Here is a 57,017-nt window from a genome sequence, read left to right as displayed (position 1 = left end):
GGGCGGGTGCCGACTCGGAGGGTGCCGTGGCCGGAGGGGTGCCCGTCGTCATGCTGACGACCACCCCGGCCGCGGTGACCACGGCCGCGCCGCCAGCCGCGATGCCCCAGAGCTTGGCCGACGAGCGGCGCGCTCCGCTGGCTTTCGAGGAGGAAACGTTCCTCCGGGATCGGATAGGCATGGGTTACACACCCATGCCGTACGTGATGGCGAAGATGGTGCCGAAGCTGGCCACGAGGAAGACGCAGGTCAGGCCGCCGACCATCATGCCCTTGCCGCGCGAGCTGTCCATCGTGGAGTGGCCCTCACCGAACCACCCCTTCGACTTGCCGACACCGGCGAGGAAGGCACCGGCGCCGACGACGAGGACGACGGCGGCGATGACACCCAGGATGACCTTCGCCGTGCCGCCGAGCTTCCCGAAGGGGCCCCAGTCCGGCTTCACGCCGGACACAACATCGGCTCCGGCGGCAAGGGTCGTGTGCAGGGAGGGATCGGCAGCGGCAGAAAGGAGGTTGTGCATGGTTTAGCCCCTTGGTGCTGTGAGGAATGGTTTGGGATGTTTTGGCGTGATTAGCCGACGTGCCGCATCGCGATGATCTGCGGTTTCCAGTAGCTGAGCGGCTTGATCCGCACCTGAGCCCCGGTGTGCGGTGCGTCGATGACCTGGCCGCCGCCGATGTACATGCCGACGTGCTCAGGGCCGGCGCTGCCCGGGACGCTGAACAGCAGGTCGCCCGGGACGAGTTGGGAGACGGCCTTGACGGCGGTCCCTGCGTGGACCTGGTCGTACGTGGTTCGCGGCAGGTTCACTCCCGCCGCTGACCAGGCCATCTTGGTGAGCGAGGAGCAGTCGCAGCCGCCCACACCCTCGTACGGCATGACGCAACTGCCGCCCCACCGGTACCAAGTGCCCAGGGCCGTCTTCGCGGCCGAGATCGCGCGGGCGGCGCCCTTGCCGGCCGGTGCGTCCGGGCTGACGGCGTCGGCCCATTTCGAGGCCAGAGCGCGGATGTTGCGCACGTAGTTGCGGGTCTCGGGGTACGGGGGGATGCCGCCGTACTTGATCACCGCGCCGCCGCCCGCGTTGTACGCGGCCAGCATGTTGTCCGTCGAGTCGCCCGGCACCTTCTTGACCTCGTTTGCCAAGGTGCAGTCGTACGCGGCTTGCGCGGCGATGGCGTCGGCGGGGTTGCGGACGTCCTTGACCCCGTCGCCGTCGCCGTCCTTGCCGTGCTGGGCCCAGGTCCCCGGCATGAATTGGGCGATCCCGAGAGCGCCGACGGGTGACGTCGCGCCGGAGTTGAAGTGGCTTTCCGTGTAGAGCTGAGCCGCCAGGAGCGAGGCTGTGACCTGCGGGCACTCGCCCGCGTGCTTGTTGATCAGCTCACGGACCCAGCCCGGCACGGGAGCGTCCGTCGTGATGCCGCCACCCGGTCCGGCTTCCTGCGCGGAGGCGCTGTCGGCCCCTCCGAACGTGGTCAGCATGGCGACACCGGTGATGAGCCCGGCCGTGACGAGTCCCAGGCCAGCTTGCGTGCCCTTGTTCATCGCGGCCCCGTCACGCCCAGGGCAAGGCGCTGACGCGCCAGCCCATGGAGGTGTGCTCCAGGCGGAGCGCGAGCTGTTCGCTACTGCTGCGCGTGTGACCGGACTTCGGGGCGGTCGTGAGGGTGTAGCTCACGCGGACGAGAGCGGAGGAGGCCGTTGCCGCAGGTGCGCCGTCGGGGACGACTGCTGACGTGATCTTGGCCGTCTGATGTGCCTTCTCGGCCCGCAGGGCGGCCCAGGCGGCGTCTTGACTCGGCCGCTTCTGGGCGAGCACGCCAGCGAGTTCCCCCGAGGCGAGCCGGGCTGCCCGAGCGCCGGCATCCGCGTACGAGCTGTCGGCACCGTCGCGGGCATCGTGCTCCGCGTAGGCCGTAGTGAAGGCCCGCGCCGTCCGCTCAACGTCCTTGGGGAGTCCGGTAGCTGACGAGGAGGAGGTAGCGCTGCTGTGCGGCGTGGCCGTGTCGGGGATGCCCGCCGAGACGGAGTGCGGCTGCGCGGACACGGTCGAGGCCGCGGAGGCGTCGTTGGTCGAGCTGGAGCAGCCGGTCGACAGAAGGGTCAGGGAACCAGCCACACCTATTGCGGCTGATATGGATATGAAACGGGTGGATCGAGGCATGCGGGAACCACAACCTTGGTGCAAGAGATTTCGGAAGTGCGAGCGGCGCGGTCCCGCGGGGGCTGGGGGCCGCGCCGCTCCTTCGCAGGAAGGAGGGGGATTCCTCCTGCGGGCTTTACCGGCGAATGCCGGGGAAATCGCAAAGCAGGCCGGAGCGTATAGCTCTATCTGCCTGTCTCATCTGCGGAAGAGTTCGATCTTGTTTCGCATCTGCGAGACGGTTGAGCTGACGGGCGCGTTACTCATATCAAGGCCATCAGCCCCTTCCGTAATTCGGGCGAGATCGTGAGCAGATCTCTACGGCCGGGAAACGCCTTGTGGCGTTGGCCGTGCCTGAATCCTTGCAGGGGTTCGCGGACAACTCGAATCACGAAAAAAGCCGGAACTTAATTCCAGGAATTAAGTTCCGGCTTTCGCTCGGGGGAAGGCTTTGCGGGCCCTATGCGGCCCCGTGGTGAAGGTGCTCAATCGCCACGCCGAGCCACGGCGCGGCCGGGCCGGAAAGAAGCAGGGGTGCGCACGTGCTGTACGAGAGGACGACGGCGGACGGCTCAGCAGCGACCCCGGTCAGAAGGGCGTGGTCGAACGGCATCCACTCACGAGCCCTCAGCGGCAGGAGCCGTACCCCGGTTGAGGTGAGCACCACTCGGGCGGCGGTGTGATCGCGCCACTGCGGAAGAGCGGCATCCTCCGCTTCCTGGCGCCGACGGGCGTCGAGTCGACCGTTGCTCACCCACCGCCGGCCGAAGGTTGGGTGATCCTCGAAATACCCGCTGGCCGAGGTCGGGTAGTCGACCTCTGTCCCGTAGAAGCGGGCGGCGGAGCACGCCACGTCCGCGAAGGCGACTTCACCGGCCGCAAGTGCAAGGCCGTCCGCTTGGACCGGCACAAGACTGCCGCCGCCCTGGAGGTGAACCGTGAGGGCGGACGCTGCCTGTACGGCATCGGCGCGGACGGCGTCCTCCGCCCGGTCGCGTCGGCGAGACCACATCGTCGTTCCTTCCTGATCAAGCTGACCGGCCGGGGCCTGCGCAGCGCGAGCCACGCAGGCCCCGGGCCCGTCATGAGATGAGATCACCAGAGGGCGGTGGAGGCAGCGGCGGGTGTCCTCGTTGCCTCCTCGTCCTCTTCCTTCAGCCGGGCCAGCAGCACACCAAGACGGTCGTTGCTGATCGCCTGGTGCTTGCGGACGGCGTCCCCTACAACCTCACGACTGGTCCGTCCGGCCCGCTCGGTAGCGGCCCGCGCGATCGGCAACAACTCCGCCAACCAGTCGTCGTCCGCCTCCCGGTCCTGTGGGCATTCCGCGTCGTCCGGGACGGACGGCTTTTCGCCGTCCGTAGGGGTCCGGACCGCCGTGGGCCCGGAGGATTTCGTGCTCTCCGGCACTGCTGTGGTCGGCGCGTGGTCCGCAGGTTCGCCGCCCGGTCCGTCCGCGCTCTTACCCTCCGTCTCCTCTCCGTCCGCTCCCGCGGACGGGTGAGCCGCAGCGTCCTCCGTACGTGGCCCTACGTCGGGCAGGGGCTCGGCTTTCCGCAGGTTAACGGTTACTGCGGCGGCATCCTGCGGCGCGGACGGACCGCTCGTCAACAGCCGTGGAGGCATCGACGCTGGTGCTTCGAGCGGACGAGGACCCTGCTGGACCGCGACGCGTTCGAGCGTCGGAGACTCCTCGCGGACCGGTCCGGGACCAGTGTCAGCCCGGTCCGGGACCGCCCGCTCAGCCGTCCGCGCCATCAGGATGTAGAGGTGGACCGATCCGGCCAGTGCGAGGGGCGCGAGCATCGACAGCACACCGACGACGCTGTCCGTAAGGTGCAGCGCGGACCGTCCGGCCTGCGGAGAATCATTCAACGTGATGGCGTGCAGAGCGTTCGCGCCGAGGCTTGCCCCGGTCGCCGCGAGGAACAAGAACCAGGCGTAGAGCCGTGCGGCGAACCGCTGGTGCCGAAGGAGCACGATCGCCCGCACGCCGTAGGCAATGAACCCGTCGATGAACACCGGGAAGAGGTAGGACAAGGTCTCCCTGGCGTGGATCGCGAGGGCGATCTGACGCAGTGCGTCGTACGAGAAGGCGAAGCCGGCCGCGCCGAGCAGGATGATCGCACTGCGGTCCCAGGCCGTCATTCCGCGCAGGCTGTAGCTCTCCTGCTGTTCGGTTCCGGCCGCCGTGTCTATGTGTGCGTGTGACATCAGAGGTTGCCCCCGTCGCGCGGGCTGATGTCCTGCCAGGCAGGGGTCTGCGAGAGGAGCTGTCCGAGCTGTTCCAAGGACGTGACCTCGTGTACGTGCTGACTCGGGCAGCTCACGCACGACACCCGCAACGAGATTCGTTCCGTGCCGCCCTGATCGGTGTAGTACAGCTCCAGGTGCTGGCCCCCGGTCGTGTCGAGCGACGCGAAGGCTTGCAGGTGTTCCTCGAAGCTGAGAAGCCCCAGTACCTCCCAGTCGAGCGTGACTGCGGCGTCCCCCAGGAGAGTGCGTGCGTACTTGGACGCTGCGGTGATCGACCTCGGACCCCAGGTGCGGAACGCGGCCTCCCGAGCGGTCTTGCGCCGTTCCTCTGCGGTGGTGAGGTGCTTGGCCGCAGCAAGCATGATCGGGTGACTCATCAGGGGCCTTCCAGAAGATCGGTAGTGCAGGGTGCAGTGCTGCCGCCGGGCTCATTGGCGAGGCGGAGGAGAACGTCCGCGTGGCACGGAGCGTCAAGGGGGCATGTGCACATCAGGTCGAGCCCGCGCAGGACTCGGGCGAAGCGAGCGGCGTAGTGACGTCCGACCGGGCCCCGGAGCGTGGCGGCGAAGAGGTCCACCGACTCCGCAGCGTCCATCGGGGGACCGAGCGGGGACCGCACCCCGGCTGTGAACGGGTTCGCGTACCGGCTGCGAGGACCGACGTATGCACAGGCTGTGGACAACGCTGCGGCGTCGCGGGACGCTCCGCAGAGGCGGACGGGCATTACGCCGCCCTCCCACCACGGCGCCGATCGGCGCCGATCATCGGCACGAGGGTCGTGACCATCTCGGCCAGACGGCTCGCCACGCGGGCCCCGACGAAGTCGCTCAGGTCCGGGCCGTTCTCATCACGGGCCGGAAGGTTGGACGTGATGATCGTCGGCAAGCAGTGGTTGTACCTGAAGTTGATCAGCCGGTACGTGACCTCTTCGGTCCATTCCGAGGTCTTCGCCGTGCCGAGGTCATCGAGGAGCAGGTACTGAACCCGGCTGAGTCGTTGCAGTTCGTGTTCTGCTGCCCCCATGACCGGTGACGGGCGCAGGTTGCCGTACATGTCCGCTGAGTTCACGGCGATCAGCTCGAACCGGTCCGGTCCGCCGGCCGCGATCCTCCGCAAGGCCCCGTACGCCTGGTGCGTCTTGCCCGTCCCCGTGAGACCGGTGAGGAGCAGAGCGCCAGCGGCAGCGTTGTCCGTGAGTGCCCGGTCGGACCAGCCGATGACCTCCGGCAGCGTGGCCTCGGCATCACGGAAGCGGGGAGGGGTTGCCCGCTGCCAGCGGCTCACGGCGTAGTCGGCACGAGCCCGGCAGTGCCACTCGCGGTCTCCCGGGTTCTCCTCCGGTGCCTCGTCGGCGGGGTTGACATCCGGCACTGCCTGAAGTCCTTTCGCAGCGAGTATTCGTTCCATTGCGCGCATCGACCTGGCGCTGCCCGCGCGTTCCGGCTCTGCCATGATCAAAATCCGTTCTGGTAAGCGCTGGGGGCGGCAGTGTTCTGAAAGGGAATCCAGCCTCCGGACTGCCGACGCAACGGCACGACATTCCCCGGGGAGGCTGCTGCGGGAGCGTGCGAGGGCAGATCAGCCCAGATACGCAGCAGATAGCGGGCGGACTGTGGCGGGCGGTCGGCGTTCCATCGCCGCGCCACCATCTCGACCAGCCGTTCATTTCCCCAACGTGCTGCGAGAGCTGTTACCCGATCCCATTCCGATTCGGTCAGTCGCCAGCCGACGAGCATTCCAGCGCTTGTTATGGCTGTTACCAGGTCCTTGGCTCCGTCCGGAACCTTCACCGAGTCCTGCTTGACGGTGCTGTTCTCTCGGTGCGACCTCAGCAAGCTAGCTTGCTCTTTGGTGGTGGTAATACTCCCGTAGGGAGTATTACCACCACGCACGCGCGAGGAAGAAACTTCCGAATCTGCGTGATGAAACTTCCTACTTCCGGCTTCCGCAGCGGGGTTCTGGGAAGCAACTTCATGGACCTTCTGTCCCACAACTGACTCATCAGGGCGGGAAGTAGGAATTTCCTTCCCCGGACTGGTGCTTTCCTCCACGGCACCGTTGCACAGCAGGATGGAGTAGGCATTCGGGTTGGAAGCACCACCTCCTCGCTCGTGGCTCAGTTCTCCGAGCTTCGCCAGCTCTCCGAGGCACTTTGTTATCGAACGGGGCGTAAGGCGGGTAAGCGTCGATATCTCGTCCAGGGTCAGCGTCGCCTTGCCGTCGTCGTCCGCCTCACGGGCCAGCGCCAGCATGACGAGGCGTGAGCCCCGGCACGACTTTGACTGTGACCAGACCAGTTCGGTCGCTATGTCGCTCATCAGCGCTCACCACAGCCTATGAATATGCGACGGCTGAGGGAAAGGCCAAAAGACTGGTCGTCTTCCGGGACGTAGCCGTTTTGATGCGGCTCCGGGGTGAGATACAGCGTTTCGGTAGGGAGGTAGAAATCGTGGGCGCGACGCCAGTCGGCTGCCCTGCCGAAACCGCGCCTGACCATTCGCGCCACTTCCTCTTCGGTCCTGCGGTCGATGAGCATGCGGTAAAAATCCGATTCGAAGAGGTGGGTAACAGACCGACTTACGGGAAAGACCCGCACGAGCACGGCCGTAGGTGCAATTTCTCGGATCTCAGCACCGATGTTCGTACGGCGAAATCCGGAGGGGCTGTTCTGAAGCATGGGAGAACTCCCGTGAACGCAGGGTCCGCCGTGCGGAAGAATCGTTTCTTCGGGAGCGGAGTCAGGCGGCTACGACGCGGAGCGGGGGCGTGCCCTGCCCGGCCTGAGACTTTCGGTAGCGACGGGCGAGTTTCAGCAGATACTCGTGCGTCACGCCAAGCCCGCGGGCGACGGCGGCAGCGTCCAGTGAGGGATCAGTGGCGAAGCGCGCAATCACCGCGTCCCGGGCGGGCTTTGTCAGAGGTGAGGTGCACCCTCTAAGCGCGCCTTCTACGGCTTTCTCGGTGTCCCGGTCTTGCCAAGCACGCCGCAACTCTGAGCGCTCCGAAGCCAGAAGACCGCCCCGAATGCCGTACTCGTCGTCATCCTTGAGGGATTCCACCAGGCACCGGGCAGCGACGGCCACAGGGCATGACGCGCAGAAATTGCGAGGACGATTGAGGGAGATTCCCAACTTGGTTTTCACCACGTCGGGGTCTTCCCGCGGGCCGTCTGCGAGAGGGACGAACATGTTGATGTCCTGGTTGGCGCATCGGGCAGATTCGGCCCAGTGCTTACCCGGAGCTCTCTTAGACTCCTCCAGGAGGGGCAGCCAGTTTCCCTGGTGCACAGCCTTGATAAGGCTGGATATGTCAGTGCTCATTTGTGTCTCGCGATGTTCGCAGCGCCGCGAATTGTTCCATCGGGCGCGAGAGGAGATCAGGAACGCTTACGAGAGCGCTTGGACGGCTGAAGCGCCATCAGTGCCGACTCGTCATCCCTCTGGGTCCTTGCACCAGGGCTGACGAAGTGCATATCGGAAATCGCGTGGAGGTCGTCCTCTGTGAACTGCACGAATTTCCCGAACTTCCGGTGCGGGAGCGTCGATATACGCTCACGAAGCCACTTTTCGGGAATGTTCAACCGTTCAGCGGCTTCGCTGTACCCGATGTGCAGACGCTTGTCGCGGGAGTCCGTAGCCTGACTGCCCAACAAGGCGTCCAGGCCGCCGGCCTGAGCCAAGAGGCCGACCATGGTCGCGAGTCCCTGCAAGTCCACGGCCGGGCCCGCGTTCGCCGGTGCCACGGCCGCCATCACGCCTCCAGCCCGCGCAGTTCAGCGGTCCGCAGGTCGAAGGCATGCCCGCCGGAGGCCGCCCATCCGGCCTGGGGGAACGAGCGAATGATCCACCGGGCGATGGTGAGCGCCTTCGCCCGAGGGATACGAAGGGTCCGTCCACGGGCGTTCACGGCGGTCAGCCCGAGGTGAGGCCACAGAGTCCGAGGCCCCTGAAGGCGAACTTGTACGACAGCGGCTTCCGGCAGCATGGACGACAGTTGCGCCGCCAGCCGTTCGGCCGGGCCCGAAGGGATCTCCACCTTCGGGTTGCAGTCCGTAGTAGGGGACATGCGACACTCCTTTATGTGGTACGCCGCTCCGTCGTGCCGTGCGAAAGGACACGGAGTGGCCGTGCGAGTGACCAGCGCCCTTGTCGGGGCCGCGGATCACGAGCTGTCTGGCGTCCGAGAGGTGCGAACTCTCGGACGCCGATGGCGTTTTGAGGGAAGGGACCGCGCCCGAGTGATGCGCGGTAGCCCCTCTCCACCAAGTCGGTCCACGATGGGAACCGCAGGTGTGCGAAGGCTGAGAGGGGTGCGAACCCCCTCGTTTTTCGCTAAGATGAAGCTATCTTGGTTCGCATCAAAAGTCAACAGTCCGAGGATTCCTCGGGTCACCCAAAAAACGAGGTCCGATGCCAGCTCGCCGTTTCGACAGAGAACGTGTGCGTGCGGTACGTCGAGCCGCCGACGTCTCGCAGGCCGACGTGGCGTCCGCCCTCGGTGCTGCGGACTCGACCGTGGCGGGATGGGAGTCGGGAGCGACGACACCCGATCAAGAGAAGTTGCCTGCTCTCGCCAGGGTGCTGAACCGGGATCTGGACGACCTGTTCCCGCGCGACGGCTTGCCCGATCTGACCGACCTACGGTGCGACGCCGGCCTCTACCGGTACGAGACGCGGGCGGTCATCGGAACTAAGAGCGATGGGCCGGTGGCTGGAGCTGAGCAGGGCGTCCGACGGCTCAAGGACCGGTACGTCCCTCTCCTGGCGGCTGCATACGGGGTGACCGAGGACGAGCTGAAGCGCGCCCAGGACCGGTCTTTCGGAGAGGCTGGCGAGGACGCCGCCGAGGCCGAGAAGGTGCCGGAGACGCTGGCTGAGAAGATCACTCTCCTGCTGGAGCGCTCCTACCCGGGCAGAACCGCTCCGGGGGATCAGGAGATCGCGGACTCGGTGAACGCCTACGCGGGCTCCCAGGTCACATCGGCCGAGGACATCGAGGCCCTGCGGACGGGTGGAGACGACGCACCGGTGCCCGTGGTCCTCGAAGGTCTGGCCAACTTCTTCGACGTCTCCAAGCTGTACTTCGAGCCGAACGAGTCCGTCGCCCGGCAGGTCTACGAAGGACTCCGCCTCATGTCGGCGGCCAAGCAGGGCAAGGTGGGCCGAGTCCGGGCCCGCGGAATGAGCGCCGAGGGCCTGCCGGCCGATGTCCTCTCGATCCTGAACGACCTCGCCAGCGAGCTGGACAAGAAGGCCGGTCCAAGCACCAACAACTAGTGCCGCATCAGGCGACGTTCGCCCTGGACTCTGGTGATCGTCAGGGCGTATGGATGAGCGGGGTCAACTGCACGCCGAGCTGATGTTCTGGCTCACCGTGCGGGACACCGTCCGCGCCGAGGAATAGGTAGAAGTACTGCGTCGTCAACGGCCTCGACGGCGAGGTCTCGCCCGCAGTGGAGCCGCTCAGGGCCCCAGCAGAGTAAAAGTGCGGCAGCCACTTGGGGCCCACGATCGCTTCCACCCAGGCTCGCGCCTCCCCCGGGTCAACTGCCTGGCGAGTGCCGAGCTGCTTGTGCCGCGCGGCGACCGACAGTGTCAGCACAGCCCCTTCCCGGCCAGGACGGTCCAGGAGTACGGCCTGGTCGGTGATGTCCCCGACGATGGTGAGGACAGCATGCCTGTCGGTCACCGAGCGCACCGGTCCGAAGCGATGCGGCACCGTCTTTCCCTCCGCCCGCAACTGCTCCAGCACGTCTTTGGGCAGTACAGAGGCCAGGCCGCTATCAGCCGGCTCCGTAGAGAACAGGTTCCGGCGAAAGCGCCGCAGCTCATCCTCCTGCTTACGCAATACAGCACGAATATCCACAGACATGCCGCCTACGGTACAAGCCGCCCTAATACGCATTGAATCACCAATTGTTCCTGAGCGGCACTAGTGCCCTGTTCCCCGGACCCGCGAGGGTCAGGAAACAGGGGCACCAGGGTGAGGTTCTTTACTGTCCCGTGCTGTTCGGTTCGTGGCGCAGACCGGAGGCGAACACGGTTTGGACTCCGCTCAGTGCGGAGAGATCCGCGAGCGGGTCACCGTCCACCAGGAGGAGATCCGCTCGGAAGCCGGGAGCGACCTTCCCCGTGATCTCGCCCAGGCCCAGGGCAGCAGCCGCTTGCGACGTCGCCATGTCGATGATCGAGGCGTTCGACAGCCCCAGGTGCGAGTAGAACGACAGGGCCTGAGCAAGCCCGTCGAAGCCGGCACGCTGCACGCCTGCATCTGTCCCCGCGATCAGGCGGACTCCGGCGTCGGCCATCTGCCGCACCAGGTCGAACATCGCGTTGGCGCGCTCCTCGCCGAAGAAGCGCGGGAGCATCTGCCAGTGCGGGCTTACGGCCGGGCAGACGGTGATGTCCTTCGCGATGATCTGCTGAACCACGTCGGGCCGGAAGTCCAGGCCATCGCTCGACATCCAAGTGCAGTGCTCGATGGTGTCGACGCCGGCCTCTACGGCTGAGGCGATGCCGTCGGCACCGTGCGCATGGGCCGCGACAGGCACGCCCGCTTTGTGGGCTTCCTCCACAAGGGCGGCCAGTTCCTCCGCCGTGAACTGTGACTGATGGCTCCTGGGGCCGTCCTTCGTGAGACCGCCGCCGGTGACCATCGCCTTGATGACACCTGCCCCGGCCGCGAGGTTGCGCCGTACGAGCTCGCGGATCTCGGTTTCGCCGGAGACTTCGCCGCCGAGGAAGTGGCAGTGTCCGCCCACGGTAGTGGCCGGGGTGCCCGCGGAGACGATCCTCGGTCCTGGTGTACGCCGATCGCTGATTTCCGCAGCCAGACGAAGTGCCAGTCCGCCGCGGTCGCCGAGATCGCGGACGGTGGTAACGCCACTGCGCAGGAGCTGTTCGCTGCGCCGCCGCATGTCCTCGAATAGGGCTTCATCCGTCGAGCCCTGGAGGGTGGACACCGGGTCCGGCCCGCCATCGAAGGCCAGGTGAACGTGAGCGTCGATGAGCCCCGGCAGCACGGTTCCGCCGAACTCGAATCGAGGCACGTCGGCCCCGGCCCGCTCCTCGATCTCCTTGCGCGGCCCGACGGCAGAGATCGAGTCGCCCTCGATGAGAACGGCACCGTCTTCCAGGTAGGCCCCCGAGTCGACGAGCACTCGTCCACCGGTAATCAGCATCGTGACTCCTTGATCTTGCGAGGTCATGCGGCTGCGCGCAGTTCGTCGGATACCGCAATCAGTTGTTTCACATCCGACTCGCGGTCGCTCCCCAGCGCCATCGCGAGCGGGACCGCGCGGCGGGGCGCGGGGACCCCCTTCTCGATCCGAGCGGAGGCCCGGCGGAGCCGGGCGGCGAGCTCGGCGGAGTCGACGTTGAGGACTGTGCTGTCGTCACCCTCGTCCAGCAGGTACGGGCTGATGTCCACCAGGCCATCGCGGCACTCCACGATGCGGCGGTGGTAGCGCCGGTGCACGCCACGGGCCCGCCATCGGTCCAGTGCAGCAGAGGATGCCGGCCTCAGCACGTTGTCCGGATACGCCTCCGCCAACAACTCCCACAGAGGCGAGAGGCGACGGTGATCACGCCGGTGTTGAAGCCAGAGTCGTAGGGAGGAGATTCGCGCCCGGGCTCCGCAGTAGGTGACACCCGCGGCGAACAGCAGGATTGATGCGACCAAGAGGAAGGCCACGGCCGCCATAAGGGGATGTGGCACGTCCACGTCTGCTGAGCGAACGGCGACGATGACGGCTCGAATCGCGCACGCTACGGCCATCGCTCCCAGGCCGACGGCGGTCATCCAGAGCCCGGTGGAGTGCGGGCGCCGGGACATGCGAGCGTATCGGCGAGTCCACCGAAACGCCATGCCGAGGGCATACATGAGGTAGAGGCCAGCGCCTCCGTAGAAGAAGGCGATCTGGGGAATCGTCATGTCGGCTGTGCTGAAGCTGCCGGCGAAGACCTCGTGCGGCACCGACACCGCAGCCACGGTGATCGCGACTGCGACGACCCCGACGAGCACGGCTTCCCTGCGCGCCCGCCGACGCCCCGCTTCTTCGTCAGCGGCGGAGTAGAGGTAGAAGCACATGAGGAAGTAGACCGTCAGGAGCAACAGCACGTTCTGGATCAGCTTCGCGGTCCCGTGGCCTGCGACGGTGTCGACTCCGGACGCGCCGCCGGGCATCGCTACGGGGTATGAGAGCGCAGCGCAGAGCAGGCAGAGGGTGACCGAGCGAAGAGGTGCGTCATGCGGGCTTCGCTTCCACTGGTAGAGCTTCCAGACCAGTGCGGCCAGGAGCCCCAGGAGCAGGAGTTCCACGAGTTACAGCCATCCTCGCCGGTCGCCAAGAGCCGCCTCGACCCGGCGCAGGGCGGGATCATCAGCCGGAGGAGTGGAGTTTGCGAGCAGGGCCGACCACTCCAGGATGATCGTCGCCACGAGTTCGACGGAGCACTCCTCGCCGTCGTCGTACGAGCAACGCTGGGCGACACGCTTGACCGCCTCGGTCCCGAAGACCGGCAGCAGGGTGGCCCACCCCTCCACGTCGACGGCCGCCGCGTCTTCATCAGGGGCGGTGTCCGGCGTCTCCGTCTCCACCTCACGGGCGGAGTCCTCGGCTGCCTTCTCGTTCTCCGCCACGAGGATGTGTCCGACCTCGTGCAGGATGATCCCATCCTGGTGCAGCTCGGTCGTCTCCTGCTGGTACAGAATCACGTCGTAGGTGTCGTACTCCGCCCACATGCCCGAGGGTCCGGGCTTGGGCAGCGGAGCTGCACGCAGAAACAGCGGGCGCCCGCGCCGCCGGCTCAGCTTCTCGCAAAGGTCGTGAACGTCGAGCGGGGGAGTTACCCCGAGGTCTTGCAGCTCCCGCCGAATCAGACGGTGCAGATCCTTCTCCACCGTCCGGGCCGTAGCTGTACGCCAGCGCCCAAGGCGACGGCGGTTGACTCCGTCCTGAGCGGGAACCTCGGACTCCGCCGAGTCTCGACCACTCTTATCCGACCACACTGAGTAATCCCTCCAACCGGCAGGTGATGGCTCCCCCGAGCCGGGCGACACCGCGCCCATGTCGATGACGTCCGGTTCCCGGCGCCGGAAGCGACCGCAGTCGGCTGCGCCTGCGCCCCACAAAACCCCCTTGCAGGGGGAGGGATGCCAAGCATCCAGGGCTTCCCGTCGGTTCGGATGTCACGTACGCGAACACGCACTGACGCCCCGAGCGGGGCCGCCCCGTGGAGCTCCCGGGAACCTCTTTGGACAGTACGTGACGCTTCAGACAAGACATGGCCTAAAAAGCATGATCGATTCGTGTATGTGGCAGGTAACTTCGACCGGTCAAAGCGATGTAAATCAGCCTTGTTCAATCTCGTACGAGGCTCTGAACTGGGTTTTTATGGTCTGGCGTGAACGGATCAACTTTGCGACTCGATGGGCGACTCTGTTATCAAGCTGAGACTTCAAGGTGAGACGGGCACTCTCGCAAACGCCCGCGAAATGGACAAAGTGGCTGATCGGGAGGGGTGTGGTGGCGGTCACTCTGGGGCAGTTCGGGCAACTGAGGCGTTTACGCTTTCAGCCATGTCGAATGCGATATCCACCCAGCCGGACAGTTACCTTGAGTTTTGGGACGAGTACCATCTGTGCACATTGACCACGCTGCGGCCCAATGGGCGACCGCACGTCGTGCCAGTCGGTGTGACGGTGGATGTCGCCACTGGAGTGGCCCGAGTTATCACCCGCAAATCGAGCCGTAAAGTGGCCAACATTCTCGCGGGTGGGGGTGAAGCCCGCGTGGCCGTGTGCCAGGTCGACGGAGGCCGGTGGGCCACGCTTGAAGGCGTGGCAGAGGTGTGCACCGACGAGGCTGTGGTTGAAGACGCGGTTGCTCGTTACGGAAAGCGATATGGCCGTACGCCAGCCCCGGACCCTGAACGGGTGGTCATCCTGATCTCGGTAGAACGGGCGCTGGGCCAGACATTGGGTGCCCGCCCCCAGGCAGCCCAGGCCGCTGCGTAGCGTCAAGCGACTCACGTCATAGGCATATGCAGACCCTGAGCGTTACTCAGCCCTGAGTTTTCCTCAGGGGTGGGTGACCGAAGTGGCTCTACGTTTGCGGGTCATGACAACAAGTCACGAACAGACGGACCCCGGCGCGGCACCCTTACCGCCCGCGACGCCGCACCCCGCGTTGAGCGCGGCTCTGCCCGACGGCACGATCCGTAGCATCGTCGTGCGCCTGGCCGCCCACCTCAACGAGCGGGACGGAAGGCCAGCGTCGCCGCCAGCGCTCGCCCTCGGCATCTTCGAGAGGGTCGGCTCGAACTGGCTGTCCGACTCGTTGCGTGGGGCGATGCCGCAGCACAACGAGCCTTTCCGTCAGCAGCTGGGCCGCGAACACCCGCTGTCGCCTGGTAACCGCGTGCCGCCGAGTCTTCAGGGCACCGGTCTCAGCGGCTTGGGCTGGCACCATCTCCTGTGCGCACTCAGTGACCTGCACGGGCAACCCCGGCACCTGGTCAAGGAGACGAATCTCTTCTTCGCCACGGACACCGTGCTGGGGATGCTGCCTGAGTCGCCGGCGGTCGTCCTCACCCGGGCACCCATCGGAATCGCTTCCTCTTTCGCCCGCGGCCGGCTCTGGGATCGTTGGCGCTACGGCGACCGCTACGCGCAGGTTGCCGCGACGGCCCGCGCACCCAGGTGGCGTACGGCCTTCGCCCCGCTCCTTCCGCAGGACGACCCCGACCCGGCCACCGCTTTGGGGCGGCTGATCGTCGTGAACTCCCTGCTGCTCGCCCGTGCCCTCTTCGAGGGAGACGAGCCGTCCCGCCGTCCCCGCCTGGTCATCCCGTACGAACAGCACGTCAGCGATCCCGGACGTACAGAAGTGGGCCTCACCCAGTTCCTCGGTATCGGAATGCCGGAACCGGCTGACGAGTTGCTTAACGCTGCCGGCGCCACGCCTGCGACGGACACCACCTTCGCCACCACCGGACGCAAGGACATTCCCTGTCAAGTGCTTTTGTTCAGATTGGTGGCCTCGTAGCTGGCGCCTCTGGCGCGGGTCCGCTCGGTGGATCACTCGGGAGGGTGAGCGGTCCCGCTTTTCCTTTAACGCATGGCTCACCCAATAAGGAGAAGCAGGGCTCTGCTGGCGCTCAGGGAGTCCGCGCGTGGAGGGCTTCTAGCTGACGACGTCGAGCACGCATCCCCGGATCTTGCGTTGCTCGACCCGGAGGTGGGAAAGTCGGAGTTCACCGATGGCGGTGGTCCTGGCGAGCTTGCGGGTCACCCAGAACGTCTTCATCCACTCCGGGTGGGCGACTTCTCTGCGCGTCCACCGCCGCCGCAAGCCCACCGGCAAGCCCGAGAGCCGCGAGAGCGTCTACGCCGTCACCAGCCTGGACACCCACCAGATGAGCCCCGCCGACCTCGCCGCCGCCATCCGCGGGCACTGGGGAATCGAGAATTCCTCCCACTACATCCGAGACGTCACCTTCGCCGAGGACGCCTCCACCGTCCACGCCGGCAGTGCACCCCGCGCCATGGCCGCCTTCCGCAACCTCGCCATCGGCCCCTGAAGATCCTCGGAGCCGACAACATCGCCAAGACCACCCGCGCCATCCGCCACGAACCCGAACAAGCACTCGCCATCCTGGGCATCACCAACAACCCCGACACTCACGGAACTTGGTCAAGCCCTGTTATCAGGGCCGGGCATCTGGTGATCACGCTGGTCGGCGGTGTGCCAGACTGTCGTGGTGAGGAGTGAACGGATGTTGTCCGATCAACTAAAAATCGCGCCTGACAGTGTTGAACGTGCTGCTCGCACCCTGCGCGCGGGTGGGCTGGTCGCGTTCCCCACTGAGACCGTGTACGGGCTCGGCGCGGACGCGGAGAACGTCGACGCGGTGGAGCGTGTCTTCGCGGTCAAGGGGCGGCCGTCGACGCACCCGCTGATCGTGCATCTCAGTGGTGCGCATCAGCTCCCTGACTGGGTTGTGGAGGTGCCCGACGCAGCGCGTCGCATCGCAGAGCGTTTCTGGCCGGGGCCGGTGACCCTGGTGCTTCGGCGGGCCCGCCGTGTTCCGCTTGCGGTCACCGGTCGTCTTGAGACCGTCGCGCTGCGGGTGCCGGACCATCCGGTTGCCCTCGCACTGCTCACGGCGTTCGGCGGTGGTGTGGCGGCGCCGTCGGCCAACCGGTTCGGCTCGGTCAGTCCCACGACGGCCAGTCACGTCCGCGAGGGGCTGGGCAGCGACGTCGACTACGTGCTAGACGGCGGCTCGTGCGCGGTCGGTGTGGAGTCCACGATCGTCGATCTGACCGGTGAGCCGGCGATCCTGCGCCCGGGGGGCGTGTCACGGGAGGATCTTGAGCAGGTACTGGGCGGCTCTGTGCCGGTGCGGGGGAAGAGTGCTGTCCGGGTTCCGGGGCAGCTTCCGTCGCACTACGCGCCGCGGGCTCGGGTGCTCCTGGTCGAGCCGGGCCAGGTGCTTGGCCTGGCCGAGCACCTGCGAGCGCAGGGGTGCCGCGTCGGTGTTCTTGTGCCACCCGAGTTCGCGGGTGATGCCGGTTCGGGTGCCGGGCAGCGCGTCATCGTGGTGCCGGACTCGCATGCGCGGTACGCGCGGCAGCTTTATGAGTTTCTCCGTGACTTCGACCGGCATGGGTGCGAGGTCATCGTGGCATCGGTTCCTGTGCCGGACGGGCTCGGGCTGGCGATCACGGATCGGCTTCGCCGAGCGGCCGGTCCCCGCGGCTGAGGCCGGCGCGGCTCCTGCCGGTTCAGTGGTTGCTGAGCGCGGTGACGAGGTGTTCGAGGTGGGCGGCGCGAGATGCCTTGATCAGGACCAGATCGTCGGGGCGAAGGATCCGATTGAGCACTTCGTGGGCGTCGTGCGTATCGGGGACGGAGATGATGTCGAGGTTGTTGTGCCCGGTGTCGGCGGCCTCGGCGATCAGGGGCGCGGTTTGGGTGCCGATGGTGATCAGGACGTCGAGGCCGGCGCGCGCGGCAAGCACGCCGAGTTGGTGGTGGGCACGAGCGGAGTGGTCACCGAGGTCGGCCATTTCGCCGAGGACCGCGATACGGCGGCGGGCGGGCATGGTGCTCAGGGTGGTCAGAGCGGCGGCCATGGAGTCGGGGTTGGCGTTGTAGGCGTCATGGATGAGCGTGACACCGTCGTCGCGCACGATGGTCTGCATGCGGCCGCCGCTGGTGGGTTCGGCGGCGCTTAGGGCTTGGGCGATGGTGTGGTGGTCGAGGCCAAGTCCGTGGGCAAGGGCGGCGACAGCGAGGGCGTTGCCGAGGTGGTGCCGGCCGGTCAGGCGGAGCATGACGGGTGCCGTGCCTTCGGGGGTGTGCAGGGTGAAGCACGCCTGGCCGTGGGGCGTGAGGTGCACATCCCGGGCGTACACGCCGTTGGGGTGGGGATGCTGGCTCCACCATCGCGTGCGGGCGGGGGTGAGCGGGGCCATCGCGGCGACGAGTGGGTCGTCGGCGTTGAGGATGGCCAGCCCGCCGTGGTCGGCCGGGGGGAGTGCGGTGATCAGTTCGCTCTTGGCCGCGGCGATCCCGGCTTGCCCGTCGGGGTATTGACCGAGGTGGGCGGTGCCGACGTTGAGCACGATTCCCGCGCGGGGTGTGACCAGGTCGCACAGGTAGCTGATGTGCCCGCGGCCACGTGCGCCCATTTCCAGGATGAGGTAGCGGGTGTCGGGGGTGGCGCGCAGGACGGTGAGGGGGAAGCCGAGTTCGTTGTTGAAGGAGCGGTCGGTGGCGGTGACCGGGCCGTGGTGTGCCAGTACCTGGGCGGCGAGGTCTTTGGTCGTGGTCTTGCCGTTCGACCCGGTGATGCCGATCACGGTCGCCGGTAGTTGGCCGGCGACGTGGCGGGCAAGGTCGCCAAGTGCGCGGGTGACGTCGGCGACCTGGACTGCCGGGGCGGGCAGCGGGCGTGAGGCGAGTACGAGGGCCGCGCCCGCGGCGACCGCCGCGGGCGCGTGGTGGTGACCGTCGGTGTGCTGTCCGGGGAGGGCGGCGAAGATGCCGCCGGGGTGGATGTGGCGGGAGTCGATGCTGGCGGGCGCGGTCACCGGCAGGGACGGGTCGGTCCCGGGGGCGAGGTGGCCGTCGGTGGCTGCGGCGATCGCGGCTGCGGTCAGGGGGATCACGGGGTGACGCTCCTTCGGGCGCATGGCGGGTGGGCCTGCGCGGGATGTCCCGGGTCAGGGGTTGCAGTAGTCACAGAACGTGGGGTCGGCGCTGCGCTGGTTGTCGTCGCGTAGGTGGCGGCTGCGGTGCGGGCAGCGGGCGCACCCGTGGATCGTTGCCCGGGTGAGCCGGGTGGGATCGCCGCACGCGCCGCAGGGCAGACCAGGTTCGCGGTCCACCAGGCCGTATCCGGGGGTGCCGCAATCCGGGCACAAGGTGGCCAGCCGCGAGGCGAGTTGGTGGGCGAGCGCGCTGATCTCACGCATGCGGGTGGGGTTGAGGTGGGCGCGCATGTCGGTCTCCAGCCGGGCCAGGCCATCGGTGGAGTGCGCGGCGCACTGGCTGATCGCCGCGTCGAGGTCGGCGCGGTTCTGGATGCCCTTGACGAGGGGGCCCGGCGCCTGCGCGTCGGCGGTGCTGTGGGGGCGGACGATGACCGCGTGGTCGCCGAAGCCGACGCGCGCCAGGAAGGCGTCGGCGGCCTCGTCGAGGCGGCGGGTCGTGGTGTGGCTGAAGTTCGTCTTCGTGGTCCGGCGCTCCAGGATGCACACATCCCGAACGGTGTCGACGAAGGCGAGGATCTCCTGGCCGGCACTCAGCATGGGTGCGACCGGGTGCGGGCCGAAGGAGCCTTCACTGGACACGGCGAGCCCGAGGCCGGTCGCCTCGATCGCGAGGCGCGCCTTGCGGACCGCCGTCTCGGACGCCGACCCGGAGCGGGGGATCTCGCCGGTGAAGGTGCCGAGCTGGTCGGTGTCGACGTCGTCGGCGAGCACGAGGGACATGCCGGGGATACGCGCCAGGGCCGGCGCCAGTGCCTGCTGCTTGCCGTGCCGGGTTGCCAGCGCGACCTGTGTGCCCGCATAGGGGTGGACGGTGAGCATCACGTGGCGTTGTCGAGGGTGGCGTCGGTGCCGGCGAGCAGGGCCACGAGCTGCCCGATATCGGTGTCACGGTCCATGGGGTGCCGCAGGGGCAGCTCCTTGTGCAGCCGATATCGGTTGCGCCGGCCCTCCCGGGTGCGTTCCAGGTAGCCGGCCTCGACCAGGTCGACCACGATGCGCTGCGCGGCCCGTTCTGTTATGCCCACCTGCTCGGCGATATCCCGCATGCGCACCTGCGGATCGCGCACCACGCACAACAGCACATGGGCGTGATTGGTGAGAAACGTCCACTCCTGCACGTCCGCAACCTTACCCGATCGGGTGTTGCGCATGTCACGCCTCGCCAAGCACGACTTCTGTGTCGTATGATTCATGTCGCGTATTAGATCACGTGTAATCGGTGACGTGTTTGGGAGGTGGGTGTCCATGGGCTACGACGAGGCGGCGTACTCGCAGGAGGCCGTGCTGGGGGAGGCGGGCGCGGTGGTCGACGCCGAGATGATGCGTGTGCTGGCCGGAACGGCGCCTACGGCCGTCGAGGAGGCGCAGGGCCGCGCGCGCCGGTGGGCCTCGCCGCCGCCGGACGTGGTGATCGACACCAGTCCGCCGGGGGGCCGGCGGGGCGCCGCGCAGAGCGTGGGTGCCTATATCGCCCGCGAACTGGAGCGGGGCCGGTCGCTGTACTGCGTGGTGCGCGATGAGTTCGTCCGGGTGCGGATCGGCGGTTTCGACGGGCGTGCCTTGCTGCCGCACTGCCTGGAACACCTCCGCCCGGCCCCCGGGACTGCGGCGGGCGCCGGTGCTGAGCAGGCCGCCCCCACCGGCATCACCGCAGCCCCGAGGGCCAGCGGCCGGGCGGAGCAGGCGGATCAGGAAGGTGCGACGCAGTGACGGGGATGATGCTGCTGGCCTTGGTAGCCCTTCCCGCCGTCGCGGCGGTGGCCGGATCGATCCGGCCTGTGCGGGGCATGGCGCCCGCGCTGGGAGCCGGCGCGGCGCTGTTGGCCACCGCGCTGGCGGGGGCGCTGGCGGTGACGGTGGTGGTCAGCGGGCCGGTGGAAATGGTGGCGGCCCACCCGGACGGGCGCGCCTGGACCGGGTTGGTGGTCGACCGCGTCGGGGCGATCGTGCTGTTGCTGGTGTGCACGGTCAGCGCCGTGGTCCAGGCGTTCGCCCGCCGTTATCTGTACGGAGATCCAGCCGCGGCCCGGTTCGCCGCCGCGGCCGGGGCGCTGACCGCAGCGACCGCGGCGATGGTGACCGCGGCGACCCTCGTCACCCTGGCGGTGGCATGGTCGCTGACCGGGGTGATCTTGTGTCGCCTGGTCGGTGTGTACCGGCCGGCGCCCTCGGCCGTCGACGCCGCCCGCCGCACCGCGCGGGCCGTGGTCATCGGGGATGCCGCGTTGTGGGCCGCGGTTGCCCTCACGGTCGCGGTCTGGGGCGATCTCGACCTGCGCCACCAGGGCGACGCGGCCATCGGCGGCACGGTGGGCACGGTTGTGGCCTGCCTGCTGGTGGTCGCCGCGGCCACGCGGTGCGCGCAGATGCCCTGGCACCGATGGCTGCCGGCGAGTCTGGCGGCACCGACCCCGGTCTCGGCGCTGCTGCACGCCGGCGTGGTCAACGCGGGCGGGGTGCTGCTGGTGAAGCTGGCACCAATCTTCGGTGCCGCGCCCGTGGCGACCCACCTGGCGTTCGCCATCGGAGCCGCCAGTGCCGTGGCCGCCACAACGATCATGCTGACCCGTCCCGATATCAAGGGTGCGCTGGTGCACTCCACGATCGGGCAGATGGGGTTCATGCTCGTGACCTGCGGACTGGGCCTCTACGCCGCAACGGTGGTGCACCTGGTGGCGCACGGACTGTTCAAGGCTTCCCTGTTTCTCGGCTCGGGCTCCACCGTGCAGCGCTACACTCGCCGCACCCTGGCTCCTCCCGCGCCCCGGATGACTCCGCCGCGCGTGGCGCAGCTCGCTGCCCTTGCCGGTGCCGCCGCCGTCGCGGCGGTGGCGGTGGCGGCCTGGTGGCTGCCCCCCCACGCCGGCGGCGTAGCGCTGCTGGTCTTCGCCGTAGCCACCGCCGCACGGCTGGCTTGGGGCTGGCTGCGCCACCACCCGACCGTCGGCACGCTGGCCGCCATGGTGATCGTGCTCCCGGGCGCGGCCATCGGCTACCTGGCCGTGGTGGAAGCGGTCACGAAGTTCCTGGCCCCGAGCGTGCCCACCGCCGGCCCCGCCGCCGTCCCGGCCTGGTTGCTGGCGACCCTGGTGACGGTGCTTGCGGCCGGCGCACTGCTGCTCCACCTGGCACCCGCGATCGGTCTCGACCGCTGGCGCGACCGCCTCTATGTGGCAGCGCTGTCCGCCGGGCAGCAGCGCACGCGCACCGCCACCGGGTCGCACCCGCCGCGGCTGGAGCCGGCACCACGCCCGCGGCCGGTCGCCCAGCCGGAAGTAGCCCGGGCGTGATCTGGTCCCGGGCCCTGGCTCCCGGGAAAGCGATCTGCGGCTCTGACAGCAAAGCCGCCGCCCGTCCGGACGCGCGGTCCCCCGGACGCCACACGACCGTGTCCCGCCACCGCTGCCGCCGTGCTCACGCAAGAGAGGGTTCGTAACTCATGACCACCAGCCCCGCCATCGACGTCACCCCCGCTGCCGTCACACAACCGGCGGCAGTGCGCGCCGAGATCGCCGACGCGGCCGGGTTTCTGGCCCCGACCTGGCCACTGGCCGACTTCATCGCGGTCAACCCGTTGTCCGGCCTGATGGACCGGCCGTTCACCGAAGCCATCACCACTGCCGCGGATCTGCTCGGAGCACGCGTCACCCCGGACGAAACCTGGCTGCGTGACGCCTGGCAGCAGGGACGGATCACCGACGATGATCTGCGTGCGGCACTGGCCCGGCGCCACCCGGCGGCGCTGCGCAGATCCTCACTCACCCTCGGTAACCGCGTCTACGACCCGGTCGAACTCCTGCTGGCCGATCTGCACCAGGGCATCACGGCCCCACCGCCACGCCGCCAGGTACGCACCGCGGCGGAAACACTGGCCCCCGAGGTGACCGCCCTGCTCGACACCCACACGATCCAGTGGTGCACTGCCTACCTGGACGACGGCCAGTCCGCCTGGCGGATGCCGGGCCGCGACCGCGGCTTCTACCCCGCATGGCGGGCGCTGGCCGCCCACGACGCGGCCTTGCCGCGGCCGATACGGGCACGGTTGCGGCATCTGCCCGAGCACGCCGAGCACGCCGTTGTGGAGGCGCTGAGCATGCTCGGCGTCCCCGACGACCGGCGCGCCGAGTATCTGCAGGCCCACCTGGCCTGCCTTCCCGGCTTCGCCGCCCACATCCGGTGGCAGGGCGAGCAGCCCGACAGCGGCATCGACCTGGTCGACTACCTCGCGCTGCGGCTGGCCACCGAAGCCGCCGCGCTCGCCGGCACCCACACCTACGGCACGGCATGGGCCGCGGCCTCCGTCAGCCGGACCGACACCCGGCAGGCCACCGTCGATCCGGCCGCCCGGGCCCACCACCTTCTGGGCGTGCTGGAAGTCACCGACACCGACGCCGCCCAGCGGACCGCACTGGCGCAGCTGCTCCGCCACCTGCCGATAGACCAGCGGGCCCTGGTCTGGGCAGACGCCTTCGAGGACCACTACCGTGGCCGACTGCTGGGCGCCCTCAGCCGGCCGCAGCCTGAGCAGAGCGACACCCCGCCGCAGGCGCAGGTGGTGTGCTGCATCGATCCCCGCTCCGAAGGGCTGCGCCGCCACCTGGAAAAGCTCGGCAACTACCAGACCCTGGGCTTCGCCGGCTTCTTCGCCGTCGCCATGCGCTACCGCGACCTCGCCGGCGGCACCGCCCGAGCCCAATGCCCGGGCCCGATCACGCCCGGCCACACCATCACCGAACGCCCCGCCCCCGGCCACGAGCGCGCGGCCAAGCGGGCACTCGCCGGCCGCCGGGCACTCGCCGCCGCGGATCACTCCCTGCACGCCGCCAAGTACGACCTGCTCGCACCGTTCGTGCTCGCCGAAGCCGCCGGCTGGTTGGCCGGCCCGCTGGCCGCCGCCAAGACTTTCACCCCCCGCGCCGCCGGCGCCACACGCGCGTGGTGGACCCGCCGCATCACCCCCGCCCCGCCGACCGAGATCTCCATCGCGGATGCCCTCACCCTCCAGGAGCGCGCCGCGACCGCCGAGACCATCCTGACGCTGATGGGCCTGACCCGTGGATTCGCACGCCTGGTCGTGTTCTGCGGGCACCGCGCCCACACCGATAACAACCCCTACCAGGCCGCGCTTGACTGCGGAGCCTGCGGAGGGCACCCCGGGGGCCCCAACGCCCGCACCGCCGCCGCGCTGCTCAACGACCCCCAGGTCCGCCGACACCTGGCCTACCGCGGCATCACCATTCCCGATGACACCTGGTTCGTGCCGGCCGAACACGACACCACCACCGACACCGTGCGCCTGCTGGACACCCACCTCCTGCCCGAAACCCACCGCCGGGACGCCGACAACCTCACCGCCGACCTCCGCACAGCCGGAACGCACCTGGCCGCCGAACGCTGCGCCCTCCTGCCGGGCGCACCCACCCGGCCCCGCCCCGCGCGCGCAGCACGCCACACCCGCGCCCGCGCCCGCGACTGGGCCCAGGTCTTCCCCGAATGGGGCCTGGCCGACAACGCCGCCTTCGTCATCGCACCCCGCGCCCTCACCCGCGGCATCAACCTGCACGGCCGCGCCTTCCTCCACGACTACGACCCCGACCTCGACCCGACCGGCACCATCCTGGAAACCATCCTCACCGCGCCGCTTGTCGTCGCGCACTGGATCAACAGCCAGTACTACTTCGCCACCATCGACCCGCAGACCTTCGGCGCCGGCAGCAAGACCCTGCACAACGTCACCGGCGGCGGCCTCGGCGTCATGAACGGACACACCAGCGACCTCCAGCCCGGCCTGCCCTGGCAGTCCCTCACCGACGGACACCACAGCCGGCACGAACCGCAACGCCTGCTCGCCGTCGTGCAGGCGCCCTTGCACAGGCTGGACACCCTCATCGCCCGCCACATGGTGCTACACCACATGTTCAACCACGAATGGGTCGGCCTCGCCGCACGGGAACACCCCGATGACCAGTGGCGCCGCTACACCCCCACCGGGTGGCAGCTCTGGCACCCCACCACACAGGACGCCGCAACGTGACCGCCCTCCCGCCCCCCTCGGCGCACGGCACGTCGCGACGCAACAGCCACCTCACACAGCCACTTTGAAGGAGAGGTACGACATGAGCATGCTCTTGCTGATCCGAAGCGTGGACCACACCGAGGCCGCCATCAGGCAGGCGAGCGACTACCTGGCCCACCACCGACGGCAATTCACCGATCCACACCATCGCGACACTCTGCTCGGGATCTGGATCCGCCCCGAACTCGATGCGGACCTGCCCGCGAGTATCCCGTGCGGCCCGAGCGCGCAGATCTGTGGATGCACCGTCGACGAACCCTCCAGACGCCATCCGACGGAGGCACCCCTGGGGATCCGGACATCATCGTCACTGTCGGGCCTGTGGTCCCTGTGCTGGCTCGACGGCCCTGTCCTGCGCCAGGCCCACAGCCCTCAGCAGCGGCGGCACCGGATCCTGGACACCCTGGTGAAAGACGCGGCACCCCAAGCAAGTCGACCGGGTGCCTTCTTCCCGGTCTTCGACCCGGCCGACTCCAGCGACATCGTCGACCAGCGGCTGGCAGAGCTGCGAAGCCGCCATCCGCACCTCATCGCGACGCACTGGTTCGTCGATGACCCCGAGCGTGGCATTACCGGACCACGCGGGACGGCAGAAGCCCCATGCCGGCTCGAACGCGGCACCGCCGGGCCCCGCTCCTAGAGCCGCCGTGATCCTCGGTCCAGGTCCGGCGGAGCCCCCGCCGCGCACCGCGAGAAACTGCATACATCCATATGAGGGCCTTTGCATCCGGCACTGGCCGAGGGGAGCGTGAAGAGCGTGCTTGAAGTTCCGTTCTGGCTGTGGGCGGTGTTCGCCGTGACAGTGGTGGTGTCGCTGGCGGTGGACCTACTGGCCCACCGTCACGCGCATGTCATCGGATTCAAGGAGGCCGCCAGATGGAGCGCGTGGTGGGTCGGCCTCGCACTGATCTTCGCAGCGGTCGTCTTCCTCGTCCTGGGCCCTACGGCGGGAACCGACTACACGACGGCATGGCTGCTGGAGAAGAGCCTGTCGGTCGACAACATGTTCGTCTTCGCCATGATCTTCGCCTACTTCAAGGTCCCCCGCGCCTACCAGCACCGCGTGCTGTTCTTCGGCGTCCTCGGCGCGCTGGTCTTCCGCGGAATCTTCCTCACCCTCGGTGTGGCCGTGGTCAGCCGGTTCACCGTCGTCCTGTTCGTCTTCGCCGCCGTCCTCTTCTACAGCACCTACAAACTCCTCAAGGACGAAGAGGACACCTTCGACCCGGGCAACAGCTTCTCCGTGCGGATGCTCAGAAAGATCATCCCGGTCCGCGACCAGTACGCCGGGACGAAGTTCTTCGTCAAGGAGGCGGGCAAACGCGTGGCCACGCCACTGCTCGCGGTGGTCGTCGCCATCGAGGCGGCCGACCTGATCTTCGCCGTCGACAGTGTCCCGGCCGTCCTCGCCATCAGCGACGACCTCTTCATCGTCTACACCAGCAACGCCTTCGCCATCCTCGGCCTGCGCGCCCTGTACTTCATGCTCGCCGGTCTCCTGGACCGCTTCCACTACCTCAACGTCGGCCTCGCGATCATCCTCTCCTTCATCGGCGTCAAACTCGCACTCCAGGCATCACACAAGGTGATCAGCGCCGACATCCCTGAGATCCCCTCCCCTGTGAGCCTGGCCGTCATCGTCGTCATCCTCGCCGGATCGGTCCTCCTCAGCCTGCGCCGACGCCCCGGGGCCGAGCCCGAACCGCCCCGCAAAGCCGCCCCGAACGAGCAGCCCGGGCAGCCCAGCCCAGGCGGCGAAAGCTCCGGGCCCGGCAACCCCGCCGATGCGGCACGCGACCAGCACCCGGATCCACCCCAGCCGATGTCCTGACAAACATCGCGTTCCAACGGATCCGGCCCTTGTTGAGTGAGGAGAGGCGGGCACGTTCCGGCCACGGTCGGAGAGGCTTTTGGTCGCACAGCCAAGGGGACACCACTGTTCTCGATGCGGTGGCCGCCGTATCCGGCGATCGCGCCGTCCAGCGTGTGGTGCGGCGGTGTCCCAGCAGCGGATCTGACAGCGGGGGCGGTGCTGTGATGCGCTGCGAGCCTCCTAGTTCGTACACCGCTACCGCGTAGGACCGCCCTCCCTTCCCGCGGCTGTTTGGAGCGGAGCATCGAGGGGCTGCTCGCGGTGATCTTTGTGCCCGTTGTCTGATCTCTACTGCCTCTGAGGATCTGCCATGCCGCAGTCACGCCCTTCCCGCGAGCCCAGCACGGAGATCGCCGAGTCGGCGCAGCATCTTGTCAAGGACCACCGACTGGATGCCGTCCAGGAGTGGCTCGAGGCGCATCCACCGCACGTGATAGCCGACGAACTGGCACGCATGGACGCGGTCGACGCCGGGGTGGCCTTCCGGCTGCTGCACAAGGACCGGGCGCTGGCGGTGTTCGAGGAGCTGGAGCCGGTCCACCAGCAGCAGATCCTGGAGGGGCTGCGGGACCGCTCCTTCCTGGACCTCATCGAGGACATGGACCCCGACGACCGGGCCAGGATGCTGCGGGAAGCCCCCGCCAAGGTCGCCAAGCGAGTGCTGGCCGGGCTGAGCTCCCACGAGCGGCGGATGACATCCGCGCTGCTCGGCTACCCGGAAGGCTCGGTCGGCCGCTACATGACCCCCGAGGTGGTGGCGCTGCCGCAGGACCTGACCGTCGAACAGGCACTGCACACCGTACGGACGAAGGGGGCCGACGCGGAAACGGTGTACACACTGCCCGTCGTGGACTCCGGGAAGCGGCTGACCGGCATCGTGGAACTGCGCGAGCTGGTGCTCAACCCGCCGGCCACGATGGTCTCCACGCTGGTCGTCACCGAACCGGCCTCCGCCTACGCCACCGACTCCGCCGAGAGCGCCGCCCGGCTGATGCGCGAGACCAACGCCCTGAACCTGCCCGTCGTCGACAGCGAGGACCGCCTCGTCGGGCTGTTCACCATCGACGACGCCGTGGAGGTGATCGAGGCCGCCGACACCGAGGACGTCGCCCGCCAGGCCGGTGCCGCCCCCTGGGCCGGCCACTACATGGCCGCCTCCGTCTGGCAGCTGGCCCGCTACCGGGCGCTGTGGTTGAGCCTGCTGCTGATCGCGGCGACCCTCACCGTCGGCGTGACCCAGGCGTTCGAGGCCACCTTGGAGCAGGTAGCCGCCCTCGCCCTGTTCATCCCCATGCTCATCGGCGCGGGCGGCAACGCGGGCGCCCAGGCCGCCACCGCCTGCGTGCGCGCCCTAGCAGTCGGCGAGGTCCGCAGCTCGGACCTGTTGAAAGTGATCTGGCGCGAATGCCGGGTCGGCCTGGTCCTGGGCTCACTCCTGGCCGCGCTCGGCCTGGTGGTCGGCACAGTGTTCGTCAGCGCAACAATCGCCCTGGTGGTCGGCATCACCCTCATACTCATCTGCGGCTGGGCGGCGACCATCGGCGGCACCATGCCCCTGCTGGCCAAACGCCTGCGGATCGACCCCGCGGTCGTCTCCGCCCCAATGGTCACCACCCTCGTGGACGCGACCGGCCTGATCATCTATTTCCTGACGGCGAAAGCCGTCCTAGGCGTCTGAGAGGGCACCCATGGAGCGGGCCTGGGCATCGACATCGAGACCGTCGTACGCAACCCGCAGGAGACACGTACTACACGCCGCTGATCGACTGGACCCGCCAGGTCCTCGCTCCAGGGGCTTTGGCTCGCTACCGGAGCCTCACGAACCAGCTTCCGGCGCAGCCCCGAGCCGCCGACCATCTGCAAGTCGACTTCATCGCCCAGCATGGCCGATACGCCGATGTCACCTCCGTGTTGAACGGTTCCGAACACCTGCGCACAGGGGAGTTCTACGTGGTCTTTGCTGACAACGTCGACCCCACCCATACAGCGCTGTCAACGCTCGTCGCAGCGACCCCGTCGGCCATCCCGGCGGTGCTGGCCACACCCTTCGACGCTGGCGCGGCAAGCAGCCACGGAGTGATCGTCTGTACCGACGAGGGCCCGGTGCAGAGGATGGCGGGACTGGTCGAGAAGCCTGACCGGGACGAGACGATCCGACTGGAGGCGGAGTGCGGCATCGCCAATCTGCGGCTTCTTCAAGGAAGGATGAGAGTGACGCCGAGGCTGCTGCGCTACCTGGCGGCAGTCGCTCAGACCACGATCAGCGAGCCGAAGTTCTCTTTGGCCTTGGCCTCGTACGCGAGATCGCATCGCGTTGACGTGGTAACCAACACGCAGCCCTTGACGGATCTCGGCGTGCCGAGTCCGACGAGGGAACTGGTGCCAGGCCACTGACCACAGGGGCGAGCACGGGTCGGTGCTGACGCCAACCAGGCCGCTTGCGGGCCATCGTCAGCTCTTTGCTGGCGCAAGGGATGGGGTTCGGAACGTGTATCGTCTGTCACCGTCATCGAGGCCGTACACGTGCGCACGAACAAGGCCCGGTTGGACTGGCTTCTGTCCGGCCTGCGCGTGGTCGTGGTGGGTGAGGAGGAGGCGAAGGCGGCCTCCGCGCTGTTGATGAGGGCCGGGCTGCACGGTCACAAGTACGCGATCGACGCTTCCGTGGCCGAGATCGCATTGCGTCAGCAGCGCCCGGTGGCCATGCTGACCTCCGACGTCGATGACATGACCAAGCTCTGTGGGGAACAGGTCCGGCTCGTCGCTGTGTGAGTCGACCGGCGGGCTGCTTGTGGTGCGATCCCGCTCGACGGCTTCGAGTTCGGACAGGCACCGTCCTCGCTCTCAGTTATCGGTATCCGATGTCGCCTCACGATGCTGGCCCCGGTGCTGGCGCGGCAGTGCGGGTTTTGCCGTCCGCGCGGCGCGGTCAGGGCCGGTGAGGCTGTGCCAGGTGGCGAAGGCGGCCGTGGCCAGTGCGGAGCCGAGCAGAACTCCGGCGAGGGTGTCGGTGAGCCAGTGCACGCCGAGGAAGATCCGGGTGAAGCACGCTACGGCGATGATGAGGATGGCGGCGACGCGGGCGGTGTGCCACAACCACGGTCGGAGCGGGATCTGTCGGGCCAGGCCGAGCAGCAGTACGCAGGTCGCGGCGGTGGTCATCGCGTGGCCGGAGGGCAGGGCGGCGAAGTCGGCGGTGTCGACTGGGTCTTGCCAGTGGGGCCGTTCCCGGCCGATGGCCCAGCGCAGGAGCGCACGCAAGGCGGTCTCGGCGATGGAGGTGAGAGCGAGGCACAGAGCCAGGAGGCGGCGGCGCTGCCACCACAGGCCGAACACGGTGACAGTCAGCAGCAGGCGCATGGTCCACGGGTCGACGACCCAGTCGGTCAGGATGCGATGGGCGTGGGTCCAGCCGGGATGCTCCAGCGCCAAGGCGTGCAGGCGGGCGGCCACGTCCTGGTCGAGCCGGAGGAGCGGCTGCCAGCCGGAGGTGACCAGAGCAATCACCGCTGCTGCGGCGAGGGCTTGCAGCACGGCCGCCCGCGCCAGGGGCGCGGCGAGCCAGTCCTTCACCGCGCGGTCGGCCCGTTGGTCTTGTACGGGCTCGGGGGCGGAGTAGTTCGTGCCACTCATGCATCTCCTCGCAGGCGCCGATGAACTGCGCTCGCTCACGGGTGGGTTGATGGTGCTCTTACGGCGCGTGGTGACGGTTGCCCTCCGTCAGCCGACGCTAGCCCCGTCCTCCGCACGTCACTCGGGAGAGTGGAGATCGAGTGCCCGGATCGGTGGGGTTCAAAGTAGCGGACCCCGATTCGGCGTCCGCATCGTGAGATTTCGATGCCACCGCGAGCCGAGAGTTGCCAGTGTCGTTGGACACGGGAACGTCAGTGGGTTGGGACGTCAGGCGCCAGTGGAACGGCAGGATCGTGTCACGGCTGCTTCACATGACCGCTTCGGCCGAACTGTTCGACTGGGCACGATCGAGGTTCGTAGGACGACCCGGTCGGCGGGTGAGCCGACCGGGCCGCGTACACCGTCAGGTGCCTTTGCGGGACGGGGCCGGCGCGGCGGCGGCCGCCCGCCGGATGCTGACCGGCACTCGACACAGTGACAGCAGGCGGGCCAGTACACCTGGACGGCGTGCTGCGGCCCGAATCTCGCGCGGCGGGGGACCGGGCGGCAGGCCGTGCCTGTTCGGGGGCCCTGGTGTCTTGAGTGTCTTCAACGTCTTCAGTGAGGGGGGCGATCGGCCTTTCCGCGGCGTGCACGGCGGAGTGTCCGGGCGTCGGTCCGCGACACCCTGCGGGCCGCCGTGTCCGGCCACGACCCGCGTCGACGTACATGGCGAGGGGGACCTTGTGTGGCGGCGAGACCCGCTCTACGTGCTTCTGAAGGCGTGATGCCGCACACTCCGATGTATTGGGGTCGGCGTACTTTGCGCGGGCCGTGGTGAGGGGTGCCGACGTGCTTGATGTCCCGCTCTGGCTGTGGGTGGCGTTCGCCGCGACAGTGGTGGTGTCGCTGGCGGTGGATCTGCTGGCCCACCGCACCGCGCATGTCATCGGCTTCAAGGAGGCCGCCGCCTGGAGCGGCCTGTGGGTGGGCCTTGCCTTGATCTTCGGCGCTGTCGTCTTTCTCGTCCTTGGTGCGACGGCAGGCACGGAGTACACGACGGCCTGGCTGCTGGAGAAGAGCCTGTCAGTCGACAATCTCTTCGTCTTCGCCGTGATCTTCGCTTACTTCAAGGTGCCGCGCGCATACCAGCACCGGGTGCTGTTTTTCGGAGTCATGGGCGCCTTGATCTTCCGCGCCATCTTTCTCTCCCTCGGCGTAGCCGTGGTCAGCCGCTTCACCGCGGTGCTGTTCGCCTTCGCAGCGGTCCTGTTCTACAGCACCTACAAGCTCCTCAAGGACGAGGCAGAGAGCTTCGACCCGGGCAAGAGCTTCGCCGTGCGGATGCTCCGCAAGATCATGCCGGTCCGCGACGAGTACGCCGGCATGAAGTTCTTCGTCAAGGAAGCCGGCAAACGCGTGGCCACCCCGCTCTTGGCGGTGGTGGCCGCGATCGAGGCAGCCGATCTGATCTTCGCCGTCGACAGCGTTCCCGCTGTCCTCGCTGTCAGCGACGACGCCTTCATCGTATACACCAGCAATGCGTTCGCTGTTCTCGGCCTGCGGGCGCTGTACTTCATGCTCGCGGGGCTGCTGGACCGCTTCCACTACCTGAGCAAGGGCCTAGCGGTCATCCTCGCCTTCATCGGCGTCAAACTCATCCTCCAGGCGTCCCACAAGATGATCAGCCCCAGCGTCCCGGAGATCCCCTCACCGATCAGCCTCGCGGTCATCGTCATCGTCCTGACAGGCTCCGTGCTGCTCAGCCTCACAAGGCCGCCCCCGATGGGTGTTCCGAAACAGTCTGACGAGCGGAGGGACGCCTCCGCGGCAACCGAGCAGGTCGAGGCGCGTAGCGTGGATGCCCCTGAGTCGCCCACCGATTCACCAGATTAGGACGGTGAGGCCCTCCCGTGCTCGGGTCTGTCAGGAAGCCGACCGCTTCCCGACAGCGCAGTTCGGGCGTACAGTAAAGAAATGGTCAAGGCGAAGCGTGAGGTTGACGCGTACGTGTGTCCGGCCTGTCAGCGGTCCGTGCCGGCCGCGGTCCACCGGCGCAAAACCCTTGGGGTGTTCGTTCCCGTGTGGGGACCGGGTGCGTGTCAAAACCGCGACTGCCCCGACTATCGGTTGGACCCCAGACGCAAGCACCCTCCAGCCAAGTAGCGAGATCCGGCCGTGCACCGATGAGCCGCCTTGCCTGGACCGACCGGTACCGATTCTTCCCTGTGCCGCGCCGAGCTCGAAGTACGCACCCCTGCCAACCGCAGCCCCGGCCACGCGTGGGAAAAGGGGCCCGACCATCGACGCCGCCGCACCCGAGGCCACCACGAAGCCCACGACACAGGGGTACGCACGTTGCAAGAGCTCCAGAGCCAGCTCGACGCCCTGGAAGAGGCCCCGGATCGAGGCCGGCCCGAGTTCGTCAAGGCGATTTCGCCCGCACCATCAAGAAGGCCGTCCCCACCAACAGGTGATCTTCGCCGGGCACGAGATGAAAAGCGTCTGGGCCGCAGCGCCGCCGAACTCATGGCCATCGCCGAGGACCTGCGCCACCCGACATCCAGCTCGAACTCCTCACCGGCCCCCTCCGAGGGGCCTACGACCCCTCCGGACACGGCGCCGCCCGCTTTGCGGTTTTCGCCGGCATGGCCGAGTCCGAGCGCGAGTACATCCGGGAGAAATCCCTGGAAGGCCAAGCGTCCGCCCGCGCGCGGCCGCCACGGCGGCCGACCGAAGGTCGTCGACGACGACATGGCCGACTACGCCCGCACTGCCCGTCCTTGATCTCAACCGCTGAGTGGTGGCTTCGGGGGCCGGTCTTGGAGGAGATGGAGAGCAGGCTCGGAGTCCGGGCTGCTGTTTGCGCAAATAGCGATGTGCGATCCTCGGATCCCGTGAACCATGGGTCTCACCGTGGGCCGATTCGCATCCGTGACGGATTCTGCCCCCGTGCTGACATGTCAGCACGGGGGCAGAATCGAGGGGGATCAAGCAGGATCCAGGTGGATGGAAACAGGGTTGTTTGTCCTGGTTCTTTGGCAAAGCCGCAGGTCAGGAAGGTAACGATTTCGGGTTCGACTCCCCTAGGCTCCACACGAAATGACACCCTCCGATCTGCATTTCTGCAGGTCAGAGGGTGTTTTTGTTGGTTCTGCGGCGGCTCAGTCGAGGGCGTGGTCGATGCTGGTCTGCCAGTACGTGACCCGCAGGGAGCTGTCCACGTACACGCCCTTGCCGCTCAGGGCGGGGCGGCCGACCGGGCCGCCGCCCTCGAAGGCGACCGTCAGGGTCCTGGCCGTGTAGCCGTGCGTGCCGCTGCCGTCGGCCGCCGAGAGGCGGACGCCCGCGTAGCCGGACTCCCCCGGGGCGAGCGTGATCACGGCCTGCGGCTTGGTGGATTCGAGGGCCGGCGGGACGGCCTGTGCCTCGCCGAACCGGGCCATCGGGTAGCCGATCAGGTCGCAGGCGCCGGGGCCGGTGTTGGTGACCGTGAGCAGCAGGTGGTTCAGCGGGCGGCTGACCTCGGTGGCGGTGGTCCTGGTGGTGGAGCCGTCGCAGACCGGGTGCTTGGTGGGGCGGTCGGTGGTGCTGTCGGTGCCGTTGTCGGCGGAGGTGCCGGAGCGGCCGGAGGTTCCGGAGTTCCTGCCGCCCGATGACGGGCTGCCGTTCGCTGCCGAGTCCCGTCGGCCGGAGTCGGAGTCGGAGCCTGAGCTGCTGTCGGTGGCCGGCTTGCCCGTCGCCGCGTCCTTGTGCCCGGAGCTGTTGTCGTTCATCGGCGAATCCGGCTGTGCGGAGGTGGCGGCGGAGGTGCCCGGTCCCTCGTCGCGTACGGAGCCGCCGTCACCGCCTCCGCAGGCGGTGAGGGTGAGGGTGGCGACCGCGAGGGTCGTGGCGGCGAGGAGGCGGGAGCGGGTGAGGCGAGTGGACATCGTGGATCCCCGTGAGTGTGCGTGGAGGTGCAGGCCGCCGGACGGGCCGGTGCGGCGTGCTTGGATGATCAGAGCTTGTGCGGCGTTCTGTCCCGGCCGCCAGATCTGCCGGGAAGGTGGGGATGCTGGAACGTTCGCAGGACTCTGACCTGGGGAAACGTCTTTCCCCTGGAACGGTGCCGCGGGACGCGGAAGAGGGAGGAACGGTGGCGGGGGACGAGTTCGCGGCACTGCTGCGGGAGCTCAAGGAGCGGTCGGGACTCAGTTTCGGCGTGCTGGGGAAGCGGCTGCATCTGAGCGCGTCGACCCTGCACCGGTACGTCAACGGGGATGCCGTCCCGACGGATTACGCACCCGTCGAGCGCTTCGCGCGCCAGTGCAAGGCCACGCCCGAGGAACTGGTCGAGCTGCACCGGCTGTGGGTGCGGGCCGATGCCCTGCGGGGACGCAAGGGCGGGGAATCCGGGGCGGCTTCGGCCGCGGTCTCTCCTGTCGCCGGTCCTGCGTCGCCCGGGCCGACGACGCCTGAGCCGACGCCTGAGCCGACGACGACGCCTGAACAAGCGGTGATCCCCGAGCCGGAGACGGCGTCCGCGGCCCCTGCCGCCCCCGGCCGCAGGCGCCGGACCGTACTGCTCGCGGGGATCGGCGTGGCCGCCGCAGCCGTGTCCGTCGCGCTCGTCGTGAGCCTCGTACCGCGGGGCGGGGACGGTGGCGGAGACGACAGGCGGCAGTCGGTGGGTGCGGGAGCGGCCGTCGAGGAGTCCTCCGCCGCGCCGGATGCCAAGCAGCCCGGGGGCAGCGGCAGTTCGCCCTCCTCGGCCGCGCCCGACGGCCAGCGGAGCACGAAGCCGCCGGCGGGCGGGTCGGGTGCGCGGGAGGAGGCAGCGGACGGCACGGGCGGTGGCGGTGCCCTGGAGCCGACCGTCGCCGTCAACCCGTACAAGTGGGACAGCCCTTGCAGCCAGCACTACTTGGTGGACCGGGACCCCGCTCAGATGCCCCCGCCGCCGGCGAACCAGCAGGAGGCCCGCCGGTGGGTGGAGGCGCTCGGCGGTGTGCCGGCCGGGGAGCAGATGGTGGCGCTCACCGTCCAGGGCAGGGGCAAGGACACGGTGGTGCTCGAAGACCTCCATGTACGGGTGCTGACGAAGAACGCCCCGCTGCGCTGGTCCGACTACGCGATGGGTGTCGGCTGCGGCGGCGGGGTGTCCACCAAGTCCTTCGCCGTGGACCTGGACGCCGGACGCCCCGACACCGCACCCACGGCAGGGCAGCGGGACTTCCCGTACAAGGTCAGCGAGACCGATCCCGAGGTCTTCTACGTCACCGCGCAGGCGCAGGCCCACGATGTGCAGTGGTTCCTGGAGCTCGAGTGGTCCAGCGGCGGGAAGCACGGGACCGTGCGGATCGACGACAACGGAAAGCCGTTCCGCACCAGCGCCCGGACCGGGCGGCCCGGTTTCGACTATCCGCTGGGCGGCGGTGAGTGGATCCCCGCGCACACGGAGGCACCGGAGGGGCAGGGGTAGGGGCCCGGCGGAGCGTCCGTGTCGGGCCCTGCCCGGGCCCGGTGTCAGCACCAGCAACTGCCCGATGTTTCACGTGAAACGCCGAGGGGCGGGAGACCCAGCCGGTCTCCCGCCCCTCGGCGTGCGTACTTCTGATCAGGCCCTCTCGTCCGGCCGCTGCGGCGACCAGTCCGCCCCCTCGCCCGCCTCGGCCTCGGCCTGCTTGGCCTGGACCTCGGGGTCGAGGATCGACTGACCGCTGCCGTCCACCGACGTCAGCGTCGTCGAACCGGTCTCCGCGACCTCGGTGGGCGCGGGCGGCTCGACCAGCCAGTCCGGGTTGGCCTGCTTGTCCCACCACTTCCAGGCGGCGAGGGCGGCCATGCCGATCGCACCCACCACCGCGAGCCGCTTCACGAAGCGGCCGGCGGAAGCCCGGCGCTCGTGGCGGCGGACCAGACGCTGGATCTCCTTCGAGGAGACCTGTCCGCGCAGCGCGGCGACGGCCGCCGTGCTGCGGTCGACCGCGGCGTCCTTGACCGGGCCTGCCGCGGCGACGGCCTGCTCGATCTTCGGACGCGTGAAGTCGGCCGCCTGGTGGGCGGCGCGCCGGGTCGCGTCGGCCGCGTCCTGGGCGGCCTGGTCCAGCTTCGGCGGTACGTGCGTACGCGCCTGCTTCAGTCGTGGCGCCACATGGGCGCCGTACTGCGTGCGCGCCTGGTCGGCGGCCTGGTGTGCGGCGTCGGAGACCACGGGCGCGAGCCGTACGCGAGCCTCGTGCGCATAATGCGCGGCCCGGTCCTTTGCCGTGCCGGCGTAGGGCGCCACCGCTTCCGCGGCGTGCCGCACGCTCTCCTTCGCCGAGCTGGCCGCGGCACGCGCGCTGTCAATGCGGGTCACGGGATCCTCCTCCTCGGTGGCGTACGGTATTTCACCTTTCCACCCTTTTAGGGATCATGCCTGTCGGGCAGGGCCCCGGCATGCGCGGACGGGCATCCGGGTCATGGTCCGACCTTCGCGGGTGTCCTGGTGGCGCGCGGATAAACGGAGTCGGGCGCCGCGCTGATCCTCGGGTGGCTGTTCCTCGGGTATCGGGTGATCTTCGGGCATTGCGGTGCAAGGGGAGCTTGCGGCAGACAATGCCACGGATCGGCGCGATGCGCCCCCTTCCGGCAGGGACTCGTCCAGGGACCGGGCAGGGTTCGGCCAGGAGTTGTCGCGTTCTCCTCCCCACGGGCCGCTGCGTGCGAGGATTCTGGGCGTTGGACGCGACAACGGAAGGCACACCGTGGCTGAGCAGCTGTACGCCACCCTCAGGACCAATCAGGGCGACATCGAGGTCCGGCTGATGCCGTTCCACGCGCCCAAGACGGTCCGCAACTTCGTCGAACTCGCCACCGGCGAGCGCGAGTGGACCCACCCGGCGACCGGCCAGAAGTCCACGGACCCGCTGTACGACGGCACGTCCTTCCACCGTGTGATCAGCGGCTTCATGATCCAGGGCGGCGACCCGCTGGGGAACGGCACGGGCGGCCCGGGCTACGAGTTCGCCGACGAGTTCCACCCCGAACTGCGCTTCGACCGCCCGTATCTGCTGGCCATGGCGAATGCCGGGCCCGGCACCAACGGCTCGCAGTTCTTCATCACGGTCGCCCCGGCGACCTGGCTGAATCGCAAGCACACCATCTTCGGCGAGGTCGTCGACGGCCCCAGCCGCAAGGTGGTCGACGCGATCGCGGCCACCCCGGTCAACCCCGCCACACACCGGCCCGTCTCCGACGTGGTCATCGAGTCGGTGGCGGTGGAGAAGCGCTGAGCGCTTGACGCCCGTGCGCCGGGGGAACCATTTCGCCCTGCCCGTCCGTAAGGATGAGCAGGGCGGTGTGCTGCTTCGCACGCCTTCCGATGCCTTCGTACACAGATACGTACGCAGATAAAGGGGACCTCATGGACCAGGTGCCAGGCAGCCCGCAGCAGCCGCAGGGCGCCCCCGGCCTGCCCGGCTGCTACCGGCACCCGGACCGCGAGACGGGCGTGACCTGCACGCGCTGCGAGCGGCCGATCTGCCCCGAGTGCATGATCAGCGCCTCGGTGGGGTTCCAGTGCCCGAACTGTGTGCGGGAGGGGTCGGGGACGGGGCATGCGGCTTCCGCCAACCAGCCGCGGAACCTTGCGGGTGGCGTGGTCGTCGCGGACACCCGCCTGGTGACCAAGATCCTGGTGATCCTGAACCTGGCGGTCTTCCTTGCGATCCAGGTGGGCGGGGACCGGGTCGTGGACGCTCTGGTGCTGGTCGGCCGCGCCTGGGATCCGGCCCTGGGAGAGGTCATCGGCGTGGCCGAGGGCGAGTGGTATCGCCTGTTCACCTCGATGTTCGCGCAGCAGGATCTGACGCACATCGCCGGGAACATGCTGCTGCTGTGGCTGCTCGGTACGCATCTGGAAGAGACTCTCGGCCGTGCCCGCTACCTTGCGCTCTACCTGATCTCGGGCCTGGCGGGCGATGCCATGACGTACTTCCTCGTGGCTCCCAACCAGCCGTCGCTCGGGGCGTCGGGAGCGGTCTTCGGCCTGCTGGGCGCCACCGTCGTTCTGCTGCGCCGCCAGCGTCAGAACCTTGTGCCGATCGCCGTTCTCGCCGTGTTCCTGCTGATCGTTCCGCTCTACCGGAGTGACATCGCCTGGCAGGCCCACGTCGGCGGGCTGATCGCCGGCGCCATCGTCGCGTACGGGATGCTGCACGCACCCCGCAGCCACCGCGCCCTCGTGCAGTGGGGTACCTGCGCCGTGGTCCTGCTGATGACGGTCGCAGTGCTACTGATTCGCACGTCCGAGCTCACCTGAGCGCGCAATTATCCACAGCGCGTGCCGGATCTTGTGCACGCTGTGGGGAACGTACGTACCCCTTGTCGCTGAGCTGGGTTTTCCCAGACAGGACAAGGGGTGGCCGCTCTTCCGTATGGCGGAGGCGCAGTCGTACCGGCGTCAACACCTGAAGGGTTATCCACAGATCGTCGTAGTTTTCCGCAGCTGTGGAAACGGCTGTGGATAACTCAGTGGATAGCTCGGGGGAAGGCTTGACGAGGGCCCTGTGGAGCGGGCCGGGGGCCGGAGGAAGGTCTAGCGGAGTTCCTTCGGCGGCGTCCGCCGCGCGTCCACCTTCTCGACGCGGTCCAGCTCGCCCCACACGATGTACCGGTACTTCGAGGTGTAGACCGGCGTGCAGGTCGTGAGCGTGATGTAGCGGCCGGGCTTCTTGGCGCCCGACTCCTTCGGGACCGGGTTCAGGACGTCCACGTTGAACTTCGAGGTCTCGGGGAGCGTCTTGTACACCTTGTAGATGTACCAGCGGTCCTTCGTCTCGAAGACGATCGCGTCACCGCTGTCGAGCTTGTCGATGTTGTGGAACTTGGCTCCGTGGCCGTCCCGGTGCGCGGCGAGCGAGAAGTTGCCCTTGTCGTCCTCGGGGAGCGCGGACTTGACGGGGTCGGTGTAGTAGCCGGCGACCCCGTCGTTGAGGGTCTTGAGGTCCGTGCCCTTCTTGACCAGGATCTCGCCGTTCTTCATCGCCGGGACGTGCAGGAAGCCGATGCCGTCCTTGGTGTTCAGCTCGCCGGGGCCGCCGTCCTCGCCGCCGCGGCCCGCCCACTCGTTGCGCACCGCGTCGCCCTGCTTCTGGGCCTCACGGTCGGCGAGCACGTTCGTCCACCACAGCGAGTACACGACGAACAGGCCGAGCACCAGGCCGGCGGTGATCAGGAGCTCGCCGAAGACCATGACCGCCGTGGCGATGGGGCCGCGGCCGCGAGGGCGCCGTGCGGGAGCGGGGCGCTGCGTCTGCTCGCCCTGGTCGGTGGCTACCACTGTCGTTTGTCCTGCCCCGTCTTCGTACGACTCGTCGTGTGTCATTCAACCAGCGCGGGGGGCTTGCCCTTCTCGCGCGGCCGCTCCTCGGCCAGCTCGCCCCAGACGATCATGCGATACGTACTGGTGAACTCCGGTGTGCACGTGGTCAGCGTGATGTACCGGCCGGGCTTGGTGAACCCCGATCCCTTGGGGACCGGGTCGAGCACCGCGACGTTGTCGGGCGTCGTCTGCGGCAGGATGCTCGCCATCTTGTAGACGTAGTACTTGTTCTGCGTCTCCACGACGATCGGGTCGCCCGGCTTCAGTTTGTTGATGTAGCGGAACGGTTCGCCATGGGTGTTGCGGTGGCCGGCCACCGCGAAGTTGCCCTGCTTGTCCTCGGGCATCGCGGTTTTGATGCTCTCCTCGCCGTAGTGCCCGACCATGCCGCGGTCGAGCACCTTGGGCTTGCTGATGCCCTCGGCGATGGGCACGACGACGTCCAGCTTGGGGATGTGCATCAGAGCGAAGCCCTGGCCGGGCTCGAAGGCGCCGGGCTTGCCCTTGCCCTTCGCCCAGTTCTCCTGGATCTTGTCGGCCTCGGCGCCGGCCTGCTGCTCGGCCCGGATGTTGGTCCACCACAGCTGGTACGTGACGAACAGCAGCATCAGGACGCCGATGGAGATGAACACCTCGCCGAGCGCCCGGCTGGCCAGCACCGCGGGGCTCGGCTTCTTGGCGCGCTCGGCCCGCCGCGCCTCCAGCCGCGAGAGGCCGGGCACGGGCTTGCGCAGCGAGCGGCGGGTGTCGGAGGTCCGCAGGCCGACGGTCTGGTCATCGGTGGCGGGCAGCGGGTCCTCGTCGCGCGAGCGGCGCAGCCCGACGGTCTGCCCGGACACGGCCGGCGGGACGGTGCCGCCGAGACTCACGGTCTCGCCGGAGACGGCGGACGCCGTGGGGGCCGGTCCGGTCCGGTCGTACATCGCCTCGTACGCGGAGGCGTCCATGGCCGGGCGCTGGGCCGCGGCCTGGGATATCGGGTCGGTGTACGCCGGGTCGGTGTACTCCGGGTCCGAGTACGGAGTCGCCTGCGAGGCTTCCGTATACGCGGCACCCGCAGGTGAGGGATCCGCATACGGGGCCGTCTGCCCCCCGTACGCGGCACCGCCCCCATAGGAGCCGCCCTCCGCATACCCGGTCCCGTACGAGGTCTCCTGCGGCCCCTGCGCCCCGTACCAGTCCCGCTGGAACCCCTCCGGGTCGTACCACTCCTGCTGCGGCTCCTGGCGGGCCTGGGCGGGAGCAGGGTCGGCGGGGGCGGAGGCGGGGGTCCCGGTCGCGGAGGCGCGAAACCACGGCGAAGGGTGCTGCCCCGGCAGCGGGTCGTTCAGCGGATCGTCGAGCCGCTCCACCTCGGCCTCGAACGCGGCACGCTCCCCATAGGAGCCCGGGCCGTTGCCGTACGCACCGTCTCCGTACGCCCCGTCCCCGTACGCGCCCGAGCCGCGATCCCCGTACGCGTCGCCGTACGGGGTACCGCCCTGCTCAGGTCGCGTGGACGTCACGCGGTGGCCCTGCCCACAACGGGGGCGAGGCCTTCCGAGCGGGCCACCGCCTCCGTATCGCCGCACTGGACCAGCCAGTTGGCGAGCATCCGGTGGCCGTGCTCGGTCAGCACCGACTCGGGGTGGAACTGCACGCCCTCCACCGGCAGTTCGCGGTGGCGCAGGCCCATGATGATGCCGTCCTCGGTGCGCGCGGTGATCTCCAGCTCGGCCGGGAAGGCCCCGGGCTCCGCGGCGAGGGAGTGGTAGCGGGTCGCGGTGAACGGCGAGGGCAGGCCCGCGAACACACCGGCCCCCTCATGCCGTACGAGCGAGGTCTTGCCGTGCAGGAGCTCCGGCGCGCGGTCCACGACACCGCCGTACGCCACGGCCATCGACTGCATGCCGAGGCAGACTCCGAAGACCGGGACGCCGGTCGAGGCGCAGTGCTTCACCATCTCGATGCAGACACCGGCCTGTTCGGGCGCACCGGGCCCGGGGGACAGGAGCACACCGTCGAAGCCGTCCTGCGCGTGCGCGGTCGACACCTCGTCGTTGCGCACGACCTCGCACTCGGCGCCCAGTTGGTACAGGTACTGGACGATGTTGAAGACGAAGCTGTCGTAGTTGTCGACGACCAGGATGCGCGCGCCCATCACAGGGCCCCCGCGCCCGCGGCGGCCGCACCGGCCCCCGCGCCCATGCCTTCGTCGACCGTCACGTCGTTGAACGGAAGCAGCGGCTCCGCCCACGGGAAGACGTACTGGAACAGGACATAGACCACGCCCAGGATGAGCAGCAGCGAGATGAGTGCCTTCACCCAGGCATTGCCCGGGAGATGCCGCCAGATCCAGCCGTACATGCTGTCCCTTCCGTTGACGTACGCCCCGTCCCTTCCGCTGACGTACGCCACCAGCCTAACGGCGCAGCGCCTCCGGTTTCCCGGCGTCCACAGGCTGAGTGGAATCGAGGTGCGCCCAGACGATCAGCCGGTGGCTGTGCCCCCACTCCGGCTCACAGGTCGTCAGGGTGAGATACCGCCCAGGTCCGTCGAAACCGGACTTGCGCGGCACCGGATCGATCACCGCGACATCGCTGGGCAGCGTCTTGTACGGCTTCTCGTTCTCGATGCGGTACGTGAACCAGGTCCGCCCGTCGTTGAGGACCACCGCATCGCCCTTGCGCAGCTTCGGGAAGTCCTTGAACGGGTCGCCGTACGTGCGCCGGTGGCCGGCCACCGCGAAGTTCCCCTTCTGGCCGAGCTGCGCGGTGTTCGCGTAGTGCCCGAGGCCTTTCTTCAGGGTGTTGGTCTTCGTGTTCTCCAGGACGGGCTTGCTCCAGCTGTCACCGAGCCGCGGGATGTACATCACGGCGAAGGGCTTGCCGTCCTCGTACGGCTCGGGCGCCGGCGGGTTCGCGTCGTCCGGCACCTCGGCGCTGCCGCCCGCCGCCTCCAGCTCGGCGCTGGTCATCGCGCCGTTGGCCCACCGGTCCTGGAGCTCGTCGATCTGGCTGTCCATCGCGGCATCGGCCTTGATGCCGGTCCAGTACAGGACATACGTCACGAACAGCACGATCAAGGCGCCGAAGGTGATGCACAGTTCGCTGAAGGTCCTGACGATCACTCGCACCGACACGGGCCGGTCCCTCCCCGACGCCTACTCCCCGACGCCCACTTCACGGGCTGCTACTCCACAGGCTGTGCGTAATGGAGATCCACTGTGCCCGAGTAGCCGGGAAGAGTCACTGCCCCCGGTTCGTCGACTTTCCAGCCGAGGCCGTACGCCTTCACGTAGAGGAGGTAGTTCTGGATCTCCGGCGAGGCGTTCAGCGCCTTCTTGAGCTTCCCGGGGTCGCCTACCGCCGTGATCTTGTACGGGGGCGAGTAGACGCGGCCCTGGAGGATCAGGGTGTTGCCCACGCAGCGCACGGCGCTCGTGGAGATCAGGCGCTGGTCCATGACCTGGATGCCCTCGGCGCCGCCCTTCCACAGGGCGTTGACCACGGCCTGGAGGTCCTGCTGGTGGATCACCAGGTCGTTGGGCGAGGGCTCGGGGTAGCCGGGCAGCTTGGCGGTGGCGTCCGGCGGGGCGTCGGCGAGGGTCACGGAGACGGCCTCGCCCTCGAGCTTCTTGGTGCCGGCGTCCTTCTCCAGCTTCTTGAGCTCGGCCTCCTCCTCGGCCGATGCCCCGTTGTCCCGCTCGGCCAGCGCCTCCACGTCGCCGCGCAGCGAGCCGAGGGACTCCTCCAGGCGCCCGTTCTTGTGGCTGCGCTCCTGGATCAGGTCGGAGAGCTTGAGCAGCGAGGCATCCGTACGGATATTGGTGCCTTTGGCCGTGTTGAAGCTCGTGACGAAGATGAGCCCGGCGAGCGCGAAGACGCCCGCGGTGAGCACTCTCACCGGCCGCCGCCCCGGTCGGCGGCCCTCGTCGGGGCTGTCGGCAGAATTGCTCAACGTACCCTTACTCCTTACGGCGCCGCGGAAGCACTACGCTAACGGACGCCCGGGGGAAGCAAACGGTCCCCCATACGTGCCCGCCCCGCTCGGCGCGGCCAGCCACAACACGTTCCCTGCGCGGCCACGCAGCGCATCGACAGGAGAGACCCTCGTGCCGAAGTCACGTATCCGCAAGAAGGCCGACTACACGCCGCCGCCGTCGTCGAAGCAGTCGGCCGCCATCAAGCTGACCAACCGCAGCTGGGTCGCCCCGGTGATGCTGGCGCTGTTCCTCGTCGGCCTCGCCTGGATCGTGATCTTCTACGTCACCGACACCCGGCTCCCGATCGAGGCGTTCGGCAACTGGAACATCGTCGTGGGCTTCGGCTTCATCGCGGCGGGGTTCGGCGTCTCGACGCAGTGGAAGTAGCGGCCGCTTCGTAGGGCCGCAAAAGGGCGGGGCCTCTCCGAATGGAGAGGCCCCGCCCTTTTGTCTTGCGCTACTCCTCGTCGCTGCGGCTCAGACCGGACTGGCCGAAGATCGTGCCGCCGTCCTGGCCGCCGTCCTGGCCGCCGTCCTGACCCCCGTTGCCGCCGTTGCCGCCGCCACCGTCGGTGGTCTGGAGGGCCACCGCCGAACCGGAGGGCACCGGGGAGCCCGGACCCGGGTTGGAGATCACGACGATCGCGTCGTCGTCGCGAGGCCCGTTGATCTGGCCGACGGTGAGACCGGCGTCCTCGATCGCCTTGCGCGCGTCCTTCAGCTTCATCGTGCTGACCGGAGGCACGGCGACCTGCTCCTGCGCCTTGGCGACGGTGAGCGTCACGGTGGAACCCTTGTCGACCGGGGTGTTGCCCGTGGGGGTCTGGCCGACCACCTGGTTGGGCGGTACGTCAGCACGCGGCTCTTCCCGGACCTCGACCTTGAAGCCCAGGTCCTGGAGCGCCTGACGGGCCTGGTCGAGCTGCTGATTGACCACGTTCGGCACCGTCTCCTGGGCCTTCTCCTTCGCCACGGTGAGCGTGATCTTGGAGCCCTTCTCGACTTCCTCGCCGGACTGCGGGTCCGTCTTGAGCACCTCGCCCGGCTCCGCCGCCGAGGTCTCCTTGCTCTCGACCGTGACGTCGAAGTTGTAGTCCTCGCCCTCGAGCTCCTTGCGGGCGTCGTCCACTTGGTCGCCGATCACATTCGGCACCGCGACCTTCGGCGCGCCCTTCGAGACGGTGACCTCGATGGTGTCGCCCTTGTCGACCTTGCCGCCCTGGCCGGGTTCCTGCTTGCAGATCTGGCCCTTGGGGACGTCCTCGTCCTCGCACACCGCGCTGGTGTCCGAGAGCTTCAGCCCCACGTTGTCGGCCTGCTGCTTGGCCTCGTCGAGCGTCTGGCCGATGAAGTTCGGCACGCTGACCTGGTCGCTGCCGCCGTCGTTGCCGCTGAAGACGACCTTGCCGATGAGGATCGCGCCGACGAGCACGAGGATGCCGGCGATGACGAGCAGGGCCGTGGAGGCGCCGCCCTTCTTCTGGCGGCGGCGGTCGGGGCGGTCGTCGTAGCCGTAGCCGCCGTCGTCCGGGTTCATCGGGGGCAGCATCGAGGTCTGCGCGCCGCCGTTCTGCGGGCGCAGCATCGCGGTCTGCTGGTCGTCGGGGTGGCCGCCGTAGCCCACCGCGCCCATGGCCGCGGTGGCCGCGACGGGCTGGCCGTCGAGGCAGGCCTCGATGTCGGCGCGCATCTCGTCGGCGGACTGGTAGCGGTAGTCGGGGTCCTTGACCAGGGCCTTCAGGACGATGGCGTCCATCTCGGGCGTGATCTCGGGGTCGAACACCGACGGGGGCTGGGCCTCTTCCCGTACGTGCTGGTACGCCACCGCGACCGGGGAGTCGCCGACGAACGGCGGCCGCACGGTGAGGAGTTCGTAGAGCAGACAGCCCGTGGAGTAGAGGTCGGAGCGCGCGTCGACCTGCTCGCCCTTGGCCTGCTCCGGGGAGAGGTACTGGGCGGTGCCGATGACGGCGGCGGTCTGGGTCATCGTCATGCCGGAGTCGCCCATGGCGCGGGCGATGCCGAAGTCCATCACCTTGACCTGGCCGCTGCGCGTCAGCATGACGTTGGCGGGCTTGATGTCGCGGTGGACGATGCCGGCGCGGTGCGAGTACTCCAGGGCCTGGAGGATGCCGACGGTCATCTCGAGCGCGCGCTCGGGCAGCAGCTTGCGCCCGGAGTGCAGCAGCTCGCGGAGCGTGGAGCCGTCGACGTACTCCATGACGATGTACGGGATGGAGACCCCGTCGACGTAGTCCTCGCCCGTGTCGTAGACCGCCACGATCGCGGGATGGTTGAGCGAGGCGGCCGACTGGGCCTCCCGGCGGAACCGGGCCTGGAACGACGGGTCGCGCGCGAGGTCCACCCGCAGCGTCTTCACCGCCACGGTGCGGCCGAGCCGGGTGTCATGCGCGAGGTAGACCTCCGCCATGCCACCACGGCCGAGCACCTGGCCCAGCTCGTACCGGCCGCCGAGGCGACGCGGCTCTTCCATAGCTACCTACCAGCCCTCTCCGTCAGTCCCGACCGCACCCATGTGTGGTCCGGCGGTGTGCTGTCCCGGCATACCGTACCGGCCCGCCCTGGCATGATCTGGCCGCGGCGGTGGTCTGATACAGGACCGGTACCGCAGTGACCGGCGTCACTCCTGCTGTCGATGTGCCGTCACTCGGCCCCGTTCAGCACCGCCTGCATCACGTTCTTCGCGATCGGAGCGGCCAGGCCGCCACCGGAGATGTCCTCGCGGTGGGCGTCGGAGTCCTCGACCACCACGGCGACCGCTACCGGCGAACCGTCGGCGGTCTTCGCATAGCTGATGAACCAGGCGTACGGCTTCTCGCTGTTGTCGACGCCGTGCTGCGCGGTGCCGGTCTTGCCGCCGACGGTCACGCCCGGGATCTGGGCGTTCCGGCCGGTGCCGCTCTGCACGACCGTCTCCATCATGTCCTGCAACTGCTGCGCGTTCCCCGCGGACAGCGGGCGGCTGAGCTCCTTGGGGCTGTGCCGCTCGATGGTGTCGAGGTTCGGCGCCTGCAACTCGCTGACCATGTACGGCTCCATCAGCTTGCCGTCGTTCGCGATCGCAGACGTGACCATCGCCATCTGGAGCGGGGTCGCGGCGGTCTCGAACTGGCCGATGGAGGACAGCGCGGTCTGCGGCTTGTCCATCTGCGTCGGGAAGTTGGAGGCGGTGGCGCGGACCGGGACGAACTGCTCCTCGTTGAAGCCGAACTTCTCCGCGGTCTCCAGCATCTTGTCCTTGCCGAGATCCGAACCGATCTTGCCGAACACGGTGTTGCAGGAGATCCGCAGCGCCTCGCGCAGGGAGACGTCCTTGCACTGGATCGGGCCCTCGTTCTTGAGCTCGGTCCGGGTGTCCGGCAGCGTCCAGGGCTGCGGCGAGTCCGTCTTCTCGTCGGGGTCGTCGTACAGGCCGTGCTCCAGGGCCGCGGCGGCGGTGACGACCTTGAAGGTCGAGCCCGGCGGATACGTCTCGCGCAGTGCCCGGTTGAGCAGCGGCTTGTTCTTGTCGCTCTCCAGGGAGGTCCAGGCCTCCTGGTCGGCCTTGCCGTTGCCCGCGAAGCGCGAGGGGTCGTACGAGGGGGTCGAGGCGAGGGCGAGGATCGCGCCGGTCGACGGGTCGATCGCGGCGACGGCGCCCTTCTTGCTGCCGAGGCCCTCGTACGCGGCCTTCTGCGCCGCCGCGTTGAGCGTGGTGACGACCCGGCCGCCCTCCTTCTTCTTGCCGGTCACCATGTCGAGGGTGCGGCGGAAGAAGAGCCGGTCGTCGTTGCCCGTGAGGATGCCGTCCTCGATGGACTCGATCTGGGTGGCGCCGTAGGCCTGCGAGGCGTAGCCGGTCACCGGGGACCACATCGCGCCGTTCTTGTATGTCCGCTTGTACGCGAAGTCGCTGCCGGTGGTCCGCTCGGAACCGGTGATCGTCTTGCCGCCGACGATGATGTCGCCGCGCTCCTGCGCATAGCGCTCGATGAGCACGCGCCGGTTCTTCTCGTGCGTGCGCAGTTCGTCGGCCTTGACGTACTGGAGCCAGTTGTCGCGGATGAGCAGGGCGAGCACCAGCAGACCGCAGAAGATCGCGATCCGCCGCAGGGGCTTGTTCACGGGCGTACTACCTGGGTCATTTCGGCGTCGGGGTTCGCGGCCGGGGCCGGCGCGGGACGCCGGGCCGTGTCGCTGATACGGATCAGGATGCCGATCAGCGCCCAGTTGGCAATCACCGACGAACCACCGGCCGCGAGCCACGGCATGGTCATACCGGTCAGCGGGATGAGACCCATGACGCCGCCCGCGACGACGAAGATCTGCAGCGCGAAGGCGCCGGACAGGCCCGCCGCGAACAGCTTGCCGAAGGGGTCGCGCGCGGCCAGGGCCGTGCGCACACCGCGCTCGATGATCAGGCCGTAGATGACCAGGAAGGCCATGACGCCCGCGAGGCCGAGCTCCTCGCCGACGGTGGCGAAGATGAAGTCGGCGTTGGCGGCGAAGCCGATCAGGTCCGAGTTGCCCTGGCCCAGGCCCGTGCCGAGCACGCCACCGGAGCCGAAGGCCATGATCGACTGGCCGATCTGCTCACAGGCGCCGGAGGTGGCGTAGCAGCCGAAGGGGTCGAGCCAGGCGTCCACACGGGCCTGCACGTGACCGGCGGTGGAGGCCACGCCGACCGCGCCGGCCATCGACATCAGCAGACCGATGACGATCCAGCTGGTGCGCTCGGTGGCCACGTACAGCATCACGACGAACATGCCGAAGAACAGCAGCGACGTACCGAGATCGTTCTCGAAGATCAGGATGAGCAGCGAGACCGCCCAGATCACCAGGATCGGGCCGAGGTCGCGGCCGCGCGGCAGGTACAGGCCCATGAAGCGGCGGCTGGCGAGCGCGAGGGCGTCGCGCTTGACCATCAGGTAGCCGGCGAAGAAGACGGCGATGACGATCTTCGCGAACTCACCGGGCTGGATGGAGAACCCGCCGACGCGGATCCAGATCTTCGCGCCGAACACGTCGGTGCCGATGCCCGGGACCAGCGGCAGGAGCAGCAGGAACAGGGCGAAGATCATCGAGATGTACGTGAAGCGCTGCAGGATGCGGTGGTCCTTGAGCAGCAGCAGGACGCCGACGAACATCGCGATGCCGACGGCGGAGTACATCAGCTGGTTGGGGGCCGCGGGGTTGAACTGGCCGAACGCGTTCTCCTGCAGCTGCTGAAGGCGCTGCGACTGGTCGAGACGCCAGATCAGCACCAGGCCGAGCCCGTTGAGCAGGGTGGCGAGCGGCAGCAGCAGCGGGTCGGCGTACGGCGCGAACTTGCGCACCACGAGGTGCCCGACGGCGGCGAGCAGACCGAGGCCGAGGCCGTAGCCGATCATGCCGGTGGGCATCGTGCCGTCGATCGCCAGACCGACGTTGGCGTAGGCGAAGATCGGGATGAGTACGGCGAAGACGAGCAGGGCCAACTCGGTGTTGCGCCTGCTCGGAGCGCCGATCGCGCCGATGGTCGAAGTGTGTGTCGTACTGCTCATGAGTAGGCGGGGCCCCCAGCGCCCCTGTTAATTCTTGTCGCAGTTGACCACCAGCTGCTGCTCCTCCTCGGAGAGGCTGGGGCCGGGCGTGGGTGAGGGCGCCTTGTTCGCGGACTGGTTCGTGGGACCGCCGGTGGTACCGCCGGCCTCGCCCTCGCCGGTGCGCGCATTGTTCTCGTCCTCGGCCTTGCGGCGTTCCTCCGCCTTCTTGCAGGCCGAGGCCTGGGTGCCGAGGTCCTTGATCTTCTGGTTGGCCTCGGGCAGACCGCCCGCGGTGATCGTCTCCTCGACCTGCTTGCGCTGGTACGGCGGCAGGTACTTGAGCTCGATCTCCGGGTGGTCCTTCTCCACCTCGGACAGGCTCACCCAGGCCAGGTCCTGGCTGATGCCGCGGTACAGCGCGACGTGGCCTTTGTTTGCCCCGACGTAGTACTGCGTCTGCGTCCAGCGGTGGCCGGCGTACAGACCGCCGCCGATGACGGCGAGCGCGAGCACGAGGAAGAGCGATCTCTTGATCCACTTCCCGCGGCCGCCGCGCTTGACGAAGTCCTCGTCGCTGTACGCGCCGAAGGCCCCCTCCGGTGCGTACGCGTCCGGCTCACCGGAGCCGGGAGGCCCGAAGGCGCCGCCCTGTCCGCCGTGCGGCTGCGGAGGAACGGGACGCCCGAGACCCGAGGCGCGTCCGGCCGGGGTCTGCATGGCGCCGTTGTCCTGCAACTGCTGCTGGTTCTCGGCCACGGCGCCCACGACGACGGGGGTGTCCGTGATGTGGCCGGCCAACGTGTCATTGCCGTCGATGTCGAGGACGTCGGCCACGATGCACGTGATGTTGTCCGGGCCGCCGCCGCGCAGCGCGAGCTGGATCAGCTCCTGCACGGTGGCCTGCGGGCCCTGGTACGACGCGAGGGTCTCCTCCATCGTCTGGTGCGAGACCACACCGGACAGACCGTCGGAGCAGATCAAGTACCGGTCGCCGGCGCGCACTTCACGGATCGACAGGTCGGGCTCGACGTGGTCGCCGCTGCCGAGCGCGCGCATCAGGAGTGAGCGCTGCGGGTGCGTGGTCGCCTCGTCCTCGGTGATCCGGCCCTCGTCGACAAGGCGCTGCACCCAGGTGTGGTCCTGCGTGATCTGGGTCAGGACGCCGTCGCGCAGCAGGTACGCGCGCGAGTCGCCGACGTGCACCAGGCCGAGCCGCTGGCCGGTCCAGAGCAGCGCGGTGAGCGTGGTGCCCATGCCCTCGAGCTGGGGGTCCTCCTCGACCATCACGCGCAGCTGGTCGTTGGCCCGCTGCACGGCGTCGCCGAGCGAGGTCAGGATGTCCGAGCCGGGGATGTCGTCGTCGAGCGCGACGATGGTGGAGATGACCTCGGAGGAGGCCACCTCGCCGGCGGCCTGGCCGCCCATGCCGTCGGCGATCGCGAGGAGGCGGGGACCGGCGTAGCCCGAGTCCTCGTTGCCCTCGCGGATCATGCCTTTGTGCGATCCGGCGGCGAAGCGCAGTGACAGACTCATACGCACCTCGCCTGTCGGCTCCGGGTACATCCGCACAGCGCCCACCCTCCGGTCGGGAGCGCGCACAGGTCCTGCCTCAGGACCGCGTCGGCTCGCTCGCTCCGCTCGCTCATTCTCGTACTACTTCCGCAGCTCGATGACGGTCTTGCCGATGCGGATCGGCGCGCCAAGCGGGATCGGTGTGGGGGTGGTCAGACGGGTCCGGTCGAGATACGTGCCGTTGGTGGACCCGAGATCCTCCACGATCCACTGACCGGCGTTGCCGGAGTCCGGGTAGATCCTGGCATGCCGGCTCGACGCATAGTCGTCGTCCAGCACGATCGTCGAATCGTGCGCACGGCCCAGCGTGATGGTCTGGCCCTGCAGCGCGACGGTGGTGCCGGACAGGGTGCCTTCGGAGACGACCAGCTTCGTGGGGGCGCCACGGCGCTGACGGCCGCCGCCGCCCTGCTGGCGCGGCGGCGCCGGAGCGGCCTGGCGGCCACCCTGCGCAGGGCGTGCGTCGGCCCCCCGCCGCGCGCCGCGCTGCGTGACTCGTGTGCCGAACAGGTCGCTGCGGATGACCTGGATGGCCACGAACACGAACAGCCACAGGACTGCCAGGAAACACAGCCTCATGACCGTCAGGGTCAGCTCTGACATTGCCCCCGCTTCACCCTTCGGCTTGTCGGTAAATGATCGTCGTACTGCCCACGACGATCCGCGAGCCGTCGCGGAGCGTAGCGCGGGTGGTGTGCTGCCCGTCTACCACGATGCCGTTGGTAGAGCCGAGATCCTGGATCGTCGAGGGCGCTCCGGTCCGGATCTCACAGTGCCGGCGCGAGACGCCGGGGTCGTCAATCCGTACATCCGCCTCGGTGCTCCGGCCAAGGACCAGGGTCGGGCGGGAGATCTGATGGCGCTGGCCATTGATCTCGATCCAGCGCCGCGTCTGGGCGCCGGGAAGCGGCCCGGCGCCGCCCTGCGGGCGTGCGGGCGCGGGTCCGCGACCGCCGCCGGGGGGCGGGGCCGCGGGCATCGGAGGGGCACCGGCCGGCGGGTAGCCGTAGCCGCCCTGCGGTCTGGACGGTGCCTGCGGGGCGCCCTGGGGGCCGCCCGGCTGTGAGGTGGACGAGGCGAGCGTGCGGCTGCGGACGCGGTACAGACCCGTGTCCAGGTCGTCCGCCTTCTCCAGGTGCACCTTGATGGGGCCCATGAAGGTGTAGCGCTGCTGCTTCGCGTAGTCGCGCACCATGCCGGACAGCTCGTCACCGAGCTGCCCGGAGTAGGGGCTCAGGCGCTCGTAGTCGGGCGGGCTGAGCTCCACGATGAAGTCGTTGGGCACGACGGTCCGCTCGCGGTTCCAGATCGTGGCGTTGTTGTCGCACTCGCGCTGCAGCGCGCCCGCGATCTCGACCGGCTGGACCTCCGACTTGAACACCTTGGCGAAGGTGCCGTTGACCAGACCTTCGAGTCGCTGCTCGAACTTCTTCAGGACTCCCATGGGGCACCTCCTCCGTCGTTCCTGTCGTTGCTTTCTTCGTACCGCTTACTGATCGTATCCACGCGCCGGGAAATCGGCTGGTTCCCCTTCTCTGCCCTGCGCAGGGGTGTCGCCTCTCACAACGGCCGGGGCCGCCGGTTCGTGCCACGTCTGCGCGACTGCGTCTCCGTAGTCCTGTGCTGCTCCCACCTCTGCCGTCCCCGCCCGCCGGATACGGGAGGTCTTCCCGCTCCGTACGGAAGGCTTCCCGCAGTGGTGCGGTGCCCGCGCCTCCACGGATCGTAGAGGGGGGCCTTGGACAGTGTCCCGCACTCGCGGCGCTGCCCTCCTGCGGTGGGCGGGCGGACGGCCCTCGCGGGCGGGAGACGCGCGGTGCCCCAGAGGGCAGGTGCCCCCACAAAGGGATGTGAACCCACCCTGTCCGGCGTGCTAATCTTCAGATGTCGCCAGGCGCTCCCCCGGGAGCAGGAAGCCGAACGGCAACACCCATGCGCGGGTGGCGGAATAGGCAGACGCGCTGGATTCAGGTTCCAGTGCCCGCAAGGGCGTGGGGGTTCAACTCCCCCCTCGCGCACCAGTCGGAGAGCCCGGCATCGTGATCACGATGCCGGGCTTTCTGCTGTGGTGGCACGATGCGCGCCGTTGTGCCTGCCGGGAAGCCCGGGCCCCGGGGCGACGCTTTCGGGTGCTGACCAGATGTGGGGCTTGTCACGTGCGCTTATGTTTTCGCGTATGGGACATTCCTCACTTAATGCCGCTCGCGTGAGCGGGTCCTGAGCCGCCATGGGCGTCATCAAGGACCACCCCGAATTCGCGCTCTTCATCTCGCTCGCCCTCGGCTACCTCGTGGGCAAGGTCCGGGTCGGGCCCATCACCCTGGGCGGCATCTGCGGCACGCTGATCGTGTCCCTGCTGCTCGGTGCGTGGACCAAGGCCGAGGTGGCCGACGACGTGAAGACCGTGTTCTTCGCGCTGTTCATCTTCGCGCTGGGCTACATGGCAGGCCCTCAGTTCTTCGCGAACCTGAACCGCAAGAGCCTGCGCTTCTTCGCGCTCTGCGCCATCGAGGTCGTGTGCGTGCTCGGCATCGCCATCGGGCTCGCCAAGGCCTTCGACCTCGACGTCGGTACGGCCTCCGGCATCCTCGCCGGCGCCGCCACCGAGTCCGCGGTCGTGGGTACGGCCACCGAGGCGATCGGCAAGCTGGGCGACCTCACCCCGGAGCAGATCACCCAGTACCAGGGGCACGTGGCCACCGCGTACACCGTCTGCTACCTCTTCGGCCTCATCACGATCGTCCTCTACACCAGCCAGATCATGCCGAGGCTGCTGCGGACCGATCTGCGCGAGGCCTCGCGTGAGCTGTGGGAGAAGATGCGCGGCGGCTCGGGCGGTCTGGAGCACGACGAGCGGCCCGCCATGCCGGGACTCGTCGGGCGCACCTACCTGGTGACCGCCGCGGACGGGCGCGCGGTCGGCGATCTGGAGCGGGCCATGGACGGCCGGATCACCGTGGAGCAGATCAAGCGCGGCAGCAGGATGCTCACGCCGGCGCCCGAGCTCACCCTGACCCTGTCCGACCTCGTCCTGATCGTGGGCCAGCGGGCCAACGTCATCGAGGCCGGACGCGAGGTCGGCGTCGAGACACCCGGCGTCCCCGGCATGGACTCACCTCTTGCCACCACCCAGGTCGCGCTCACCGACAAGGACGTCGAGGGCAGGAACCTCGACCAGCTGATCAAGGAGCACCCCGAGTTCCTCAAGGACGGCGTCTATGTCACCGAGGTGCTCCGCGGCGACCAGCTGATGCCCGCGAACGGGGACACCGTGGTGCACCGCGGTGACGTCCTCACGCTGACCGGTGCCCGCTCGGGCCTGGCCAAGCTGACCGACAAGATCGGCGCGGTCGTCAAGAACGACGCGACGGACTTCATCTACCTCGGCCTCGGCATCGCGGCCGGCTCCCTGCTCGGCCAGCTCGTCGTCCACTTCGGCGACGTCCCGATGTCGCTCGGCACCGGCGGCGGCTGCCTGGTCTCGGGACTGCTCTTCGGCTGGTTCCGCTCGCGCAAGCAGACCTTCGGCGCGTTCCCGCCGCAGGCCGCGACCACCATCAAGGACATGGGCCTCGCGGTCTTCATCGCGTGCACCGGCCTGGTGTCCGGGCCGCAGGCCGGACCGCTGCTCAAGGAGTACGGGGCGCTGCTGCCGTTCGCCGGGATCGCGATGGTCCTGGTCCCCGCCACGATCTCGCTGATCGTGGGCCGCAAGCTCCTGAAGATCGAGACGCCGCTGCTCATCGGTGCCATCGCGGGCCAGCAGTGCTCCACACCCGCCATCACGGCGGTCACCCAGACGGCACAGAGCTCCGTACCGATGCTCGGCTACACGATCACGTACGCGCTCTCCAACTTCCTGCTGCCGCTGACCGGTCCGCTGCTCGTCGGCATCCTCGGGGCCTCGTAGGAGGAAAGGGCGCTCACCATGATCGATTTCCTCAACCGGAACATCTTCCAGCCCCACCCGGAGCTGCTGGTGTTCCTCACGGTGGCGATCGGCTTCCTCTTCGGGAAGCTGCGCTACAAGGCCATCGCGCTCGGCGCGGTGACCGGGTGCCTGGTCGCCGGGCTGCTGCTCGGCGCCCAGCTCAAGGTGACGATCGACGGCACCGTGAAGAACCTCTTCTTCACGATGTTCCTGTTCGCGCTCGGCTACCGGGTCGGGCCGCAGTTCTTCCAGGGCCTGAAGAAGGACGGCGTACCGCAGGTCATCAACGCCGTCGTGGTGTGCGTGACCGGCCTGCTCGTCTCCTGGGGCTTCGTCGCGATGCTCGGCTACGGGCCTGGGCTCAGCGCCGGCTTCCTCGGCGGGGCGCTCACCCAGTCCGCCGTCATCGGTGTCGCGCAGGACGCCATCGCCAATCTGCCCGGCCTGTCCGCCGACCAGATCAAGGACGAGCAGAACCTCGTCGCCGTCGGCTACGCGGTCTGCTACCCGCTCGGCACCATCCTCTGCGCGATCCTCCTGGCCAACATCCTGCCCAGGATCTACCGCAAGGACCTGGCCGCCGAATCCGCCCAGCTCGCCGCCGAGTTGGACGTTCCCGCGAGCAACCCCGACCTCGGCGAGGGCTACTACGAGGTGGTCCTCCGCGCGTACACCGTGCAGCGGCCCGACGTCGTGGGCCGTACGGTGCAGGACTTCGAGAACCAGCAGAAGGAACTCGGCCGGCGCATCTACCTCACCAATGTGCGGCGCGACGGCAAGGTCCTGGAGCACGACCAGAACCTCGCGCTGCGTGAGGGCGACATCGTCGCGGTCAGCGCGCTGCGCGGCGACCTGGTCGACTACGACGCCCGTACGCACATCGGCGCCGAGGCCGACGACGCCGAACTGCTCGGCTACCAGACCGAGACGCTGCACGTCATCGCCTCGGAGAAGGCCCAACTGGGCAAGACCATCGGCGAGTTGCGCACCGAGCCGTTCATGGTCGGCGTCTACATCGACAAGCTGTACCGGTCCGGGTCCGAGTTCCCGTATCTGCTCTCGACGAAGATCGAACGCGGCGACACGCTGATCCTCACCGGACCCAAGCGCCTGGTGGACCCCGCGGGCGCGGAGATCGGCAAGCCGGTGCCCACCTCGTTCGCCACCGACATGATCTGGGTCGGGCTCGGCATCTTCCTCGGCGGCTGCATCGGCATCCCCGCGCTGACCGCGGGCGGTGTGCCGATCTCGCTGTCCACCTCGGGCGGTGCGCTGATCATGGGTCTGGTCTTCGGCTGGATCCGCGGCAAGTACCCGACGTTCGGCAATGTGCCGCCCGGCGCGCAGTGGTTCATGGACACCCTCGGGCTCTGCCTGTTCGTGGCCGTCGTCGGCCTGAACGCCGGGCCGAGCTTCACCTCCGGCCTGTCCTCGGCCGGCTGGGGGCTGCTCATCTGGGGTGCCGTCGCGACGGTGATCCCGCTGCTCGTCGGCTTCCTCGTCGGCCACCACATCCAGAAGATCCGCTTCCCGATCCTGATGGGTGTCCTGGCCGGCGGCCAGACCACCACGGCCGCGATCGGGGCCATCAACGAGCAGTCGCGGTCCCAGGTCCCGACGCTCGGCTACACCGTCCCGTACGCCATCGGAAACGTGCTCCTGACCATCTGGGGCGCCGTCATCGTCCTCCTCCACCACTGACCTCTCACGGACCAGCAGGGAGCCGTCATGCCCAAGACCACCTTCACGCGCGAGGAGATCCAGTCCTTCGCGCAGCTCAGCCCGTTCGAGCTGAAGGACAAGTTCATCCAGATCGCGCAGGCCGTGCAGGAGGACAAGCCCGGCCAGAAGGACACCTCGTCCGTCCAGATGCTCAACGCCGGGCGCGGCAACCCCAACTGGATCGCCTCGGGCCCGCGCGAGGCGTTCCTCGCGCTCGGCTACTTCGCGCTCACGGAGTCCAAGCGGGTGTGGAGCGCGGACAACCTCGGCGGCATGCCGGAGAAGGCGGGCGTCGGCAAGCGCTTCGACCGCTGGCTGCGCGCCAACCCCGAACTGCCCGGCACCGAGATGCTCCAGGCCTGTGTGGACAAGGCCGTCGAACGCTTCGGCTTCGACCGCGACGCCTTCCTGCACGAGCTCGCCGACTCCATCATCGGCGACAACTACCCGGTCCCCGACCGGATGCTGGTGCACGCCGAGCAGATCGTCCGCGGCTACATCGCCGACGAGATGTTCGACAAGCGGCCGCCGGCGGACAACAACCTGAGCCTGTTCGCCACCGAGGGCGGCACCGCCGCGATGTGCTACATCTTCGACTCCCTGATGAAGAACGGGCTGTTGAAGAAGGGCGACAAGATCGCCCTGTTCACGCCGGTGTTCACGCCGTATCTGGAGATCCCCGAACTCGACACGTACGAGTTCGAG

General features: G+C 68.6%; 55 protein-coding genes, 1 tRNA gene and 1 pseudogene (2 of these 57 running past the window's edge). 22 read left to right on the top strand and 35 right to left on the bottom strand.

Going from position 1 to position 57,017, the window contains the following annotated elements; genetic code table 11:
* From BLT97_RS21720 to BLT97_RS37935, 13 genes are all read right to left on the bottom strand, one after another.
* On the bottom strand, positions 1-181 hold the 5' end (the start) of the coding sequence (locus tag BLT97_RS21720; protein WP_244210014.1) for a hypothetical protein. The gene continues 1,130 nt to the left of window position 1, outside the view; only the first 181 of its 1,311 coding nucleotides appear in the window; the start codon lies at positions 179-181; its stop codon lies off the left edge, out of view.
* A 3-nt stretch (positions 182-184) separates the two neighbouring features.
* Positions 185-523 carry a hypothetical protein gene (locus BLT97_RS21715; protein ID WP_007447287.1) on the bottom strand — a complete coding sequence of 113 codons (339 nt, stop codon included), beginning with the start codon at positions 521-523 and terminating at the stop codon, positions 185-187.
* Between the two features lie 50 nt (positions 524-573).
* Positions 574-1,551 (bottom strand): C40 family peptidase, encoded by a 978-nt coding sequence (locus tag BLT97_RS21710; protein WP_093612734.1) that lies wholly within the window; start codon positions 1,549-1,551, stop codon positions 574-576.
* A gap of 10 nt (positions 1,552-1,561) precedes the next feature.
* Positions 1,562-2,125, bottom strand: coding sequence for a hypothetical protein (locus BLT97_RS21705; protein WP_070200831.1), 564 nt, complete (start codon positions 2,123-2,125; stop codon positions 1,562-1,564).
* A 484-nt stretch (positions 2,126-2,609) separates the two neighbouring features.
* Positions 2,610-3,161 carry a hypothetical protein gene (locus BLT97_RS21700; protein ID WP_070200832.1) on the bottom strand — a complete coding sequence of 184 codons (552 nt, stop codon included), beginning with the start codon at positions 3,159-3,161 and terminating at the stop codon, positions 2,610-2,612.
* Positions 3,162-3,244: 83 nt separating this feature from the next.
* Complete coding sequence (locus BLT97_RS21695; RefSeq protein WP_070200967.1) at positions 3,245-4,297, bottom strand: DUF2637 domain-containing protein; 1,053 nt, start codon at positions 4,295-4,297, stop codon at positions 3,245-3,247.
* A gap of 65 nt (positions 4,298-4,362) precedes the next feature.
* A complete protein-coding gene (locus tag BLT97_RS21690) occupies positions 4,363-4,782 on the bottom strand; it encodes a DUF6195 family protein (protein WP_070200833.1) in 420 nt (139 codons plus the stop codon).
* Positions 4,782-5,129, bottom strand: a complete 348-nt coding sequence (locus BLT97_RS21685; protein WP_079167229.1) for a DUF4326 domain-containing protein — start codon at positions 5,127-5,129, stop codon at positions 4,782-4,784. Before BLT97_RS21685 ends, BLT97_RS21690 begins: the two co-directional genes overlap by 1 nt.
* Positions 5,129-5,776 carry an ATP-binding protein gene (locus tag BLT97_RS21680; RefSeq protein WP_079167230.1) on the bottom strand — a complete coding sequence of 216 codons (648 nt, stop codon included), beginning with the start codon at positions 5,774-5,776 and terminating at the stop codon, positions 5,129-5,131. Before BLT97_RS21680 ends, BLT97_RS21685 begins: the two co-directional genes overlap by 1 nt.
* Before the next feature lie 83 nt (positions 5,777-5,859).
* Entirely contained in the window at positions 5,860-6,723 is an 864-nt protein-coding gene (locus tag BLT97_RS37560) for a hypothetical protein (RefSeq protein ID WP_141760738.1), read from the bottom strand.
* Positions 6,723-7,082: a hypothetical protein gene (locus BLT97_RS21675; protein ID WP_141760739.1), complete on the bottom strand. Its 360-nt coding sequence runs from the start codon at positions 7,080-7,082 to the stop codon at positions 6,723-6,725. The genes BLT97_RS37560 and BLT97_RS21675 overlap by 1 nt, the downstream gene beginning before the upstream one ends.
* 61 nt (positions 7,083-7,143) lie before the next feature.
* Entirely contained in the window at positions 7,144-7,725 is a 582-nt protein-coding gene (locus BLT97_RS21670; RefSeq protein ID WP_079167231.1) for a WhiB family transcriptional regulator, read from the bottom strand.
* Positions 7,726-7,781: 56 nt separating this feature from the next.
* On the bottom strand, positions 7,782-8,156 hold the full coding sequence (locus BLT97_RS37935) for a helix-turn-helix domain-containing protein (protein WP_244210016.1): 375 nt from the start codon (positions 8,154-8,156) through the stop codon (positions 7,782-7,784).
* A gap of 688 nt (positions 8,157-8,844) precedes the next feature.
* Here BLT97_RS37935 and BLT97_RS21655 point away from each other — a divergent pair.
* Positions 8,845-9,681 carry a helix-turn-helix transcriptional regulator gene (locus BLT97_RS21655; RefSeq protein WP_244210018.1) on the top strand — a complete coding sequence of 279 codons (837 nt, stop codon included), beginning with the start codon at positions 8,845-8,847 and terminating at the stop codon, positions 9,679-9,681.
* 40 nt (positions 9,682-9,721) lie between these two features.
* Here BLT97_RS21655 and BLT97_RS21650 read toward each other — a convergent pair whose 3' ends face one another.
* The 4 genes from BLT97_RS21650 to BLT97_RS21635 form a co-directional block, all read right to left on the bottom strand.
* Positions 9,722-10,276 carry a hypothetical protein gene (locus BLT97_RS21650; RefSeq protein ID WP_070200969.1) on the bottom strand — a complete coding sequence of 185 codons (555 nt, stop codon included), beginning with the start codon at positions 10,274-10,276 and terminating at the stop codon, positions 9,722-9,724.
* A gap of 121 nt (positions 10,277-10,397) precedes the next feature.
* Positions 10,398-11,585: an amidohydrolase family protein gene (locus tag BLT97_RS21645; protein ID WP_070200838.1), complete on the bottom strand. Its 1,188-nt coding sequence runs from the start codon at positions 11,583-11,585 to the stop codon at positions 10,398-10,400.
* Between the two features lie 23 nt (positions 11,586-11,608).
* Positions 11,609-12,724 (bottom strand): MAB_1171c family putative transporter, encoded by a 1,116-nt coding sequence (locus BLT97_RS21640; protein WP_093612730.1) that lies wholly within the window; start codon positions 12,722-12,724, stop codon positions 11,609-11,611.
* A gap of 3 nt (positions 12,725-12,727) precedes the next feature.
* On the bottom strand, positions 12,728-13,306 hold the full coding sequence (locus BLT97_RS21635) for a hypothetical protein (RefSeq protein ID WP_070200840.1): 579 nt from the start codon (positions 13,304-13,306) through the stop codon (positions 12,728-12,730).
* 678 nt (positions 13,307-13,984) lie between these two features.
* On the opposite strand from BLT97_RS21635, the gene BLT97_RS21630 reads away from it, so the two are divergent.
* The 4 genes from BLT97_RS21630 (at position 13,985) to BLT97_RS21615 (ending at position 17,172) form a co-directional block, all read left to right on the top strand.
* Positions 13,985-14,422 (top strand): pyridoxamine 5'-phosphate oxidase family protein, encoded by a 438-nt coding sequence (locus tag BLT97_RS21630; RefSeq protein ID WP_079167232.1) that lies wholly within the window; start codon positions 13,985-13,987, stop codon positions 14,420-14,422.
* Between the two features lie 103 nt (positions 14,423-14,525).
* Entirely contained in the window at positions 14,526-15,452 is a 927-nt protein-coding gene (locus tag BLT97_RS21625; RefSeq protein WP_093612728.1) for a hypothetical protein, read from the top strand.
* Positions 15,453-15,666: 214 nt separating this feature from the next.
* Entirely contained in the window at positions 15,667-15,987 is a 321-nt protein-coding gene (locus BLT97_RS21620) for a DDE transposase family protein (RefSeq protein WP_070200842.1), read from the top strand.
* 195 nt (positions 15,988-16,182) lie between these two features.
* A complete protein-coding gene (locus BLT97_RS21615; protein ID WP_070200843.1) occupies positions 16,183-17,172 on the top strand; it encodes an L-threonylcarbamoyladenylate synthase in 990 nt (329 codons plus the stop codon).
* Between the two features lie 22 nt (positions 17,173-17,194).
* Here BLT97_RS21615 and BLT97_RS21610 read toward each other — a convergent pair whose 3' ends face one another.
* From BLT97_RS21610 to BLT97_RS21600, 3 genes are read right to left on the bottom strand one after another with little or no spacing between them, the layout of a single operon-like run.
* The gene (locus BLT97_RS21610; RefSeq protein ID WP_070200844.1) at positions 17,195-18,583 is read right to left on the bottom strand and encodes a UDP-N-acetylmuramoyl-tripeptide--D-alanyl-D-alanine ligase; all 1,389 of its coding nucleotides are present in this window, start codon (positions 18,581-18,583) and stop codon (positions 17,195-17,197) included.
* Positions 18,584-18,637: 54 nt separating this feature from the next.
* A complete protein-coding gene (locus tag BLT97_RS21605; protein WP_070200845.1) occupies positions 18,638-19,507 on the bottom strand; it encodes a DUF6671 family protein in 870 nt (289 codons plus the stop codon).
* Positions 19,507-19,806 carry a helix-turn-helix transcriptional regulator gene (locus BLT97_RS21600; RefSeq protein ID WP_079167233.1) on the bottom strand — a complete coding sequence of 100 codons (300 nt, stop codon included), beginning with the start codon at positions 19,804-19,806 and terminating at the stop codon, positions 19,507-19,509. The genes BLT97_RS21605 and BLT97_RS21600 overlap by 1 nt, the downstream gene beginning before the upstream one ends.
* Positions 19,807-19,933: 127 nt before the next feature.
* On the opposite strand from BLT97_RS21600, the gene BLT97_RS21595 reads away from it, so the two are divergent.
* The 8 genes and pseudogenes from BLT97_RS21595 to BLT97_RS21560 form a co-directional block, all read left to right on the top strand.
* Entirely contained in the window at positions 19,934-20,398 is a 465-nt protein-coding gene (locus BLT97_RS21595) for a hypothetical protein (protein WP_070200847.1), read from the top strand.
* A gap of 5 nt (positions 20,399-20,403) precedes the next feature.
* Entirely contained in the window at positions 20,404-21,978 is a 1,575-nt protein-coding gene (locus BLT97_RS21590; protein ID WP_070200970.1) for a proton-conducting transporter transmembrane domain-containing protein, read from the top strand.
* Between the two features lie 149 nt (positions 21,979-22,127).
* Positions 22,128-24,722 (top strand): DUF2309 domain-containing protein, encoded by a 2,595-nt coding sequence (locus tag BLT97_RS21585; protein WP_070200848.1) that lies wholly within the window; start codon positions 22,128-22,130, stop codon positions 24,720-24,722.
* A gap of 82 nt (positions 24,723-24,804) precedes the next feature.
* A complete protein-coding gene (locus BLT97_RS21580; protein ID WP_070200849.1) occupies positions 24,805-25,404 on the top strand; it encodes a hypothetical protein in 600 nt (199 codons plus the stop codon).
* Between the two features lie 117 nt (positions 25,405-25,521).
* Positions 25,522-26,595, top strand: coding sequence for a TerC family protein (locus BLT97_RS21575; RefSeq protein WP_070200971.1), 1,074 nt, complete (start codon positions 25,522-25,524; stop codon positions 26,593-26,595).
* A gap of 352 nt (positions 26,596-26,947) precedes the next feature.
* Positions 26,948-28,315: a magnesium transporter gene (gene mgtE / locus BLT97_RS21570; protein WP_070200850.1), complete on the top strand. Its 1,368-nt coding sequence runs from the start codon at positions 26,948-26,950 to the stop codon at positions 28,313-28,315.
* 119 nt (positions 28,316-28,434) lie between these two features.
* A complete protein-coding gene (locus BLT97_RS21565; protein WP_070200851.1) occupies positions 28,435-29,031 on the top strand; it encodes a glycosyltransferase family protein in 597 nt (198 codons plus the stop codon).
* A gap of 96 nt (positions 29,032-29,127) precedes the next feature.
* A pseudogene (locus tag BLT97_RS21560) lies at positions 29,128-29,409 on the top strand (DNA-binding protein); the annotation flags it as partial.
* 72 nt (positions 29,410-29,481) lie between these two features.
* On the opposite strand, the gene BLT97_RS21555 reads toward BLT97_RS21560, so the two are convergent.
* Positions 29,482-30,270 carry a phosphatase PAP2 family protein gene (locus tag BLT97_RS21555; protein ID WP_070200852.1) on the bottom strand — a complete coding sequence of 263 codons (789 nt, stop codon included), beginning with the start codon at positions 30,268-30,270 and terminating at the stop codon, positions 29,482-29,484.
* A gap of 831 nt (positions 30,271-31,101) precedes the next feature.
* Between BLT97_RS21555 and BLT97_RS21550 the strand changes: the two genes are divergently transcribed.
* On the top strand, positions 31,102-32,145 hold the full coding sequence (locus BLT97_RS21550) for a TerC family protein (protein WP_070200972.1): 1,044 nt from the start codon (positions 31,102-31,104) through the stop codon (positions 32,143-32,145).
* A 1,268-nt stretch (positions 32,146-33,413) separates the two neighbouring features.
* Here the strand turns inward: BLT97_RS21550 and BLT97_RS21535 are convergent.
* Entirely contained in the window at positions 33,414-34,181 is a 768-nt protein-coding gene (locus BLT97_RS21535) for a DUF4232 domain-containing protein (protein WP_093612726.1), read from the bottom strand.
* Positions 34,182-34,387: 206 nt separating this feature from the next.
* Here BLT97_RS21535 and BLT97_RS21530 point away from each other — a divergent pair, with 206 nt between their 5' ends.
* Complete coding sequence (locus tag BLT97_RS21530; protein WP_245769451.1) at positions 34,388-35,713, top strand: helix-turn-helix domain-containing protein; 1,326 nt, start codon at positions 34,388-34,390, stop codon at positions 35,711-35,713.
* A 135-nt stretch (positions 35,714-35,848) separates the two neighbouring features.
* Here BLT97_RS21530 and BLT97_RS21525 read toward each other — a convergent pair whose 3' ends face one another.
* Positions 35,849-36,592, bottom strand: a complete 744-nt coding sequence (locus BLT97_RS21525) for a DUF5324 family protein (RefSeq protein ID WP_093612722.1) — start codon at positions 36,590-36,592, stop codon at positions 35,849-35,851.
* Between the two features lie 388 nt (positions 36,593-36,980).
* Between BLT97_RS21525 and BLT97_RS21520 the strand changes: the two genes are divergently transcribed.
* On the top strand, positions 36,981-37,508 hold the full coding sequence (locus BLT97_RS21520) for a peptidylprolyl isomerase (protein ID WP_093612720.1): 528 nt from the start codon (positions 36,981-36,983) through the stop codon (positions 37,506-37,508).
* 131 nt (positions 37,509-37,639) lie between these two features.
* The gene (locus BLT97_RS21515; RefSeq protein ID WP_093612718.1) at positions 37,640-38,536 is read left to right on the top strand and encodes a rhomboid family intramembrane serine protease; all 897 of its coding nucleotides are present in this window, start codon (positions 37,640-37,642) and stop codon (positions 38,534-38,536) included.
* A 276-nt stretch (positions 38,537-38,812) separates the two neighbouring features.
* Here BLT97_RS21515 and BLT97_RS21510 read toward each other — a convergent pair whose 3' ends face one another.
* From BLT97_RS21510 to BLT97_RS21485, 6 genes are read right to left on the bottom strand one after another with little or no spacing between them, the layout of a single operon-like run.
* Positions 38,813-39,556, bottom strand: coding sequence for a class E sortase (locus BLT97_RS21510; RefSeq protein WP_245769450.1), 744 nt, complete (start codon positions 39,554-39,556; stop codon positions 38,813-38,815).
* A 41-nt stretch (positions 39,557-39,597) separates the two neighbouring features.
* Positions 39,598-41,103, bottom strand: a complete 1,506-nt coding sequence (locus BLT97_RS21505) for a class E sortase (RefSeq protein WP_093612714.1) — start codon at positions 41,101-41,103, stop codon at positions 39,598-39,600.
* A complete protein-coding gene (locus tag BLT97_RS21500; RefSeq protein WP_093612712.1) occupies positions 41,100-41,738 on the bottom strand; it encodes an aminodeoxychorismate/anthranilate synthase component II in 639 nt (212 codons plus the stop codon). Before BLT97_RS21500 ends, BLT97_RS21505 begins: the two co-directional genes overlap by 4 nt.
* Entirely contained in the window at positions 41,738-41,944 is a 207-nt protein-coding gene (locus BLT97_RS21495; RefSeq protein WP_093612710.1) for a hypothetical protein, read from the bottom strand. Before BLT97_RS21495 ends, BLT97_RS21500 begins: the two co-directional genes overlap by 1 nt.
* A 55-nt stretch (positions 41,945-41,999) precedes the next feature.
* Positions 42,000-42,713 (bottom strand): class E sortase, encoded by a 714-nt coding sequence (locus tag BLT97_RS21490; RefSeq protein WP_093612783.1) that lies wholly within the window; start codon positions 42,711-42,713, stop codon positions 42,000-42,002.
* Positions 42,714-42,769: 56 nt separating this feature from the next.
* The gene (locus BLT97_RS21485) at positions 42,770-43,537 is read right to left on the bottom strand and encodes a DUF881 domain-containing protein (RefSeq protein WP_093612708.1); all 768 of its coding nucleotides are present in this window, start codon (positions 43,535-43,537) and stop codon (positions 42,770-42,772) included.
* Between the two features lie 154 nt (positions 43,538-43,691).
* Between BLT97_RS21485 and crgA the strand changes: the two genes are divergently transcribed.
* A complete protein-coding gene (gene crgA / locus BLT97_RS21480; RefSeq protein ID WP_093612706.1) occupies positions 43,692-43,949 on the top strand; it encodes a cell division protein CrgA in 258 nt (85 codons plus the stop codon).
* Positions 43,950-44,019: 70 nt separating this feature from the next.
* Here the strand turns inward: crgA and pknB are convergent, their stop codons facing one another.
* From pknB to BLT97_RS21450, 6 genes are all read right to left on the bottom strand, one after another.
* Entirely contained in the window at positions 44,020-46,056 is a 2,037-nt protein-coding gene (gene pknB, locus BLT97_RS21475) for a Stk1 family PASTA domain-containing Ser/Thr kinase (protein WP_093612704.1), read from the bottom strand.
* A 170-nt stretch (positions 46,057-46,226) separates the two neighbouring features.
* The gene (locus BLT97_RS21470; RefSeq protein WP_093612702.1) at positions 46,227-47,687 is read right to left on the bottom strand and encodes a peptidoglycan D,D-transpeptidase FtsI family protein; all 1,461 of its coding nucleotides are present in this window, start codon (positions 47,685-47,687) and stop codon (positions 46,227-46,229) included.
* Positions 47,684-49,105 carry an FtsW/RodA/SpoVE family cell cycle protein gene (locus BLT97_RS21465; RefSeq protein ID WP_093612700.1) on the bottom strand — a complete coding sequence of 474 codons (1,422 nt, stop codon included), beginning with the start codon at positions 49,103-49,105 and terminating at the stop codon, positions 47,684-47,686. The genes BLT97_RS21470 and BLT97_RS21465 overlap by 4 nt, the downstream gene beginning before the upstream one ends.
* 27 nt (positions 49,106-49,132) lie before the next feature.
* On the bottom strand, positions 49,133-50,620 hold the full coding sequence (locus BLT97_RS21460; protein WP_245769449.1) for a PP2C family protein-serine/threonine phosphatase: 1,488 nt from the start codon (positions 50,618-50,620) through the stop codon (positions 49,133-49,135).
* Positions 50,621-50,740: 120 nt separating this feature from the next.
* Entirely contained in the window at positions 50,741-51,262 is a 522-nt protein-coding gene (locus tag BLT97_RS21455) for an FHA domain-containing protein FhaB/FipA (RefSeq protein ID WP_093612696.1), read from the bottom strand.
* Between the two features lie 10 nt (positions 51,263-51,272).
* Positions 51,273-52,103: an FHA domain-containing protein gene (locus BLT97_RS21450; RefSeq protein WP_093612694.1), complete on the bottom strand. Its 831-nt coding sequence runs from the start codon at positions 52,101-52,103 to the stop codon at positions 51,273-51,275.
* A gap of 490 nt (positions 52,104-52,593) precedes the next feature.
* On the opposite strand from BLT97_RS21450, the gene BLT97_RS21445 reads away from it, so the two are divergent.
* The 4 genes from BLT97_RS21445 to BLT97_RS21430 form a co-directional block, all read left to right on the top strand.
* Positions 52,594-52,680: transfer RNA gene (locus BLT97_RS21445), tRNA-Leu, on the top strand.
* A 206-nt stretch (positions 52,681-52,886) separates the two neighbouring features.
* Positions 52,887-54,569 (top strand): aspartate-alanine antiporter, encoded by a 1,683-nt coding sequence (aspT, locus tag BLT97_RS21440; protein WP_093612692.1) that lies wholly within the window; start codon positions 52,887-52,889, stop codon positions 54,567-54,569.
* 18 nt (positions 54,570-54,587) lie between these two features.
* Positions 54,588-56,291: an aspartate-alanine antiporter gene (gene aspT / locus BLT97_RS21435; RefSeq protein WP_093612690.1), complete on the top strand. Its 1,704-nt coding sequence runs from the start codon at positions 54,588-54,590 to the stop codon at positions 56,289-56,291.
* Positions 56,292-56,318: 27 nt separating this feature from the next.
* On the top strand, positions 56,319-57,017 hold the 5' end (the start) of the coding sequence (locus BLT97_RS21430; protein WP_093612688.1) for a bifunctional aspartate transaminase/aspartate 4-decarboxylase. Its footprint extends 957 nt past the window's final position; 699 of the gene's 1,656 nt are visible here — the first part of the coding sequence; its start codon is at positions 56,319-56,321; its stop codon lies beyond the right edge, outside the window.

Source organism: Streptomyces indicus, assembly GCF_900100315.1.
Classification (GTDB): Bacteria; Actinomycetota; Actinomycetes; order Streptomycetales; family Streptomycetaceae; genus Streptomyces; species Streptomyces indicus.
Note: the sequence above shows the minus strand (reverse complement) of the source record. Positions and strands in the feature narration are given on the sequence as shown.

Bases quoted from the DNA above. Each gene is read 5' to 3' on its own strand.
- aspT (WP_093612690.1), top strand. From the start codon at position 54,588: ATGATCGATTTCCTCAACCGGAACATCTTCCAGCCCCACCCGGAGCTG.
- BLT97_RS21580 (WP_070200849.1), top strand. From the start codon at position 24,805: ATGAGCATGCTCTTGCTGATCCGAAGCGTGGACCACACCGAGGCCGCC.
- aspT (WP_093612692.1), top strand. From the start codon at position 52,887: ATGGGCGTCATCAAGGACCACCCCGAATTCGCGCTCTTCATCTCGCTC.
- BLT97_RS21455 (WP_093612696.1), bottom strand. From the start codon at position 51,262: ATGTCAGAGCTGACCCTGACGGTCATGAGGCTGTGTTTCCTGGCAGTC.
- BLT97_RS21495 (WP_093612710.1), bottom strand. From the start codon at position 41,944: ATGTACGGCTGGATCTGGCGGCATCTCCCGGGCAATGCCTGGGTGAAG.
- BLT97_RS21645 (WP_070200838.1), bottom strand. From the start codon at position 11,585: ATGCTGATTACCGGTGGACGAGTGCTCGTCGACTCGGGGGCCTACCTG.
- pknB (WP_093612704.1), bottom strand. From the start codon at position 46,056: ATGGAAGAGCCGCGTCGCCTCGGCGGCCGGTACGAGCTGGGCCAGGTG.
- BLT97_RS21625 (WP_093612728.1), top strand. From the start codon at position 14,526: ATGACAACAAGTCACGAACAGACGGACCCCGGCGCGGCACCCTTACCG.
- BLT97_RS21555 (WP_070200852.1), bottom strand. From the start codon at position 30,270: ATGAGTGGCACGAACTACTCCGCCCCCGAGCCCGTACAAGACCAACGG.
- BLT97_RS21715 (WP_007447287.1), bottom strand. From the start codon at position 523: ATGCACAACCTCCTTTCTGCCGCTGCCGATCCCTCCCTGCACACGACC.
- BLT97_RS21695 (WP_070200967.1), bottom strand. From the start codon at position 4,297: ATGACGGCCTGGGACCGCAGTGCGATCATCCTGCTCGGCGCGGCCGGC.
- BLT97_RS21535 (WP_093612726.1), bottom strand. From the start codon at position 34,181: ATGTCCACTCGCCTCACCCGCTCCCGCCTCCTCGCCGCCACGACCCTC.
- BLT97_RS21700 (WP_070200832.1), bottom strand. From the start codon at position 3,161: ATGTGGTCTCGCCGACGCGACCGGGCGGAGGACGCCGTCCGCGCCGAT.
- BLT97_RS21670 (WP_079167231.1), bottom strand. From the start codon at position 7,725: ATGAGCACTGACATATCCAGCCTTATCAAGGCTGTGCACCAGGGAAAC.
- BLT97_RS21690 (WP_070200833.1), bottom strand. From the start codon at position 4,782: ATGAGTCACCCGATCATGCTTGCTGCGGCCAAGCACCTCACCACCGCA.
- mgtE (WP_070200850.1), top strand. From the start codon at position 26,948: ATGCCGCAGTCACGCCCTTCCCGCGAGCCCAGCACGGAGATCGCCGAG.
- BLT97_RS21585 (WP_070200848.1), top strand. From the start codon at position 22,128: ATGACCACCAGCCCCGCCATCGACGTCACCCCCGCTGCCGTCACACAA.
- BLT97_RS21630 (WP_079167232.1), top strand. From the start codon at position 13,985: ATGTCGAATGCGATATCCACCCAGCCGGACAGTTACCTTGAGTTTTGG.
- BLT97_RS21500 (WP_093612712.1), bottom strand. From the start codon at position 41,738: ATGGGCGCGCGCATCCTGGTCGTCGACAACTACGACAGCTTCGTCTTC.
- BLT97_RS21515 (WP_093612718.1), top strand. From the start codon at position 37,640: ATGGACCAGGTGCCAGGCAGCCCGCAGCAGCCGCAGGGCGCCCCCGGC.
- BLT97_RS21675 (WP_141760739.1), bottom strand. From the start codon at position 7,082: ATGCTTCAGAACAGCCCCTCCGGATTTCGCCGTACGAACATCGGTGCT.
- BLT97_RS21450 (WP_093612694.1), bottom strand. From the start codon at position 52,103: ATGGGAGTCCTGAAGAAGTTCGAGCAGCGACTCGAAGGTCTGGTCAAC.
- BLT97_RS21465 (WP_093612700.1), bottom strand. From the start codon at position 49,105: ATGAGCAGTACGACACACACTTCGACCATCGGCGCGATCGGCGCTCCG.
- BLT97_RS21685 (WP_079167229.1), bottom strand. From the start codon at position 5,129: ATGCCCGTCCGCCTCTGCGGAGCGTCCCGCGACGCCGCAGCGTTGTCC.
- BLT97_RS37935 (WP_244210016.1), bottom strand. From the start codon at position 8,156: ATGGCGGCCGTGGCACCGGCGAACGCGGGCCCGGCCGTGGACTTGCAG.
- BLT97_RS21650 (WP_070200969.1), bottom strand. From the start codon at position 10,276: ATGTCTGTGGATATTCGTGCTGTATTGCGTAAGCAGGAGGATGAGCTG.
- BLT97_RS21605 (WP_070200845.1), bottom strand. From the start codon at position 19,507: ATGCTCACCGTCCACCCCTATGCGGGCACACAGGTCGCGCTGGCAACC.
- BLT97_RS37560 (WP_141760738.1), bottom strand. From the start codon at position 6,723: ATGAGCGACATAGCGACCGAACTGGTCTGGTCACAGTCAAAGTCGTGC.
- BLT97_RS21460 (WP_245769449.1), bottom strand. From the start codon at position 50,620: ATGAGTCTGTCACTGCGCTTCGCCGCCGGATCGCACAAAGGCATGATC.
- BLT97_RS21590 (WP_070200970.1), top strand. From the start codon at position 20,404: ATGATGCTGCTGGCCTTGGTAGCCCTTCCCGCCGTCGCGGCGGTGGCC.
- BLT97_RS21620 (WP_070200842.1), top strand. From the start codon at position 15,667: ATGGCGGTGGTCCTGGCGAGCTTGCGGGTCACCCAGAACGTCTTCATC.
- BLT97_RS21595 (WP_070200847.1), top strand. From the start codon at position 19,934: ATGGGCTACGACGAGGCGGCGTACTCGCAGGAGGCCGTGCTGGGGGAG.
- BLT97_RS21615 (WP_070200843.1), top strand. From the start codon at position 16,183: ATGTTGTCCGATCAACTAAAAATCGCGCCTGACAGTGTTGAACGTGCT.
- BLT97_RS21710 (WP_093612734.1), bottom strand. From the start codon at position 1,551: ATGAACAAGGGCACGCAAGCTGGCCTGGGACTCGTCACGGCCGGGCTC.